Raw genomic sequence first — 57671 nt, 5'->3', positions numbered from 1 at the left:
GACTGCAGCCATGGCGACCATCAGCAGCATCAGGATACCGAATCCCAGCCAGAGACGACGGCTGATCGTGATATTGGCAATCTTCACGTGTTCCTCCCATCTGTAAAACATGCAATGACGATGTTGCTGTTCGTAAAGAATCGGATATGCGGCAGTGAAACACGACAAATGTTGTGCAAAAGCAATCGCTGCCGGCAGCAGGTGTGCTTGATCGGCATCGTTCGCGCAACGCAATGAACAAATGAATGACGTCGCCAATTTCGTTGTGCAATTGACCGTTCATCATAAGGCGGCCTCACCATCCGGCGGTGGGCGGAAATGAGGCGTGAATACGGCTCTGTTCAGGATTGAGGCCGCCAGGCGATTCTCATGGGCAAGAAAGTTGCGCCCAAAGAAAAACTCCCGGTGCAATGCATCGGGAGTTCGGGAGCTACGCGGACGGTTTTGCGCTTCAGGTCAGCTTGTTCTTGGCCAGCGGCGGATTCTTGGAGAAGTATTTCCTGATGCCGGTCATGATGGCGTCGGCCATATCGTCCTGATAGCTATTGTCGGTCAGCTTGGCTTCTTCTTCCGGATTGGAGATGAAGGCGGTCTCGATCAGGATGCTCGGGATGTCCGGCGCCTTGAGCACGGCGAAGCCGGCCTGTTCCACTGCGCCCTTGTGCAGTTTGTTGATGCCGCCGATTTCACCGAGCACTGCCTTGCCGACGCGCAGGCTGTCGTTGATCTGGGCCGTGGTCGACAAGTCCAGCAAGACGCTGGCGAGTTGCCTGTCGTGGGTCTTGATGTTGACGCCGCCGATCAGGTCGGCGGAGTTTTCCTTATTGGCGAGCCAGCGCGCGGCGGTCGAGCTGGCGCCTTTTTCCGACAGGGCGAACACCGACGAACCGCGCGCGGTCGGCTGCACGAAGGCGTCCGCATGGATCGAGATGAACAGGTCGGCCTGCACCTTGCGCGCCTTTTGCACGCGCATGCCGAGCGGCACGAAGAAGTCGGCGTCGCGCGTGAGCATGACGCGCATGTTCGGCTGTTCCTCGATTTTTTTCTTGAGGCGCTTGGCAATCGACAGCACCACGTCTTTTTCGCGATTGCCGCGGCTTCCGATGGCGCCGGGGTCTTCGCCGCCGTGGCCGGGATCGAGCGCGATGGTGATCATGCGCGTCAGTTGCAGTCTGGGGTCGTCCTGCGGCCTGGCCTTGGCGACCGCAGGTTCATCGTCAGGCCTGGCGTCGGGGGATTTGGCGTCCGGTCTGGCCTCGGCCAGCGGCGGCTTGACTTCGGTCTGCTGGTCCTTGGGCCAGTCGCCTTTCTGGATCAGCGCGGCGATCGGGTCGGGCGGATTGGCCGGATAAAGATCGATGACGAAGCGGTATTTGTATTCGCCCACCGGTTCCAGCGTGAAGACTTGCGGCTTGATCTCGTCCTTGAGGTCGAACACCAGGCGCACCACGCTCGGGCGGTTCTGGCCGACGCGCACTTGCTTGATGTAGGGGTCGTTGGGCTGGATCTTGGCGACCAGGTCCTTGAGCGTCGAATTGAGGTCGATGCCTTCGATGTCGACCACCAGGCGTTCCGGATTCTTGACGATGAAATGGGTGACCTTGAGGTTGCTGTCGTTTTCCAGCGTGACGCGGGTATAGTCGTCGGACGGCCACACGCGCACCGCGAGGATCTGCGATGCCAGCGCCGGCATGGGAGTCAATACGGAGACGAGGAGCGTGCCGCCTGCCTTGAGGATCGTGCGGCGGGTCTTGGATTTCAGAGATTTGGTGCGAATTTCAGTCGAGCGAGGCATTGATGACCTTTGTCAGACAACGCCCGTAATTCTACATCACGTCCGTGTCCTGCAACTGTTAGCGAGATATTGATGTCGGGGGCGGGCAACACCGGTTCGCCCTTTTCCGGCCATTCGATGATGCAGACGCTGTTTTCGTTGAAATGTTCACGAAAACCCGCTTCCAGGAACTCCTCCGCGCTGGCCATGCGGTAGAGGTCGAAGTGGATAACGGTTACCATGCGGTCTGCGAGCTTTACCTCATACGGCTCGGCCAGCGTGTAAGTCGGGCTTTTGACGCGGCCCTGGTAGCCGGCGGCATGCAGCAGCGCGCGCGTGAGCGCGGTCTTGCCGGCGCCGAGGTCGCCATGCAGGTAGATCGCCATGCCGGGTTCCAGCACCTGGGCCAGCGCGGCGCCCAGCGCGGCGGTGCCGGCTTCGTCCTGCAAATGGGTGTGATGGGATGGCTGCATAAATTCTTGTTTGAAACGACGTATTGACTACGATTAATGACTGACCTTGCAACACTTGCCGACGCCATCAAAGCCTGGGGACGCGAACTCGGGTTCGCCGACCTGCGCATTGCCGACGTCGACCTGTCGCATCGCGAAGCCGGGTTTCAGGCCTGGCTGGACAAGGGCTACCACGGCGAGATGGATTATATGGCAAGCCACGGCATGAAGCGTGCGCGGCCCGCAGAACTGGTGCCGGGCACGGTGCGCGTGATTACTGCCCGCATGCCCTATCTGCCCGAGGCGGCCGCAGCCGGTTGGCGCCAGCGCGAGGAAGGACGCAGCGCCGACGGCAGCGCCGCCGTGATCTCGCTGTATGCGCGCGGTCGCGATTATCACAAGGTCTTGCGCGCGCGCCTGCAGCAACTCGCCGGCCGCATCGAAAACGAAATCGGTCCTTTCGGCTATCGCGTCTTCACCGATTCCGCGCCCGTGATGGAAGTCGCGCTGGCGGAAAAATCCGGTCTCGGCTGGCGCGGCAAGCATACGCTGCTGCTCAATCGCGAGGCCGGTTCCATGTTCTTCCTCGGCGAACTGTTCACCGACCTGGCGCTGCCGGTGGACCAACCGGTCGCGCCGCATTGCGGCCAGTGCAGCGCCTGCATCGACGTCTGCCCGACCCGGGCCATCGTCGCACCTTACGAACTCGACGCACGCCGCTGCATCTCCTATCTGACCATCGAGCTCAAGGGCAGTATCCCGGTCGAGCTGCGCAGCCTGATCGGCAACCGCGTCTACGGTTGCGACGATTGCCAGTTGTATTGTCCGTGGAACAAGTTTGCGCAGACAAGCGGGTTGCCCGATTTCGACGTGCGACACGGCCTCGACAATGCTTCGCTGGTGGCGCTGTTCGGCTGGAGCGAAGACGACTTCAGCCGCAACACCGAAGGCAGCGCCATCCGCCGCATCGGCCACGAGCGCTGGCTGCGCAACATGGCGGTCGGACTCGGCAATGCCGCGGTCACGCACAAGGGCGATGCACGGATCCTCGCTGCGTTGTGCGCACGCCTCGATCATCCTTCCGCACTGGTGCGTGAACACGTGATGTGGGCGCTGGAGAGGCATTCCTTGTAAACCTTGTAAAGTGTCGTCTCCACGAAAAACAAAATGGAGACAAGCGATGTCAAAATTGAAACCCCTGTCCCTGGCGCTGCTGCTGTCCGGCAGCGTCGCCATGTCGCCGGCGCATGCCGCGGGCGAGACGGAAACCCTGCGCATCCCCGGCCTGCACAAGAAAGCCGAAATCCTCGTCGACACATGGGGCGTGCCGCACATCTATGCCGCCAGCCGGGACGACGCGTTCTTCGTGCAAGGTTTCAATGCCGCGCGCGATCGCCTGTTCCAGATCGACCTGTGGCGTCGCCGTGGGCTCGGCCGGTTGTCTGAGGTATTCGGCCCGGCATACGTGGCGCAAGACCAGGCCACGCGCCTGTTCCTGTATCGCGGCGACATGCAGCGCGAATGGACGTCTTACGGCAAACAGGCGCAGCGGGTTGCGACCGCGTTTGTCGCCGGCATCAATGCCTACGTCGACTATGCGTCGGCGCATCCCGATCGTTTGCCGTACGAATTCAAACAGCTCGCCTATCTGCCCGCACGATGGCAGCCGGAAGACGTCGTGCGCATCCGCAGCCACGGCCTGACGCGCAACCTGACCAGCGAGGTCGCGCGCGCCAATGTCGCCTGCAAGGCCGACCTGAAGTCCGATGAAATCCGTTTCGGCCTGACGCCGGCATGGGACGCGACGATGCCGGAAGGCCTCGATCCCTGTCTGCCGGCCGGTTTGCTCAAGGTATTCCAACTGGCCACGCAAAACGTCAGGATCACCAAGGAAAGCCTCAATGCGCGCGCCGCCGATAACGGCGATGGCATCCTGGTCGCCGCTGCCGACAACCTCGAAGAAACCATGGAAGGCAGCAACAACTGGGTCGTCTCGCCGGGCAGGTCGGCGACCGGCCGCGCCATCATGGCCAACGATCCGCATCGCGCCTATTCCGCGCCGTCGCTGCGCTACATCGCGCACCTGAGCGCGCCCGGCATGGACGTCATCGGCGCCGGCGAACCAGCCTTGCCGGGCATCTCGATCGGTCACAACGGCACCATCGCATTCGGCCTGACCATTTTCAACATCGACCAGGAAGACCTCTACGTCTACGAACTCAATCCCGACAATGCCAACGAGTACAAATACCAGGGCAAGTGGGAGCCGTTCACGGTGATCCGCGAGCCGATCGCCGTCAAGGGTGCCGCACCGGCGATGGCCGAGCTGACCTTCACGCGCCACGGACCGGTGATCTTCGTCGAGAAGGAAAAGAACCGCGCCTTCGCCGTGCGTTCGGGCTGGCTGGAGCCGGGCATGTCGCCATACTTCGGCAGCATCGATTACATGCGTGCGAAGAATTTCAAATCCTTCAAACGCGCCATGCTGAACTGGGGCGCGCCGACCGAGAACCAGGTCTACGCCGACGTCAGTGGCAACATCGGCTGGGTGCCGGGCGGCCTCGCGCCCAAACGTCCGAACTGGGACGGTTTGCTGCCGGTGCCGGGCGACGGCCGTTACGAGTGGGCCGGATTCTGGAGCGGTGACCAATTGCCCTCGACCTACAACCCCAGGCAAGGCTGGTTCGCCTCGGCCAACCAGATGAACCTGCCTGACGACTATCCATATCGCGAGCGCAAGCTCGGTTTCGAATGGACCAACAATTCGCGCTTCACGCGCATCAGCGAAGTGCTGGCTTCTTTGCCGAAGGTGTCATTGGAAGATTCGATGCGGCTGCAGAACGACGACCTGTCGATTCCTGCGCGCCGCCTGGCGACGCTGCTCAAGCCGCTGACCTCATCCGACGGGCAGACGCAGGCGGCGCTGAATGTGTTCAACGGCTGGGACTATGTCGAGCGCGTCGATTCGCCGCAAGCCGCCTTGTATGAAGTCTGGCTGACGCGTCATCTCGGCAAGGCGTTCAAGGAAGCCGTGCTGAGCAAGGAAGCCGCGGCTGCGATGGGGGCGCCGGATGTCGCCGTGATGCTCGACACGCTGGAGCAGCCGCAGAAGCGCCTGGGCGCCGATGCCGCGCAGAAGCGCGACGCCATCCTGCTGGCGAGCCTCAGCGACGCCTATGCCGAGATGGTCAAGCTGCAAGGCGACGATGCGAGCAAATGGCAGTGGGGCAAGTTGCACCACAACCTCATGGAGCATCCGCTGGCCGGTGTGGTCGACGAGGCGACGCGCGCGAAACTGAATGTCGGTCCGTTGCCCAAGCACGGCGGCGCCTATTCGCCGAACCAGTCGACCTATCGTCCCAGCGATTTCCGCCAGACCAACGGACCGTCGTTCCGCGTGGTGGTCGATGTCGGCAACTGGGACAATTCCAAAGCCGTCAATTCGCCGGGCCAATCGGGCGATCCGGACAGCCCGCACTATCGCGACCTGGCCGACAAATGGCTCAACGGCGAATACTTTCCCCTGCTGTATTCGCGCAAGGCGGTGGAGCAGGCGACGACGCAGAGGATTGTGCTGGAACCTGCCAGGTAAGACGCTGAATTGATGACGAAGAGACCGTCGTCCCGGCGAAAGCGGGGACCCGGTGTCTTGACGTCGGTCGATACGCCGCTGGGTCCCGGCTTTCGCTGGAGCGACGATGTATTTGTGGATGTGAGATAGTCGACTGCGCAGGCGCAGCAATCAATGCACCAGCGTCAGCCAGAACGGAATCGTCAGCGCCGACACCAGCGTGCCGAACGAGATCAGGAAGGCCGTGACCGGGCCGTTGCCGCCCATGCGCGCGGCGAGGATGTAGCAGCTCGATGCCGTCGGCAGCGAACAAAACAGCACCACGATCCGTAATTGCAGGTCGGGCAAGCCAAGCCGGCGTCCGAGCCAGTAAGCGACGCCGGGAACCGCCAGTAATTTGATGGCCGTGAAGTAGGCCGTCATCAGCTTGCCTTCTTTCATCCCTTCCAGGCGCAGGCCGGCGCCGACCATCAGCAGGCCCAGCGCGATCGAAGCACTGCCCAGGCGCGACAGCACGGCACCGGCGACTTCCGGCAGGTGCAGGCCGGCGACGCTGAACAGCAGGCCGCTGCCGGTGGCGATCAGCAGCGGGTTCTTGCCGAGTTCCCGGAGCAGGTTGCCGCTGCGGTGCGCCAGCGCATGCACCGCGGCCATGTTGCACAGCGGGACGCCGAAGCCGATCAGCAGCGCCATCAGGCCGATGCCTTCTTCGCCGGCCAGGCGCGAGGCGATCGCCAGCGCAATGTAGGAATTGAAACGAAACGCGGTCTGCATGCCCGACTCATAAGTCATCGGGCTGGCCTTGATGAAGGGTTTGCCGAGCCAGGTCAGGGCGATGCCGGCCAGCAGCGACAGCACGCCGACCTGCAAGAATTTGCCGGTGCTTGCCAGGTTCAATTGCAGGCGCGCGGTGGAGTAAAACAGCAGCGCCGGGAACAGCAGGTAGTACACCATCTTTTCCATGCCGGTCCAGAAAGCATCGCCCCAGTTGGTGATGCGATAGATGATCGCGCCCATCACGATCAGAGTGAAATCGGGGAGGAGCAGGGAGGCGACTTGCATCGGTTTATTTCAGCAGGCGCGCCAGTTCGACGGCGGTCTTGACGTTCATCTTGTCGAAGATATGGGCGCGGTGCACTTCCACGGTGCGCATGCTGATGCCGAGTTCGTCGGCGATGACCTTGTTCATTTTGCCGACCAGGATCAGGTCCAGCACTTCACGCTCGCGGCTCGACAAGCCTTCCAGCCGGATGCGCACGGCATCCTGCTCGCCGGTTGCGCGCGAGGCCTGCAGCGCTTCCAGCACGCGATCCATCAACTGGTTGTCGTTGAACGGTTTTTCAAAGAAATCGAAGGCGCCGTTCTTGAGCATGTCCACCGCCATCGGCACGTCGCCGTGGCCGGTCAGGAAAATCACCGGCCGTCGCCGCATGATGCCGCGGTTCTTCAGCGCGTCGAACAGCGCCACGCCGCTCAGGTCCGGCATGCGCACATCGAGCAGGATGCACTCGCCCTGTGCGTCGAACTCGCCGGCCTGTTCCATCGCCGCCAGGAATTCTGCGCCGCCGGCGTATGCCGTGGCGGCGATGGCGCGCGATTGCGCCAGCCATGTGAGCGAGTCGCGAATGATTTCTTCGTCGTCAACAATGTGCAGCATCGTGGCTATGGAAAGGTGACGCTTGGCCGGGGGCGCGCGCGTTTTTGTTGGGGTTAATCCTGCACGGGCAGGGAGAAGCGGAAGATTGTACCTCCAGTAGGGTTGTTGGCATAGGTCAGCGTGCCGCCGTGGAACTCGATGGTGGTGCGGCAGATGTTGAGCCCCATGCCCATTCCTTCGGTCTTGGTCGAGAAAAACGGCGAGAACAGGCCGGCGGCGACTTCCGGCGCAATGCCGTGGCCCTGATCGACCACCGACACCACGATCGATTGTCGGTTCGACTGCTGCGACGAGGTCTGGCGGTCGAGCGCGGCGGCGATGCGCAGGATGCGCCGCTCCGGCGCGATCGCCGCCATCGCCTGGATGGCGTTGCGGGTCAGGTTGAGCAGCACCTGTTCCAGCAATACGGCGTCGCCCAGTACGTTCGGCAGGTTGGCCGGAATGGCGGTCTGCAGCACCACCAGGAATTGCTGCGCCTGCAACTCGATGAGCGGCGTGATGTTGTCGACGATGGTCTTGATCGACACCGGCTGGCGCGTCGGCTCGCGCTTCTTGACGAACTGGTGCACGCTGCGGATGACGTTGCCGGCGCGCTGCGCCTGGGTGTTGATCTTTTCCAGCGCGGGCTGCAGCGAGGACGGATCGAGCGCGCCGTTCTGCATCATGTTGAGCGCGCCGGTGGTGTAGCTGGAGATCGCGGCCAGCGGCTGGTTCAGTTCGTGCGCCAGCGTCGAGGCTATTTCACCCATGCTGGCCAGGCGCGCGCTGGCTTGCAGCTTTTCTTCCTGCATGCGGTTGAGGTCTTCGGCGCGCTTGCGGTCGGTGACGTCGAGGATCGAGCCCATCCAGCCGGTTTGCTTGCCGTTCTGGTCGACCAGCGGCGATTCGAAAATCAACACCGGGAAGCGTTCCCCGTCCTTGCGCTGGAAGATGGTCTCGAATTGCGGCGTGATGCGTCCGGCCAGCACCTTGGAGAAGCGTTCCTGGTACTCGTCCATGGCTTCCGGCGCCCAGTAGGGCATGGGCGGGATCTTGCCGACCAGCTCGTCGGCGGGAATGCCGACCATCTTGCAAAAGGCCGGATTGACGTAGGTGATGCGGCCTTCCAGGTCGCGAGCGCGCATGCCGGTGACCAGCGAATTTTCCATTGCGGTGCGGAAGGACACTTCATGCACCAGCGCTTCTTCCGCCGTCATGCGTCGATTGATGTCGCGCCACAGCGCCCACAGGCTCCACAGTAGTCCCAGCGACAGCACGATGACCGAACCCACCAGCAGGTTGGGCAGCAGTTTGGGCGCGCTCTTGGTGCTGTTGGTGTGCAGGCGCAGGGTCAGTCCGGGCAATTCCAGTTCGCGCCGGTGGGTGTAGACGTTCAGGCCGGGGCCGCCGGCAGTGCGGCGCGCGATGACCTTGTCGTCGGTGTCGGTGAGGATGATTTCGTTGTCCTGGGCGAACCACCACGGCACCATTTCATTGAGCACGCGCGACAAGGAATAGCTGGCGACGACGCTGCCGATGAAGCGGTTGTCGCGATACAGCGGGATGTGATAGTCCATCAGCATCGGCTCGGCGATGCCGGGCGGCACCGCTGGGGCGCTGTATAGCGGGCGGTGGATGGTGCGCGCATGCGCTTCCGTTTGCTGGGACGGTTCGGACAGCTCATGGCGCGACACCGGAAAGTCGTCGGTCGATGCGACCGGCTTGCCGTCGGCGTCGAACCAGGTCACGCGATAGAACTCGCGGTTGTTGCGCAGCAGCGCGTTGAGGCGGCTGCGGAATTGTTCCTTTTTCAGATGGTCGCCGGCGATTTCCCGGGCGATCAGCCGCATGCTCTCGTCGTCGCGGCTCAACTGGAAGCGGATCGCCTGCTCCACCCAGAGCGAATCGGCAATCAGTTGTTCCTGCCGCTCGCTCGATTCCATCTGTTGCGCCTGGCGCGGCAGCCAGATCAGCGTCATCAGGAACAGCAGCACCAGCAGGATGGGCATGGCCCAGCGCAGCAGGTGGCGGCGGCCGGGCGACAGTAAATGGGACGGCGTGGAGATGTGCGGCGGGGTCATGGCGCCTTGTGAGTGATATGGGAGTGCGCCTAGTTTATCGCGAGGCGTCGCGGCGCAGTGGATGTTGCGGCGCACCACGTGAATTGTGGTTATCCACACTTGTGGTGCATTTCCTTCGTGGCAAAATGCCGCTCACGTCAGAATTGTGACTATATCTGTTTCTATAAAATTTTATAAACCGAAAAGGGGACGACAAATGAAACTCAAGTCATTGGTATTCGCGCTTTCCGCCGCAGCCGTCATCGCCGGCAATGCATTCGCCCAGGCGCCCATCGTCATCAAATTCAGCCATGTGGTCGCCAACGATACGCCCAAGGGCAAAGGCGCCGAGCGCTTCAAGGAGCTGGCAGAGAAAGCCACAAAGGGCCGCGTGAAGGTCGAGGTCTATCCGAACAGCACGCTGTACAAGGACAAGGAAGAACTGGAAGCGCTGCAACTGGGCGCCGTGCAGATGCTGGCGCCGTCGCTGGCCAAGTTCGGTCCGCTGGGCGTGAAGGAATTCGAAGTCTTCGACTTGCCGTATATTTTCCCGAGCAAGGAAGTGCTGTATCGCGTCACCGAAGGTCCGATCGGCAAGGAATTGTTCAAGAAGCTGGAACCCAAGGGTATTACCGGCCTGGCGTATTGGGACAACGGCTTCAAGGTGATGTCGGCCAACAAGCCGCTGCACGCGCCGGCCGATTTCCGCGGCCTGAAGATGCGCATCCAGTCGTCCAAGGTGCTCGATGCGCAAATGCGCGCACTCGGCGCCAACCCGCAGGTGCTGGCCTTCTCCGAGGTTTACCAGGCGCTGCAGACCGGCGTGGTCGACGGCACCGAGAATCCGCCTTCCAACCTGTACACCCAGAAAATGCATGAAGTGCAGAAGCACGTGACCGTTTCCAATCACGGCTACCTGGGCTATGCAGTGATCGTCAACAAGAAGTTCTGGGACGGCTTGCCGGCCGATATCCGCACCGCGCTCGAAGGCGCGATGAAGGACGCCACCAAGTACGCCAACGCCATCGCCCAGCAAGAGAACGATGCCGCGCTGGCCGCTGTGCAAAAGACCGGCAAGACCACCATCTATTACCTGAACGACAAGGAAAAAGCCGAGTGGCGCAAAGCCTTGCTGCCGGTGCAGACGCAGATGGCCGATCGCATCGGCAAGGACTTGATTGCCTCGGTCAACAAGGAAGCGGCAGCGCTGGGTCAGAAATAACAACATCGTCGCAGGCGCGCATCGCGTTGCGCGCCTGCGTCTAGAAAACTGACGGGAGCGGGTTGCGTTCGATGACCGGCCTGTTCCCAACGAGGAGACGTAATGCTGAAATTTCTCGACCACCTGGAAGAGTGGCTGATTGCATTCCTGATGGCGGCTGCGACCCTCATCATTTTCGTGGCGGTGGTGCACCGCTACGCTTCCGGCCTGCCGATTCCCTGGCTGCAGGATCAACTGATCCAGATCAACACCAGTTGGGCGCAGGAGCTGTGCATCTACATGTTCGTGTGGATGGCCAAGTTCGGCGCCGCGTATGGTGTGCGCACCGGCATCCACGTCGGCGTCGATGTGCTGATCAACCGCATGAACGCACCGTGGCGCAACAAGTTCGTCGTTTTCGGTTTGCTGGCGGGCGCGTTGTTTACCGGCATCGTCGGTACGTTGGGGGCGCAATTCGTATGGGAGATCAGCCAGCACTCGAGCACATCTGAAGTGCTGGAGTTGCCGATGTGGATGGTCTATATGGCTGTCCCGCTGGGTTCCTACCTCATGTGTTTCCGTTTTCTCCAGGTGGCCTGGGCCTTCATCAAGACCGGTGAACTGCCCAAACACGACCACGCTTACGTCGAAGGCCTCGATGAAGAAATCAAAGGAGAAAAAGCATGAATGCAGCAATCATCTTCGTCCTGCTGTTCGGCTTGATGCTGACCGGCATGCCGATCTCGATTTCGCTCGGCCTGACGGTATTGACCTTCCTGTTCACCATGACCGACGTGCCGATCCAGTCGGTGGCGCTGAAGCTGTTCACGGGCATTGAGAAGTTCGAGATCATGGCGATCCCGTTTTTCATTCTCGCCGGCAATTTCCTGACGCACGGCGGCGTGGCGCGACGCATGATCAACTTCGCCACGGCCATGGTCGGCCACTGGCACGGCGGCCTGGCCTTGGCCGGCGTGCTGGCGTGCGCACTGTTTGCGGCGGTGTCGGGCTCGTCGCCGGCAACGGTGGTGGCGATCGGTTCGATCATCTTGCCGGCAATGGTGCGCCAGGGGTTCCCCAACAAGTTCGGCGCGGGCGTCATCACCACTTCCGGCGCATTGGGCATCCTGATTCCGCCGTCGATCGTGATGGTGATGTATTCGGTCTCGACCAACACTTCCGTGGGCAAGCTGTTCATGGCGGGCGTGGTGCCGGGCCTGATGCTGGCGGTCATGCTCGGCCTCACGACCTGGTACCTGGCGCGCAAGCATAACTACCCGCGCCTGCCGAAGGCGAGCTGGGCCGAGCGTGCGGCGGCTTTCCGCAAGAGCGGCTGGGGTCTGTTCCTGATCGTGATCGTGATGGGCGGCATCTACACCGGCGTTTTCACGCCGACAGAAGCGGCAGCGATGGCGGCGGTATACGCCTTCATCATCGCCGTGTTCGTCTACAAGGACATGAGCCTGAAGCAGGTGCCCAAGGTCTTGCTGGACTCGGCTTCCATGTCGGCCATGTTGCTGTACATCATCACCAACGCGGTGCTGTTCTCCTTCCTGGTGACCAGCGAGAATATTCCGCAGGCGATGGCGGCGATGATCACCGACAGCGGCCTCGGCCCGATCACCTTCCTGCTGGTGGTCAACGTCCTGCTGTTGCTGGCCGGTAATGTGATGGAGCCTTCTTCGATCGTGCTGATCATGGCGCCCATCTTGTTCCCGGTGGCCATGAAGCTGGGCATCGATCCGGTCCACTTCGGCATCCTGATCGTGGTCAACATGGAAGTCGGCATGTGCCATCCGCCGGTCGGCCTGAACCTGTACGTGGCCTCGGGCATCACCAAGATGGGTATTACCGAACTCACCGTGGCGGTGATGCCGTGGCTGCTGACGATGTTGGCATTCCTGGCGCTGGTGACCTATGTGCCGCAGATTTCGCTGTGGCTGCCCAACCTGGTTTTTGATTGAGGAAAACCACCGCCATTGCCTGTCGGAAGCGGTGATGGCGGCGATGTTGTATTAGGGAAATATTGTTAAAAAATATGTTTTGAATTTGCGCAAAAAATACTTTTAATGCGGGGCAAGTACTGTTAAAGTGCGACCTTCGTCTGAAAGGACAACGGGATTTCAGTCGCAGTATTGTTGGTGGTCATGGCTTTGAAACAAGATTTGAAGTGGGTGATACATAACAAACGGTATTGATACCGAGGATACTGAGGAGACGTGGGTTCAAGAAGCTGTTTAAACGGCCGGGACGCACAAGGGTCATTTTTGAGGCGCATCGTCAGATGCGCCTTTTTTATTTGCCGCGCCGTTGCTTCTTTCAAACGCGGCTACGTCGACAAGCCGAGCGGATGCATTCCCGTCGGCGTCTGGATCAGCGCCAGCAGATGCGGAGCTTGTCCCTCAGCGGGACGGTGCATGGCGACATGGCTCTGCAATCCGATTTGCTTGAGGCTCAGCGCAATCGCTTCCGCTTGCGGATGGAAACCTTCAAGCCTCACCACCGCGCATCCCTGATTGCTCATGTTGTCGGTCGGGTGGCTCGATGTATGCCACTGGATAAGGCTGGGCATGACACCGTCCATCAATGGCCTGCCGTCGGCGGGGATCGTGACTTTCCATTGCAACGCGCCGCGGCTCATGTCCTCTATGGGACCGGGCGAGATGCCGGCGGCAGACGCTGCGGCCACGGCAGCTTCGATATCATCGGTGCGCACTACCCAGGTCGCCAGGCGCGGTTTGCTGCCGGCCGTCAGATAATCGAGTCCGAACCAGCGTGCGCGTTCCGGCGCCGGCGCCGCCGGATTGATGGCGATCACCTCCAGGTAGAAACCGTGTCCCAGCTTGAGCAAAGCATTGTGCGTTCCCATCCGCACATGTTCGCCGCCAGGCTGGGGCGACACGCCCAGCGTCTGTTCGATATAGGCGACGCCCGCGGCAAGCGTGGGCGCGGTGACGACCAGGTGATCGGCGTGGCTGACGGGGCTGTTGGGCATAGGCGGGATCCTTGGTGAGGTGGCAGGGGACGGCGGCAATGTGCTTAAATAGCGTATTCCTTTAATGTTTCAGAATCATGAAAGCACAAGCAGGCGACATCTTTTCCGCCATCGTACACGTTCCGTTCGGCGCGGTCGGTATTCGCACTTCCGCGGGCGTGCTGCAGGAGATGGTGTATCTGCCGAAACACTTTCGCGAAAAGGACGCCACCGATGCGCTGGCCGACAAGGCGGCAAAGCAGGTCCTGTGTTATATCGAAAAGCCGGACTACCGGTTCAGGCTGCCTCTGGCCGAAGTGGGTTCCGAATTCCAGCGCAAGGTATGGGCGGCGATCTCGTCGATTCCGAGCGGCGAGGTTCGCACCTACGGCCAGATCGCCAAATTCATCCAGTCGGCGCCGCGTGCGGTGGGGCAGGCATGCGGCGCCAACTGGTTTCCGCTGGTGGTGCCCTGCCATCGCGTGACGGCGTCGGGCGGCATCGGCGGTTTCTCGCATCACGATAGCGAGGACTGCTTCCACATCGGCGTGAAGCGCTGGCTGCTGGCGCATGAAGGCGTCGATGGTTATTGAGGCAAACAGGGCTGCCAGGTCTGCGCCCAAAGCACGGAAAGCCGTCGCCGGCAAAATGCCCAAGGTCGAAGCCACCGGCGCCAGCCTGGTCGCCATCGATGAATTCTGCGACACGTTGTGGCTGGAAGATGGGCTCGCCAAGAATTCGCTGGAAGCTTACCGGCGCGACATGAGCTTGTTCGCGCACTGGCTGCAGACCCAGCGGCACAAGGATCTGCTGGCCACCGACGCGGACGACCTCAACGCCTATTTCGCGGCGCGTCATGCCGACACCAAGGCCAGCTCGGCCAATCGCCGCCTGGCGGTGCTCAAGCGGTTTTTCCTGCTGGCATTGCGGCAGAACCGCATCGGCGAAGATCCCTGCCTGCGCCTCAGGTCGGCCAAGCAGCCGCCGCGCTTTCCCAAGGTTTTGTCGGAAGGGCAGGTCGACGCTTTGTTGGCCGCGCCCGACGTCGCCACGCCGCTGGGCCTGCGCGATCGCACCATGCTGGAACTGATGTACGCCAGCGGCCTGCGGGTATCCGAACTGGTCTTGCTGAAGTCGGTGGAAGTCGGCATGAACGAAGGCGTGCTGCGCATCACCGGCAAGGGCAACAAGACACGCCTGGTGCCGTTCGGCGAAGAAGCGCGCAGTTGGATCGAGCGTTACCTGCACGAAGGCCGTCCGGTAATCCTCGCAGGCCAGGTCGACGACGCCCTGTTCGTCACCGCGCGCGGCGGCGCCATGACGCGCCAGATGTTCTGGACGCTGATCAAGAAGTACGCGCTGCAAGGCGACATCCGCGCGCCGCTGTCGCCGCACACCTTGCGCCATGCCTTCGCCACCCATTTGCTCAATCACGGCGCGGACCTGCGCGTGGTGCAGTTGCTGCTGGGCCATGCGGATATTTCAACGACGCAGATATATACTCACGTGGCGCGCGAGCGCCTGAAGAAATTGCATGCGGAACATCATCCGCGCGGTTAAGTGCGTGTCAAGAAAGCTCTTCGCCCCGAACTGCCCGGATTTGATGAAGTATTACGCAAGATCATGCCCCTGTCTGGCTGTGGAAAAATGAAAATCGAAAATGGTCCGGAAACGCAAGCTACCAAATACTTGCGCGCGCATAAAGTGGTCTATGGAAGCCATCGCTATGCTTATGAAGAGCACGGAGGAACCAGAGTGTCCTCGCTGGCGTTAGGCGTCAGCGAACACATGGTGATCAAGACGCTGATTATGGAAGATGAAACAGAGAAGCCTTTGATTGTGCTGATGCACGGCGACTGCAAAGTTTCAACGAAGGAGCTGGCGCGTCAAGCTGGGTGCAAAAAGATTGAACCATGTCGTCCCGAGATTGCGAATCGGCATACCGGCTTTTTGGTGGGAGGGACAAGTCCCTTCGGCACCAGGAAGAAAATGCCGGTCTATGCGGAGAGCAGCGTTCTTGAACTCCCATTGATTTACATCAACGGCGGGCGCAGAGGATTTCTGGTCAGCATGCCGCCCGCCGAATTGGCCCGAGTGCTCGACATACGACTTGTCAATGTGGCGTTAAATCAATAACGCCTTCCGCCAGGGGGACATGCAAGCTTGGGCGTCGGATGTCGCTTTACCAAAAAAATTCTCGTGGTTGGAATCGGGTGCGCCCGTTCGCCCGTTCATTTCTCCGCTGCTGCTTCTTTTTCTTCGCGCAGCATCTGCGCCATTTCCTCGTCGCTGAACACGCGCGAGCGGGTATGGAAGGCTTTGCCTTCCGGCCCTTCCAGCGAGAAGGTGCCGCCATGTCCGTCGATTACGTCGATGATCAGTTGCGTGTGCTTCCAGTACGCATATTGGGCGCGGCCGATGTAAAACGGGCAGCCGCCGATATCGCCCAGATAGACGTCGCCGGCGCCGATGGTGATTTCACCCGGCAGGTAGCAATTCGCGGCACTGTTGTCGCAGCAGCCGCCGGACTGGTGGAACATCAGGTCGCCATGTTTTTGCTTCAGATGGGCGACCAGTTCCAGTGCAGCCGCCGTAGCGATGACTTTATCAACCATGGTTTTCTCCCGCTCCCGCCTATCGGCACGCGACACGGTAGCGCCACCGCCGGTTTAGAGACAATAAAGGGGACGGCAGCCCGTCCCCTTGGTGAACGATACCGCTGTTCTATGGCTTAGAAAAAGCCCAGCTTTTCTTCGCTGTAGCTGACCAGCAGGTTCTTGGTTTGCTGGTAGTGGTCCAGCATGACCTTGTGGGTTTCGCGGCCGATGCCGGATTCCTTGTAACCGCCGAACGCTGCGTGCGCCGGATAGGCGTGATAGCAGTTGGTCCAGACGCGTCCGGCCTTGATGGCGCGGCCCATGCGATAGGCGACGTTGCCGTTGCGGCTCCAGACGCCGGCGCCGAGGCCGTAGAGCGTGTCGTTGGCGATTTCCAGCGCTTCGGCTTCGTCCTTGAAAGTGGTCACGGCCAGCACAGGCCCGAAGATTTCTTCCTGGAAAATGCGCATCTTGTTGTGGCCCTTGAACAGTGTCGGCTGCACGTAATAGCCGTCGGCCAGTTCCCCCGGCAATTGCGCCTGCGCGCCGCCGGCCAGGAGTTGCGCGCCTTCCTGTTTGCCCAGATCGAGATAGGACAGGATCTTGGTCAGTTGTTCGCGGGATGCCTGGGCGCCGATCATGGTGTCGGTGTCGAGCGGATTGCCTTGCTTGATGGCGGCTACGCGCTTGAGCACGCGTTCCATGAACTTGTCGTAGATCGATTCCTGGATCAGTGCGCGCGACGGACAGGTACATACTTCGCCCTGGTTGAAGGCGAACAGCACCAGGCCTTCGATGGCTTTGTCGAGAAAGCCGTCATCCTTGTCCATGATGTCGGCGAAGAACACATTCGGCGACTTGCCGCCCAGCTCCAGCGTCGCCGGAATCAGATTGTTGGCGGCGGCCTGGGCAATCACGCGGCCGGTGGTGGTGGAACCGGTAAAGGCGATCTTGGCGATGCGCTTGCTGGTGGCCAGCGGCATGCCGGCTTCGCGGCCGTAGCCGTTGACGATATTGAGCACGCCCGGCGGCAGCAGGTCGGCGATCAGGTCGGCCAGGATCAGGATGCTGATCGGCGTCGATTCAGCCGGTTTGAGCACCACGCAATTGCCTGCGCCTATGGCTGGCGCCAACTTCCAGGCGGCCATCAGAATCGGGAAGTTCCACGGGATGATTTGTCCGATCACGCCCAGCGGTTCCTGGAAATGATAGGCCACGGTGTTTTCGTCGATATTGCTGAGCGCACCTTCCTGCGAGCGCAGGCAGCCGGCGAAATAACGGAAGTGATCGACCGTCAGCGGCAGGTCGGCGTTGAGTGTCTCGCGGATAGGTTTGCCGTTATCGACGGTTTCCGCGTAGGCCAGCAATTCCAGATTGGCTTCCAGCCGGTCGGCGATCTTGAGCAGGATGTTGGCGCGGTCGGCGGCCGGCGTGCGGCCCCAACTGTCGGCCGCGGCATGGGCGGCGTCCAGCGCCAGTTCGACGTCCTCGGCCGTGGAGCGAGCCACTTTGGTATATGGCCTGCCGCTGATGGGCGTGATCACGTCGAAATATTGCCCTTTCACCGGGGCGAGCCATTTGCCGCCGATGAAGTTGTTGTACTGAGCCTGGTATGCGATTTTGGCGCCGGCGTTGCCGGGGGATACGTAGATCATGTCGGTCTCCTGCTAGTTATTGAAATCCCTGATGGATACGTCTATCTATCAATTCCTGTGCCAAATCGGCGGTGTTTCATAAGTCATTGATCTTGTTGATTGTTTTTTGATTGACGAGAGGCTTGGGCGGTACTTTGCGGTGGATCTGGAACGATCCGGAATGTGACAACTGTTCCAAAACGTGACAGTCGGATGGCATCGCCGGCAAAGGCATTGCGCATATCCTCGAAGTATTTCTATACTGGGGGCACAATAGTCGGGCGTAACCCGACGTCGAGGAGACACCGTGCGACATTCAAGCTCTGCACTGGCTTTGCGCCATGCACGGCAACACCTGATCGATCATGGCAACACGCCTGTCGGCGCCATCAGCGAGCGCCTGGCGCGTTCCTGGGAGCGCAGCGTGGCGGCAGGTTTGCTGCCGGCCGGCCGGCTGCCCGCCGCAGAATTTTCCAGCAGTGGGGAGTTGCGCCAGGTGCTCACGCGCAATCATGAACTGCTGGCGTATTCGCGTCCTGTCATGCAATACCTCTTTGAACAGGTCCATCCGCTGCAAAGCGTGGTGGTATTGGCCGACAACCGCGGCACGCTCATGCATACGCTGGGCGATCCGCACTTCATGAACAAGTCCGAGCGGGTCGCCTTATCTACCGGTGCATCCTGGCACGAAGCCCAGCGCGGCACCAACGCAATCGGTACGGCGCTGGCCGAGGAATGCGCCATCGAAATCCACGGCGCCGAACATTTTCTGGAGCGCAACGGTTTTCTCACCTGCGCCGCTGCGCCGATCATGTCCTCCAGCGGAAAATTGCTCGGTATCCTCGATGTATCCGGCGAGCAACACAGCGGGCATCCGCATACGCTGGGCCTGGTCAACACGGCCGCGCGCATGATCGAGAACCGCTTGCTGACGGCCGACTGCCGGCGCCAGCAACATCTGCGGCTGCATCTGCACGGGCAGGCCGAAGGCATCGGCACCGTGGCCGAGGGCATCGTGGCCTTGTCCGGCGACGGCTGGATCGTGGGCGCCAATCGTATCGGCCTGGCGTTGCTGCATTTGACCGCGCCGCAGATCGGCACCGTGCAGCTCGGTAATGTCATGGATCTCGTTCTGGAAACCCTGCTGGCGTCTCATCGCCGCCGGCCGGGCCAGTTGATGCCGGTGCGCTTGCATGACGGCACGCTGCTGTTTGTGCAGTTGCAGGTCGATCATGCGGTGCTGGCGCCGGCCAGTTCCAGGCCGGCCACGGTGATCCCGCCGGCCGATGCGCTGGCCGCGCTCGATAGCGGCGACCAGCAATGGCGCGGCGCCGCCGACAAGGTGCGGCGCGTGCTGGACAAAGCGATTCCGGTGTTGATCCAGGGCGAGTCAGGCACCGGCAAGGAGTATTTTGCGCGCGCCGCGCATGACAGCAGTCAGCGTCGTAACGGCCCGTTTGTGGCCATCAACTGCGCCGCGATTCCGGAACATCTGATTGAAGCAGAACTGTTCGGCTATGCACCGGGAGCCTTCACCGGCGCGCGCAAGGGCGGCAGTCCGGGCCGCTTGCGCGAGGCGCATGGCGGCACCCTGTTCCTCGACGAGATCGGCGACATGCCGTTGCCGATGCAGACGCGTTTGTTGCGCGTCTTGCAGGAACGCAGCGTGACGCCGCTGGGCGGCGGCGCTGCGGTGGCGGTCGATTTCGCCTTGTTGTGCGCGACCCATTGCAAGCTGCGTGAAGAGGCCGACAGGGGCGCGTTCCGCAGCGATTTGTATTACCGTATCAACGGACTGACGGTGCAGCTTCCGGCACTGCGCGAACGCAGCGATTTTTTCAGCCTGACGGAAAAGATCCTGAACGATCTGCATCCCCGGCGCGATCTGCATCTGGCGCCAGGACTGCGGGAACAGATGCGCAGTCATGCCTGGCCGGGCAACCTGCGCCAGTTGGCAAGTGTGCTGCGCACGGCCGCCGCCATGCTCGATGCCGATGAAACCTGCATCGACTGGAGGCACTTGCCGGACGACATCGCCGAGGACTTGCTGGCTCGGCCGCAAGCAACGCTGCCGGCATCGCAGGAGGCGCCTCAGAACCTCAAGGAACTGTCGCGCAACGCCATTGAGCAGGCGCTGGAACGAAGCCTGGGCAACGTCTCGCTGGCCGCGCGCACCTTGGGCATCAGCCGGCAGACCTTGTATCGGAAGATGCAGACCTGATGCACGCTGAGGCGGTGCTGTCGTCCCGCCGGAAACCGGCGGCGCGAATCGGGTATCCGGTCCGACTGTTCCGGTCAGAACTTTCCGCTTACCATAAACGTCCCTGATGGGAAGCTGATTTGTGGAAGCGCGCTGACAACCGGCGAGCTTTTGACCCTATCCCAATGAACGTCAGCGCCGTCCATATCGACTTGACGGAGGGTAATGCATGTGTTCGGTGCCCAAGTCGTGCCACCCCACATTTTTGTAGCGCCAAGGATAATCGTCCTGTATAAGACTCGTTTCCCAAAATGGGCAAAAATCGTACTGGGAAGACAGATCGGTTCCGTAGCAGGATTGGCTTGGCAAGCACGCCGTGCGAACTAGTTGCGATTCCGACGATTTGCATCAACGGCGGCCGGCGCGGTTTCCTGATCGGGAGGGATTGCGCCGGGGGTAATCGGTGAAGTTTTGCGCAGCAAACCGGTACACTGTGCGCTGGAAGAATAAACAAGCCGCTGTAAAACGGCGTTAAGAAAGAAGGATTTAATGAATACAGTGTTGTTTGCCATCGCCGCCTACCTGATCGGCTCCATTTCATTCGCCGTGGTGGTGAGCAAGGCCTTCGGCTTGTCCGATCCGCGCACCTACGGCTCGAAGAATCCCGGTGCCACCAACGTCCTGCGCAGCGGCAACAAAAAGGCGGCGGCGTTGACCCTGCTGGGCGACGGTTTCAAAGGCTGGCTGGCGGTATGGCTGGCGATCAGATTCGGTCCGCAATTCGGCGTCGGCGACACCGGCATTGCGCTGGTGACGATCACCGTGTTCCTCGGTCATTTATGGCCGGTGTTTTTCCGCTTCGTCGGCGGCAAAGGGGTGGCGACAGCGCTTGGCATCCTGCTGGCGCTGAACGTATGGCTCGCTCTGGCGACGCTGGTCACATGGCTGGTCGTTGCCTACGCATTCCGGTATTCGTCGCTGGCGGCGCTGATCGCCAGCGTGTTTGCTCCGTTCTACTACGGTCTGCTGTTCGGCAGCGCCGACGGCATCCTGCTGGCGGTGTTGGCGATGAGCGCGCTGCTGATCTTTCGCCATCGCAAGAATATCGCCAATTTGCTGGCCGGCAAGGAAAGCAGGATCGGTTCGAAGAAGAAGTGACCGCGTGCTTCACACGTAGAAAGCCCGGCGCAGGCCGTAATGCCGTTCGGTTAAGCCTGTTTTCCCAGTCGTCGTCCCAGCGCACGCTGGGACCCAGTGTCGTGAAAACGTCTAATACGACGCTGGGTCCTGACTTCCGTCAGGACGACAGTTGTGATGGACTGACGATGCGGCAAGGAGCTTTGTACACTTAACCGAACGGCATTACGGCCTGCGCCGGGCTTTCTACGCTCGTCAAATCGTGCTGCGTAATTCATCCAGCGGCCAGCGCGGCCGCACGTTGAACGCGTAGTCGCGTTTGGCGGCTTCAGGATGTTGTTGCAGGCGCATGGCGCCGGCAAATGCAATCATCGCGCCGTTGTCGGTGCAGAACTCCAGCTCGGGATAAAACACCTGATAGCGCCGTTTGGCTGCGGCGGCGTTCAACGCTTCGCGCAACTGCTTGTTGGCGCCGACGCCGCCGGCGATCACCAGACGCGTCATGCCGGTGTGCTTCAAGGCGTTCATGCACTTGGCAACCAGCACGTCGACGATGGCGTCGACGAAGGCGCGTGCGATGTTGGCCTTGTCCTGTTCGCAGATGTTGGTGGTCTGGTTCTTGACCACCGTCAGCACGGCGGTCTTGAGCCCGGAAAAACTGAAATCGAAGTTCTTGGAGTGCAGCATCGGACGCGGCAATTGATAGGCGCCCGGTTCGCCGAATTCGGCCAGTCGCGAAATCGCTGGGCCGCCCGGATAACCGAGACCGAGCAGCTTGGCCGATTTGTCGAAGGCTTCGCCGGCGGCGTCGTCGAGCGTTTCGCCCAGCAATGCATATTGGCCGACGCCGTCGACGCGCATCAATTGCGTATGGCCGCCCGACACCAGCAAGGCGACGAAAGGGAATGGCGGCGGGTTGGAAGACAGCAGCGGCGACAGCAGATGGCCTTCCAGATGATGTACGCCGAACACCGGTTTGTCCAGCGACAGGCCGAGGCCGCAGGCCACCGAGGCTCCCACCAGCAATGCGCCGGCCAGACCGGGGCCCTGCGTGTAGGCGATGGCGTCGATGTCGTTGTGGGCGATGCCGCTTTTTTCAAAGACTTGCCTCAGCAGGGGGATGACGCGGCGCACATGGTCGCGCGAGGCCAGCTCGGGAACGACGCCGCCGTATTCTTCATGCATGGCGATTTGCGAATGCAAGGCATGGGCGAGCAGGCCTTTTTGCGTGTCGTATAACGCCAGGCCGGTTTCATCGCAGGAGGATTCGACGCCGAGAACTATCATTGCAGCAGGGGAAACGGTGAGGGCGCCGAGGCGTCCGAAGGCGCTATTGTAAAGGAAAGACGCCTCCGACCTCGGCAGCGCGCAAGCCTTGCCTCATGGTGTACCCTTGCGCACATGAAAAACGAGGGCGATGTCATGACGGAATCAGGTAAGGAAATGCTGGCTGCGGCCCGCTTCATCAAGGAAATCGGCCGCGGCAAGGACGGCGCCCGCAGCCTCTCGCGCGACGACGCACACACGTTGTATGCGGCCATGCTGGAAGAGCGCGTCAGCGATCTCGAACTGGGTGCGATCTTGCTGGCCATGCGCGTCAAGGGCGAATCGGTGGACGAAATCGCCGGCTTTCTCGATGCCGCCGAAACGTCGTTTGCGCCGCTGCAAGCGCCGCAGGGCGCCTATGCGCCGGTGGTTCTTCCCAGCTACAACGGCTCACGCCACATGGCCAACCTGACGCCTTTGCTGGCCTTGCTGCTGGCGCGCGAAGGCGTGCCGGTGCTGATGCATGGCGTCACGCACGATCCGCAACGCGTCACCAGCGCCGAGATCTTCGCCGCCCTCGGCCTCCCTCATGCCGCCAGCGTGCAGGAAGCGGAAGCGGCGTTGGCGCGCCGACAACCGGTTTTCATCCCGATCCAGGTGCTGGCGCCGAAGATGGCGCGCCTGCTGGCCATGCGCCGCATTCTGGGTGTGCGCAATTCCACGCATACGCTGGTGAAGATCATGCAACCGTTCGCCGGTCCGGCCTTGCGCCTGACTTCCTATACGCACCCGGAATATCTGGAGATGCTGAGCAAGTATTTCGGCAGCGCGGCGCCGCATCAGCGCGGCGATGCCTTCCTGATGCGCGGCACCGAGGGCGAAACCGTCGCCAACGCGCGGCGCGCGCAGCAGATCGACTGGTTTCATGACGGACAGCGCACTATGCTGGTGGAAAAGCAGAAGGTGGCGGAAGAGATCCCCGATTTGCCGGAAGGCCGCGACGCCGACGTCACGGCACGCTGGATCGAGGCCGTGCTCAAAGGTGAGAAGACGGTGCCGATTGCCATTGTCGAACAGGTCGAACATTGCGTGGCTGTCGTTGCGGCCTTAAGCGCAGCGCGTTAGCTTGTGGAGCAATGTCTGGATGCAACGCATGCAATGATGGGCAGGGAGTTCAGACTTTGGTTTTGCCGCTCGCTTTTTCCGATGTGGGCGAGGCGATCTGGGCGAAGGCGAAGATCACTTCCTTGACGATCTTGCGTTGCGGCGCCGGCAGGTTGATGAAAGCCTCGAAAGCTTCGCGTTCGCGGTAGCCGATCGCTTCTTCCCAACGGGCGCGGCGCTTGTCGATCCGCTTGCCGATCTCTTCGCCGAAGCGCAGATGTTGCGGCGTGACAATGAGCCATTCGGCAAGCGTCTCCAGCTTGTCCTGATTAGGCATGGATTCACCGAGAAGCCAGCGTCGTACGCCGTGCAATGTCATCGGTTTTCCCCAATAGCGCAAATTGAACTCGCGTTCCAGGACGGCAGGTTTAGGCTCATATCCTGCTTTTTCCATCGAGGCGCGCAGTCGTTTTGCAAATTTTTCGTTCGCGTTTTCCATGACTGGAACTTACTGCCTAGTTGCTTAAAATTGGGTACTTTTAATTTTCTTAATAATTACGCTAATGATGTGACTTATAATCAAACCCGCGAATCGTCACGCCGGTCTGTTTATATTGTCTTATTTTTAAGTTGACTGATAGATAACAATTGTAACGTGTGGGTATATGTCTACATGACGTCCGGCAAGTCTTCCTGGCCGGTAAGGCAAGCGCCTGCAGACCTTCTGAGTTCTCTCGGACAGAAAAAGCCGGTACGCGCAATGATGTCGCAAAGCAAGTAACGCGTCACTGCAGCATGGCTAAAAAAGCAGTTTGTTTCAGACTCCGGAAATGCATGCGAGGAAGCCGGGCGTATTTGACGCAAACGAGCTAGAATAGGCGCGGATAAAGGGATTGCGCCGGTTGTCGCGAATGAATAACGAGCAAACGACAGCCAGCAATGCCTGCAAAAACCATGAGCGTCTGCGACGCTCTTTTCTTCTGCTTTTGTTTGTAAAAATCGGATGCGCCGCCCACGCGTCGAACCAGCTTCGTTTTGTTGTAGTGAATTACTGAGATTCATTTCGTAACGTGCAGTTTGAACGGAAGATGCAGACGGATTTTTCAGATCATGGCTGGCTCCTATAACCTTTTGCTGATTTGCTTTTCACTATTTGTTGCGACCCTGGCTTCGTACACGGTATTGGAAATCGCTGAACGCATTTCATCCCAGGAAACTGCGCGCTATCGTCGCATGTGGCTTTGCGGCGGCGCGATGGTGTTCGGCGTCGGCATCTGGGCCACCCATTTCACCGGCATGCTGGCGTTCCAGTTGCCGATCAACGTCGGTTACGACGCGCTCCTCACTTCCATTTCGCTGTTGCTGTGCATCGGCCTGTCGCTGTATCTGCTGCAGCGGGCCACCCAGCGCCGCTTGCGCTGGCCGCGCATGCTGGCCGACGGCGCCGGCCTGGGAGCGGTCTTGTCGCTGGTGCATTTTCTCGGTTTGAGCGCGATGAAGGTGACGCCGGCACCGCATTACACGCATTGGCTGGCAGCGGTGGCGGTCATGCTGGCGATGGCCACGGCGACGCTGAACATCTGGATCGTCTTCATGCTCAATGTGCGCAAGAGCGACAATTTCTGGAAGCGGGTTGCGCTGGCGGCGGTGTTGGGTCTGGGGATTTTCGGCATGCACTGCCTGGGTATGGCGGCTGCCGTTTTTGCGCCGGACAGCATCGGCAGCGCCGGCGGCGGCATGGACAGCGACAAACTGATGAGCGCGGTGATTCTCGGCACCTTGTTCATCCTGATCGCGGCGCTGATTTTCAGTGGTGCGCAAAAGACCAAGCTGCTCAAGAAAATCGTCGGACGCACCAACGACAAACTGCTGCATTTCGCCACGCACGATGTCCTGACCGGCCTGCCCAATCGCGCTTTGCTGGCTGAACGCATCCAGCATGCGATCCATGTCTCCAAGCGCAGCGGCCTGTCGTTTGCGGTGCTGTTCATGGATCTGGACGGTTTCAAGGCGATCAACGATTCGCTCGGCCACGCGGTCGGCGACGGCTTGCTGGTTGCGGTCGGCCAGCGCATCCGCGCCTGCATCCGCAGCGAGGACATGGTGTCGCGTATCGGCGGCGACGAGTTCGTGGTGGTGATGGGCAATCTCGCTTCGCCGGAGGTAGTGGAAAACCTGTCGGAAAATATCCTCAGCGTGCTGCGCCAGGATTTCCGCGTCGACGATGCGACGCTGCGCGTGACGTCGAGCATCGGCATCGCCGTCTATCCCAACAGTGGCGATACGGTCGATGCGTTGATGAAGAACGCCGACGCGGCGATGTACGAGGCCAAACAGAACGGGCGCAACACCTACCGTTTTTTTGAACCGGCCATGCACGCCAGCGCAATGCGCCACCTGACCATACGCCATGCCTTGCAGCAAGCGGTGGAGCACAACCAGTTGTCGCTGCATTTTCAGCCCAAGTTCGAAGGCCGCGAGCGCACGTTGACCGGCGTCGAAGCCCTGTTGCGCTGGGACCACCCGGAGCTGGGCAGCATGAGTCCAACCGAGTTCATACCAATCGCCGAACGTTCCGGCCAGATCATTTCCATCGGCGACTGGGTCTTGCGCGAAGTGTGCGCGCAGATTGTCTGCTGGGACGCCGCGGGCGTGCCGCCGGTCAAGGTGGCGCTGAATCTGTCGCCGTTGCAGATGCGGCCCGACCTGGTCGACAGCATCACCGCCATCGTCAGCCAGGCCGGCATTTCGCCGCAGCGCCTGATGTTTGAAATCACCGAAACGGCGGCGATGAAGAACGTCGAAAAGAGTGCGCGCATCATCACCGATCTGCAAGCGCTCGGCTACGACATCGCGATCGACGATTTCGGCGCGGGCTATTCCAGTTTGGCGTACTTGCAGCAGTTCCATTGTCGCCAGCTCAAGATCGACAAGTTCTTTACCTCGCGCCTCGACCAGGGTGGTGAATCGGGGCTGGCCATTGTATCGGCCATCATCGCGCTGGCGCATGCGCTGAATATGGAGGTGGTCGCGGAAGGCGTGGAAACCGAGGCTCAGCTTGAAGCGCTGCAAAAACTCAACTGCGACCAAGTACAGGGATTCCTGCTGGCGCGCCCGGCTGCGGCGGTCGAGGTGCAGCAATTGCTTGGACCGGGCCGGGCGTTTGCCTGAAGTTGCAATTACTGCGGCTGGGCAACGCGCCGCTGGATCACGCGCAGATACCAGGTCAGGAAGAACGCTACCAGCCCGAGGCTGATGCTGTTGCCCAGCCAGAAGCCGGCGGCGCCGTGCAGCCATGGCGGCGAAACGCCGAACGGATCGAGGCCGAGGAGGTAACCGCCGCCCAATCCTATTCCCCATAGCGCAACCGCGTAGATCACCGTCGGAATCACTGCCACCTTATAGGCGCGCAGCACGAACGCGGTCGTCACTTGCAGCGAATCGAACAACTGATAAAAGGCAATGAACAGGAACAGCGGCAGCGCCGAGGCGATGATGATTTCATCGGGCGTATAGGCGCGGATAATGTCCTCGCGCGCAAACCACACTACCACGCCGATCAGCACCGACAGGATGGCCGACAGGCGGATGCCGGCGCGCGAAATCTTTTTCGCGCTGGGCCAGTCGCGCGCGCCGATGGCATGCGCCACGAGGGTGCCGGTGGCGTTGGCCAGCGATAGCGGCAGCATGTACAGCACGGTGCCGACGTTAGCCGTGATCTGGTGGCCCGCCACGGCGACCGCACCTAGCCGCGCGATGAAGATCGCCATCAGCGTGAAGGCTGTGACTTCGATGAAATAGCTCAGGCCCATCGGGATGCCGAGTTTGAGCAGGCCAAGCTGCGCTTTCCACTGCGGTTTGACGAAGCCGCTGCCGAACACGCGCAACTCGTGATAAATCGGTGCGGCGCGCACCAGCGCCCAGCCGGTCAGCAGCATCAGCCAGGCAATCAGACTGGTGGCGATGGCGCAGCCGGGGCCGCCGAAAGCGGGCAGGCCGAGGCCGCCGAAAATGAACCAGGCGTTCAGGGGGATTTTCAGCAGCAGGGCGCCGATCTGGATCGCCATGACCATCTTGGGACGCGAAATGGCGGTATTGAGCGCGGCATAAACGCGAAAGCCCAGCGTCGCCGGCAACGCCAGCGCCTCAATGCGCAGGTAGAGCGTGGCCTTCTCGGCCAGCTCGGGAGAGGCCTGCGCGAACGACAGGAACACCGGCGAAAACAGCAGCACCAGGCTGCCGGCGCAACTGAGGAAGAATGCCAACCACAATCCCTGCTTCACTTCGAGGCCGATATCGCTGAGCCGGCGCGCGCCGTAGAGCTGGCCGATGACGGGCAGCAGCGCCTGCAGCACGCCGGACAGACCGACGAATACGCTGACGTAAATCGACACGCCCAGCGCCAGCGCCGCCAGATCCATCGCTGAAAAGCGCGACACCATGGCGGTATCGATCACGCCGTTGGCGATCAGCGCCAACTGGCCGATCAGGATGGGCCAGGCGAGCGAGGCGATGCGAAAAGTGTAGGTACGTGATGTCATGCAATAAAAAATCAACGCCGGCATTGCTGCAGGCGGCGGGGGCCATCATCCGCGCGGGAGCGCATGATGAACCGGGGACGTCCGCCCGGGCTAGCGGCCTACGCGGCGATACAGGCGGAAGCGTTCGTCGCGGTCGGAAGGACGGCGGCCTTCCCACAGCAATTGCCAGCGGCCCTCGTACTGACGCAGCATCTGTTCGGCGTTCTGGTTGTCGATGCTGTCTTGCAGCAGCAGGAAATCGCAGCGCATGTCCGGACGATCTTCGAAGCGCACATTGCCGAAGTAGGCGAACGAGGCGCGCTGCGCCGGACCGACATTGGATTCCACGCATTGTTTGACTACCGGCATGTTGTCTGCGATTTGCTGCGCCACGCCGGCATAGCTCTTGCCGTAATTGATCCACGGCAGCCACAAGGTCATCAGCAAGACCCAGCACAGGATTACGCCGCCGGACGACAGCACCACCGCGCGCCACAGCACCGAAGGCCGGCGCGAGATGCGCCAATGGACCAGCAATATCCAGAAAATGCTGGTCAGGATCGCTATCGCCAGCGCGATCATGTTGAAGCCGGGTTGGTAGCCGGGCGCGAGTTTGAAGGCGTTCTTGGCGATTTGCGCCGGCCAGCCGGTTTCCTTGGCGATCCAGCCGATCCAGATGAATGCGGCGCAGGTGGTCAGCGTCATTACCGAGAACCAGTCCACCGCATTGATGGCGCCGCGCTTCATGGTCGGGATGCCGAAGGCGGCGAGGATGGCCAGCGCCGGCAGCAGCGGCAACAGGATGCCTTCCTCGCTGTGCACGTTGAGCAGCACCAGCAGCGTCAGCGGGATGAAGAAGGCCAGCGGCAGCGAGATGTGCAGCGATTGCGGCTGGCGGCGCCAGGCGTATACCGCCCAGCCGGCGAACGGCCAGGCCGGCCAGGCAAACCAGACGCCGTACTTCAGGAAGAATTTCAGCGAAGCCAGCGTGGGCCAGTTGATCTGATAACTATTCCAGCTCAGCCAAGTGGAGAATTGCGCAGCGGCTTCCGGCAGCAGGGCGCGGATGGAAAATACCCAGATCACGCAGATTGCCAGCGCCGTCGGCAATACCACGCACAGCAGCGATTTGAAGACAGGGCGGTGATACAGGCCGGACAGCGTCAGCAAGCCCAGCAGCACGCCGGCCGGCAGCAGCCAGCCGTGCGTGAGCACCAGCAGGCCCAGCACCGCTCCCAGCGAGAGCGCCTGGTGCGGCTTGTTGGTGTCGAACACACGCACCGCGCTATAGATGGCATAGGCCACCAGCGCGATTTGCAGCGTCTTGGCGCTGGTTTCGTGGCTGTGCAGCAGCAGGCCGAGGAAGCCGAGGTAAATCAGGAAAGCGCCGTCGGCCAGCGTGCGGCCGAAATCGCGCGGCTCCGGCTGGCCGCCGAAGGCCAGCTTGAGCGGTTGCGCTTCACTGCGGCGACCCAGCAGGTAAGTGGCGTACCAGATCGACAACGAGCCGATCAGGAAGCAGCCCACCGTCGAGAGGCGCGCCGCCAGCGGGTCGCTCAGCAGCCAGCCGAACAGTTTGATGCAAAGGGCGCCGAACCAGTAGGCCAGCGGGCTTTCGGCCGGCATCGCCATGCCGGCGATATTCGGCGCCAGCCAGTCCTGCAGCGTGCCGTGCGCCATGGTCCACATGATGCCGAAGCTGGCGGCATCGTCATTCTTCCACGGGTCGCGGCCGATCAGGCCGGGCAGGATGTACAGCAAGCCCAATGCAAGCAAGCCCCAGCGAGGCAGAGCATTGGTCGCGGCGGCAGGGAGACGGACGGGCTTCATCAAGATGTTATTGCTCTTTTACGTTTTTGCACTATTCGGGTGCGGTGGCTGGGTATCGGTTCGCAGGCGATATTGTGCAGCAAAACACTGTTAAAAGTTGTATTAGACCGTAACTGGCGCGTGGTCGGGCAGATGCCGATTGAGGCAGATGAGACAGTTCGCGGATTGTCGCGGACAAAAAACAAAAAAGGCAGCCTGAGCTGCCTTTTTCGCCATTGCGCAGAAATCAGCCTGCTGCGACTTGGGTCTTGGAACCGACGGCGCCGAACTTTTGGCGGAATTTCTCGACGCGACCTGCGGTGTCGACGATCTTGTGCTTGCCGGTGTAGAACGGGTGCGATTCGGAAGAAACTTCAATCTTCACGAGCGGATATTGCTTGCCTTCGAATTCGGCTGTTTCGCGTGTGCCGATGGTCGAGCGGGTGACGAATTTGAAGTCGTTCGAAACGTCGTGGAACAGAACTTCACGGTAATCGGGATGGATGCCTTGTTTCATTTTTTGCCTTGAAAATTAATGGTAGCCAATCGCCACTTCGTCGGTCGTCTTGCTCCTTGACCCGATTGCCGATCACTTGCCGGGGATGAAAAGTGCGAAATTATACAATGAAATCATGGGTTTGCGTCAAATGCAAACGCGGTCGGCATGGATCGATTCGTCGTTTGCCGCTGTTGTGCCTGATCTTTCGTCGTTTTTAGGCTGTCAAAGTTAATTGTTTGATAATTTTTTCGTGGATATCCGGACGTTGAAGGCATAAAAAATCCGGCATGTCGTCATGCCGGATTCCGGATTGTTGCGCGGTGATCGCTGTATTTAGCTGCCGCGGCGCATCATGTCGAAGAACTCGGCATTGTTCTTGGTGGATTTCATCTTGTCGAGGATGAATTCCATTGCTTCGATTTCATCCATGTCGTACATCAGCTTGCGCAGCACCCAGATCTTTTGCAGTTGATCGGGTTTGATCAGCAATTCTTCGCGGCGCGTGCCGGACTTGCTGAGGTTGATGGCCGGGTAGACGCGCTTCTCGGCGAGACGGCGTTCCAGGTGGACTTCCATGTTGCCGGTGCCCTTGAATTCTTCGTAGATCACGTCATCCATGCGGCTGCCGGTCTCGATCAGCGCGGTGGCGATGATGGTCAGCGAACCGCCTTCTTCGATGTTGCGCGCAGCGCCGAAGAAACGTTTCGGACGTTGCAGGGCATTGGCGTCGACGCCGCCGGTCAGGACCTTGCCGGATGCCGGGATCACGGTGTTGTAGGCGCGCGCCAGGCGGGTGATCGAGTCCAGCAGGATGACCACGTCCTTTTTCATTTCGACCAGGCGCTTGGCTTTTTCCAGCACCATTTCGGCGACCTGGACGTGGCGCGTGGCCGGTTCGTCGAAGGTCGATGCGACCACTTCGCCGCGCACCGAGCGCTGCATTTCGGTAACTTCTTCCGGACGTTCGTCGATTAGCAGGACGATCATGACGGTGTCGGGGTGGTTGGTGGTGATCGCGTGGGCGATATGCTGCAGCATGACCGATTTGCCGGACTTCGGCGACGCCACCAGCAGGCCGCGCTGGCCGCGGCCGATTGGCGCGATCAGGTCGATGATGCGACCGGTGATGTTTTCCTCGCCGCGCATATCGCGTTCCAACTGCATGATCTTGTTCGGATGCAGCGGCGTGAGGTTTTCAAACAGGATGCGGTGCTTGGAGGCTTCCGGCGCTTCGCCGTTGACCTTGTCGACCTTGACCAGCGCAAAGTAGCGCTCGCCGTCTTTTGGGGTGCGCACTTCGCCTTCGATGGAGTCGCCGGTGTGCAGGTTGAAGCGGCGGATTTGTGAAGGCGAGATGTAAATATCGTCGGTGGACGCCATATAGCTGGCGTCGGGCGAGCGCAGGAAGCCGAAGCCGTCAGGCAACACTTCGAGGGCGCCATCGCCAAAAATCTGTTCTCCCGATTTCGCGCGTTTTTTGAGGATCGCGAACATCAGTTCTTGTTTGCGCAGGCGCGCTGCGTTATCGATGTCCAGACTGATTGCCATTTCGAGCAATGCGGAGACGTGTAACGCCTTTAATTCTGATAAGTGCATAAGAGTGTCCCGGGACGGGAATAAAAAAGGTGGGGGAGGGAGTTACGTGGTGTGTTAATGAAACCAACGAAGGAAAACCAAAAAAGAACGGGCTTGCCTATTCAGCCAGGCAAGCGCAGGCGGCGATACGAGCGTATCGCCGCGGTAAGTCTCAGATATTGCTGTCGATGAACGAGGTCAGTTGGCCTTTTGCCAGTGCGCCGACCTTTTGCGCTGCAGCGACGCCGTTCTTGAACAGAATCAGGGTCGGGATGCCGCGGATGCCGAACTTGGCGGGAATGTTCTGGTTCGAATCGACGTCCAGCTTGGCGATCTGCAGCTTGCCGTCGTATTCCTTGGCGACTTCTTCCAGAATCGGGGCGATCGCTTTGCAAGGACCGCACCATTCAGCCCAGAAGTCCACCAGGACCGGCTTGTCGGATTTCAGAACGTCGGCTTCGAAAGAGGCGTCGGAGATGTGCTTAATGTTTTCGCTCATGATAATAAGTCTCTGTATGAGGGATATAGTCAGTGGTCAAATAGCGCCGGGAGAACATACCATTTGCTTGGCGTATGCCATCAACGCTTCCTGGATTGCAATGTAGCAGGTGGAGTCGTTGTGCCCTAATTCAAGTTATTTTGAAGTGCGGCAACGGGTATTCGGCGGGGTACGGAGGCAATCATAACCCATTTTTGGGAAAAGTGTGCCCGCTGCTTTTCAGAACTCATTTCATCAATAGGCATGGGATGCGCTCTGATATGCAGCCTTGATGCAAAGCCTGTCTCCAATTGGCGCAGCCTCTCGCATACAATGCCGCAGAGGCGTCCCGGATCGATAGATTCCGGCAATGCTTTCGATAAATATTTATTTTCTCTCCGGCCGCTTGTGCCGGCGTCTTTCCGGATCCGTTTTCAATGCTGCATTCGCCCCTGCTGATTACCCCTTCGATCGATTTCTGGCCGCAAACCGCGGCTGCGTTGCTTGACGCGGATCATATGCTGGGCGCCGCCGTGCGCGCCGGATCGCGCGATTTTTCAGGCTATCAGGTGGTGGTGCCGGCGTTTTCGCATGCGGTGCACTGGCGTGCGGCGCTGGCGCAGGAACTGGCGCGGATGTCGCCCCGGCATGCCGGCTTCATCCCGCCGCGCATCAACACCATGGCCGGCTGGCTCGCCATGCAGGCGCCGCCGCCGGCGCAGGACGACAGCGAACGCCTGATGCAGCTCTATGCGCAATTGCGCCAGCACGGCTGGCTCAAGAAGATGTTCACGGCGCGCCGCAATACCGATTTGCTGCCGCTGGCGCAGACGCTGCTGTCGCTCTCGGACGAGCTGACCCAGGCTTTGCTGCCGGCCATGGAGCGCGCTCCGGGCGACGCCGACGTGCGCTGGCAGGCCGCCATGGACCAATTGCCGCCGTCGGCGCGCAGCATGCTGTCCGACGAGGCGCAACTGGTGTGGTCGATCTGGAAGAGCCAACTCGACGGCAACGACAAGACCGCGCAGCGCTATGCGCGCATGCTGGCGTTGGCGAAACCCGGTGCGCATGCCCCGCTGGCGCCGCTGATGTGGATCAGTCCGGTCGCGCCCGAGCCGATGGAGCAGGCTTTCCTTGAAGTCTACGGCGAACATGCCGAGGTGCAGCCGGTGCAGATCGACTGGCGCGGTCCCGACATTGCGCTGCTATACCAGACCGCCTGGCCCGAATTGTGCGATGCGCCATTGGCGCCCATGCCGGATGATCTGTTCGCACCGCGCATGGATGCGCCGACGCTGGAGTTATGCCCGGCAGGCAGCCTCGAAGACGCTTCGCTGCAAAGCGTGCAGATCGTGCTCGACTGGCTGCGGCAGGGCAAGGACGACATCGCCATCGTCGCCCAGGACCGCGTCAGCGCGCGTCGCCTGCGCGCCTTGCTGGAACGCGCGCAAGTCTCGGTGGCGGACGAAACCGGCTGGAAGCTGTCGACCACGCGCGCCGCGGCGGCGATGGCCGCCTGGTGCGACGTCGTCACTTCACGCGGCGAGACCACCGCATTGCTCGACTTGCTGAAGTCGCCGTTCATTTTTGCCGGCATGGCGGACAAAGCCGGTGCCGTGATGCAGATCGAGTGGCAATTGCGGCGCGAAAATATCTCCGGAGAATGGCGCAGCGTGCTGGCGCCGTTCAACGCCGGATCGGCCGCCGCGGAATGCCTCGGCGCCATCGCCGCGCAGGCGGCCGTGTTCGACGGGCGCAAGAGCCTGGCGGCCTGGAGCGAGTGCGCGCAGCAGTTGCTCGATGCGCTCGACATGCGCAGTGCTTTCGTGCAGGATGTCGCCGGACAGCAGGTGCTGCAATTGCTGGAAGATATCGGCGCCAGGAACGCCGATGCCAACGGCAGCGACATGTTTTCCTTCGCCGAATGGCGCGCGTTGCTGAACTTGCAGCTCGACGCCGTCACCTTCATGCCGCCGATCACCGACCGCCGCGTCGTTATGTTGCCGCTCAACGGCGCGCGCCTGCGCAATTTCGACGCCGTGCTGGTGATCGGCGCCGATGCCGAACACCTGCCGTCGCAGCCGCAGGAAATGCTGTTCTTTTCCAATGCCGTGCGCCACGAACTCGGGCTGCCCACGCGTCTTTCGCGGCAACGCCAGCAATTGCGCGACCTGACCGAGCTGCTGTGCGCGAATCGCGAAGTCGTGCTGTGCTGGCAGACCCACAAGGACGGCGAACCGAATCCCAAAAGCCCGTGGCTGGAGCGACTGGAACTGTGCTTGGCCAAGGCCGGCATGGCGCCGATACGTGAGCGCCGCCATGCTTTGCCGCTGCATGAACTGGCGGCATCGCCGTCGACCATGCCGACGCCTGCCGCGCCGGCCTTGCTGCCGGCCAGATTGTCGGCCAGCGCTTATAACCGGCTGGTCGCGTGCCCCTACCAGTTTTTTGCCCAGCATATGCTGCGCGTGAACGTGATGGATGAGTTGTCCGACATGCCCGAGAAGCGAGATTACGGCGGCTGGCTGCATGAAATCCTGATGACATACCACGAGACCGTGCGCGACGCGAACACGCCGCCGGAGCAGCGCACGGCATTGCTGGCGACGATTTCGGATGAGGTATTCGACAAGGCGATCCGCGAGCATCCCTCTGCGCTCGGTTACGCCGCGCGCTGGCAAAAAGTGATGCCGGCCTATCTGGTCTGGGCCAATGAACGCGAAGCGCAAGGCTGGCATTTCGTGCTGGGCGAGTTGCCTTTGCAGCATGCGCTGGAATGGGACGGCGGCAGCATCGAACTCTATGGCCGCCTCGATCGCGTCGATGAAAATAGCGAAGGCGAGCGTGCCGTGCTCGACTACAAGACGAGCTCGTTGCAATCGTTGGTGGTCAGGCTCAAGAATGCCGAAGATCACCAGTTGCCCTTCTACGGTCTGCTGTCCGGGCAAAGCATGGCCGCCGCGCATTACGTCGCATTGGAAACCTTCAAGGACAGGACCGGCGACGTTGCCGCGCCGGATTTCGAGCATCAACAACAGGCATTGAAGCAACAGATCGTCACGGTCATGCAGGCGGTCGGCGATGGCGCGCCGTTGCCAGCCAATGGCATCGAATCGGTTTGCCAGTATTGCGACGTGCGCGGCCTGTGCCGCAAGGGAGTCTGGCAATGAGCGCCGATCAAGGCATTGCGCCGATTTCCGCTTACGAAATCAATGGCCGTCCGGCCGAAGCCGCAGCCTTCACGGCAGCCGCCTGCGACCCGCATCGGTCGGTGGTGGTGGAAGCCTGCGCCGGCAGCGGCAAGACCTGGCTGCTGGTGGCGCGCATGCTGCGGCTATTGTTGGCCGGCGCGCAACCGGCCGAGCTGCTGGCCATCACTTTCACGCGCAAGGCCGCGCAGGAAATGCGCGAACGCCTGATGGAGCTGTTGCATGACCTGACGCTCGCGCCGGCCGACAAGGCGCGCAGCCTGCTGCTGGAACGCGGCATCGGCGAAGGCGAACTGCCGCGCGCGATGCCGCTGGCGCGCGGCTTGTACGAGCAGATACTGGCCGGGCAACAGGGGTTGTCGATCGATACCTTCCATAGCTGGTTCGCGCGCCTCTTGCAGATCGCGCCGCTCGCTTCGGGCGTGCCGCACGGCTACGCGCTGACCGAAAAAAACGGCGAACTCATGAACGAGGCTTACCGCCGCTTCATGCAGGCGATGCAAAGACCGGAACGTCAGGAGACCAAGCAGGCCCTGCTGGAACTGTACGATCTGGCCGGCGACAGCGGCGCCCGGCGCTTGCTGGACGCCTTCATCGACAAGCGCGCCGAGTGGTGGGCGGCGACCATGCCGCCGCTGTCGTCGGACGAGGCGCCGTTGCAATGGCTGGAACAATTGTGCGGCCCCGATGCGGCGCGCGATGCCCGGCTGGATGTCTGGACCGATGAAGTCCTGAAGGCGCGGCTATATGAAATATCGTCGGTTCTTGGCAAGGGAGCGGTTGCCAATCAGAAGCGTGCCGTCGCGATCGAGACGCTGGTGAGCGGCGAAGCGTCGCCGGAGAATTTCATCGCGCTGGCGGCGCAGTTCTACGACGACGCCGACAAGCCGCGCGGCAACAATGCGCGCACCAAGGCATTGAAAGCGGCGTTGGCCGGGCACTACGGCGTCGACGAAGCCGCCGCCGTGTCGCTGTTCGAAGAAATTTTCGAGCTGACCGGCAACGCCTTGAAGCAATTGCAGCGCCGCAGCGGCGAAGGCATCGTACTCAAACTCAATCGCGCCTTGTTCGCGGCAGGACGCGCCTATCTCGACGCCTATCAGGAGGTCAAGGCCGAGCAGCGCGTATTCGACTTCGCCGATCTCGAATGGCATGCCTATCGCCTGCTCACCAACGAAGAGAGCGCGGCGTATCTGCAAAGCCGACTCGACGCGCGCTACAAGCACATCCTGCTGGACGAATTCCAGGACACCAATCCGCTGCAATGGAGCATCGTGCGCGCCTGGCTGCGCGCCTATGGCGACGATGCGGCGCAACCCAGCGTGTTTGTGGTGGGCGATCCCAAGCAATCGATTTACCGCTTCCGCCGCGCCGAGCCGCGCGTGTTCGCGGCGGCGCGGGCCTTGCTGGAACAGCAGGGCGCCGCCGTGCTGCGCGCCAATCAGACGCGTCGCAACGCCAGCGCGATTGTCGATGTGCTCAACGCCAGTTTTGCCGGCCGCAACGCACTGTTTGCGCCGCAGACCACGCTCGGCATGCAAGGCGGCGCGGTGTGGCGTTTGCCGCTGGTGCAGGCAGCGGCAGAGGTCGAAGCAGAGCAGAACGCGGCCGGCGCACAGTCGACGCCGATGCGCAATCCGCTGACTACGCCGCGCGAGGAAGAGGACGACGCGCGCCGCCGCGACGAAGGGCGACAAGTGGCGCAAGCCATCCTGCTGGCGCGTCGGCGCATCATGGTCAAGGGCGAGCAGGGCGACCGCGCGCTCAAGTGGGGCGACGTCATGTTGCTGGTGAAAAAACGCCGCCACCTGATCGCCTATGAAAGCGCATTGCGCGAGGCCGGTATTCCGTTCGTTTCCGACAAGCGAGGCGGCCTGCTCGACTCGCTCGAAATCGCCGACCTGATTGCCTTGCTGACTTTCCTGATCACGCCCAACGATGCGCGCGCTCTGACGCATGTGCTGAAGAGCCCGATCATTGGCGCATCCGACGACGACCTGATCATACTGGCGCAACGCAGCGAATCCGATTGGTGGAAACGCGTGCTCGCCCAGCATGCATCGGGTCTGGCGTCGCCGGCTATCGCGCGCGCCGCGCAACTGCTGGCGCAATGGCTGGCCGCCGCGCCGCACTATCCGGTGCACGACTTGCTCGACATGATCCTGCATCAAGGGCAACTGGTGGCGCGCTACGCGCAAGCGGCGGCGCTCGCCATGCGCACGCAGGCATTGGGAAACATCGACGCCTTCGTCGAACTGGCGCTCAATCTCGACGCCGGCCGTTATCCCAGCCTGCCGAAGTTCATCGATGCCCTGCGCGTATTGCAGCGCCATGCCGAAAGCGATGCGCCCGATGAAGCCAGCATCGACGCCGCGGCAGACGCGGTGCGCATTCTCACCGTGCACAGTGCCAAGGGCCTGGAGGCGACGGTGGTCGTGATGATGGATGCCAATCACAGCGATCCTGCCAACGATAATGTCGGCATCCTGTGCGACTGGCCGCAAGACGAAGACGCGCCGACGCATTTTTCCGCGTTCGGCCGCAAGAGCGAACGCGGCATGGCGCGCGACCGTTGGTTCGACGCCGAAGAGCATTTCAGGATGCAGGAAGACTGGAACTTACTTTATGTCGCCGTCACGCGCGCCAAGCAATTGCTGATCGTGAGCGGCGTCGCCGGCGCCAAGGGCACGCTGGAAGGCGGCATCCAGGACGGTAGCTGGTATCACCGGCTGTTCGACCGGGCCGGCGAAGCCGAGGGCGTGGAGGACATCGATCCGCCGACGCAGGTTAACGACGACGCGCCAATGCAAGAAGAAACGTTTGCGCTGCCGCTGTTCATCCCGGCGCCGCAGCCCGCGTCGCACATCGACGCGCCGGAGAATTATCGCAACGACGCCATCGATGAAGGCGTGGCCCTGCATGCGCTGCTGGAACGTACGCTGCATGCGCACGCATGGCCGCCGACGTTGCCCGACGAGGCGACCATCGCGCGCTGGTTGCCGTGTCCGCGGCCGCTGGCGGCAGTGATACGCGCCCAGGCCGAAAAGATATTGACGCAACCGGCGCTGGAGCGTTTCTTCAATCCCGCCTTGCATCGTCATGCCCGCAACGAGATGGACATCGTCACCGACGAAGGCGTATTGCGTTGCGATCGCGTGGTGGTGTTCGACGACGAAGTCTGGATTCTCGATTACAAACGCAACCTGCTCGACAGCGAGCGCACCGCTTACCAAGAGCAGCTTGCGGGCTACCGCGAGGCGATGTTGTCGGTGTTTTCTGACAAGCGAATCAGGTCTGCACTGATTACAGCCGACGGCCGCCTCTGGGAATAATGATCGCGCTTTTACCATTCAGAATAACGACGACCACAACACCGCAACACAGGAAAATATTTCGTTTAATATAAAACTGGTTTATTCTCCGTAACTTCGTAAGCTTCGCTTCATTTCAATCATCTTCAGTGCGTCTTCTTCGATGCATCGTCAGGGAACAGACGATGCTTGAGCGCACCGTCAACACAAATCATGTCAGGAGGAGCTATGCAGTGGACTCTTCCGTCTTTCGCCCTTGCGCAACCGGTTCAATGGAACGCGTTGCTGCTGTTCGGTAGCTTGTTGCTGTTCGGGTTGATAGCCGGTCATATCGTGTCGAAGTCGCCGTGGGTGCCGCGCATCACTGGTTATCTGATCGTCGGTTTCATTCTCGGTGGCGGCGGCCTGAACTGGTTGTCGGGCGATGTGCTGAGCGTGACCAACATCTTTGCCGACATTGCTGTGGCGCTGGTGGTGTATCAGCTTGGACGTTATGTCGACATCGGCTGGCTCAGGCGCGAAAAATGGCTGCTTGCGACCGTCGTGACGTCGGCAGTGCTGTGTTTCGTTCTCGTCAGTCTGGCGCTGCTGTGGTTCGGTACGTCGCAGGTGCTGGCGCTGCTGGGCGGCGTGTGGGCGATTGCAACGGCGCCTGCGGTGGTGCTGGTGGTGCTGCGCGACCTCAAGGCCGAAGGCCAGGTGACGCGGCGTCTGGCGGCAATGACGGCGCTCAACAACTTCGTCGCCATCCTTGCGGCCTATGCCTTGTTGCCGGTGATTGCGCATGAGTCCGGTACGCCGGTGCCGACGCTGGTGGAGCACACCCTGTATTCGCTGGTCGGTTCTTTCGTGCTGGCTTACGTGACCTACTGGCTGATGATGCCGCTGGCGCGTTTGCTGGGCCGTCAGGGCAGCCGCCAGTTCGTGCTGGTGATCTCGGTGATTGCCCTGGCGATCGGCGTGGCCCATGCCTTGCGCCTGCCTGTGATGCTGACGATGCTGATTTTCGCGATCCTGTCGAAGAACCTCGATCGTCAGTATGACCTGATGGAACTCGAGTTCGGCGTCGCCAATGAATTGTTCGTGGTGATGTTGTTCGTGACCGTTGGCGCATCGATGCGCCTGTCGGATCTGAGCATGGTCGGCTTGTCGGTGCTGATCCTGATTGCCGCGCGGTTTGTGGCGATGGGTTGCGGCGTATTCCTGTTTGCGCGCTTTGCGCGCATGAACTGGAAGCAGGCCGGCTTGCTCACGCTGGGCACCTTGCCGATGACCGAAGCGGGACTCGGCCTGATGCAGACGATTTCCTCCCTGTACCCGCACACCACGGCCGATGTCGTGCCGCTATTGGCGGGATGTCTGATCGTGCTGGAATTGTTCGGCCCCGTCGCCACGCAATTCGCCCTGATCAAATCTGGAGAAAGCGGACGCGAATGACAAACACACCTATCCATGAAGAAGGTTTAATGACCAGCGCGGGCATCTTGCCGTTTACCTCATCGACGCCGTTCACGATGGGGATCGAACTTGAGTTGCAACTGGTCAATCGCCGCAACTACAACCTCGCCAGCGACGCTGTCGACCTGCTGACCTGGATCGCGCCGCGCGAGTTGCAGAAGCAGATCAAGCTGGAGATGACGCAGGGGATGATCGAGCTCAATTCCGCCGTGCATACCCGCGTCGATGAACTGATCGAAGAATTGAAGGGACTGCGCGCGGCATTGAATCGCGGTGCGCAATATCTCAACATCGATGTCTCCGGCGGCGGCGCGCATCCTTTCCAGCACTGGAACGAACAGCGCATCACGCCGAGCGAACGGTTCTACCATCTGCATGAAAAATACGGCTACCTGGCCAAGACCTTTACCGTATTTGGCCAGCATATCCATATCGGTGTGGCCAACGGCGACGATGCGCTGTATCTGACGCATGCATTCTCGCGTTTTGTGCCGCACTTCATTGCGCTGTCGGCGGCCTCGCCATTCTACCAGGGCGCGGACACCAAATTCGATTCGTCGCGCAGCAACGTGGTGCGCGCTTTCCCGTTGTCGGGCACGGCGCCGGTGCAGACGAAATGGGCCGAGTTCGAGACCTATTACGACGAGTTGCTGCAAATGGGCATCGTCGCCAGCATGAAGGATTTTTACTGGGACATCCGCCCCAAGCCGGAATACGGCACCGTCGAAATCCGCGTCTGCGACACGCCGCTGACCATCGAGCACGCCGCGCACCTGGGCGCCTATGCGCAATTGCTGGCGCGCTGGATACTGACCGAGCGGCCGTTCGTGATGCGCGATGATTTTTACCTGTTGTACCAGTACAACCGTTTCGAAGCCAGCCGCTTCGGCCTCAACGGCATGTTGGCGCTGCATGGCGAGACGCCGGCGACTTCGAGTAAACTGCCGATCTTCGAGCATTTGTTGCTGCAATTGCAGTTGTTGCAGCCGTACGTGCAAAACGAGGTCGAAGAACTCACCCTGAAGCGCCTGCGCCACATGGCGCACAACCGGCTCAGCGATGCCGGCTGGCTGCGCCAGGCATTTGCCGAGCGCGGTTCGCTCAACGATATGATGCGCATGTCGTCGGAGTTGTGGATGGACCAGTCGCCGCCTTCTTATTTCCAGTAATGCCGCCGCTTTCGCCAATGAAAGAGGCTGGCGAAAGCAAACATGACAAGACAATATGATGTGGCCGTAATCGGCGCCGGCGCCGCGGGCATGATGTGCGCGGCGGTGGCCGGACAGCGCGGCAAGTCGGTGGTGCTGATCGACCATGCGACCAAGCTGGCCGAAAAGATCCGCATCTCCGGCGGTGGCCGTTGCAACTTCACCAACATCGGCGCGACGCCGCAAAATTACCTCTCGCAAAATCCGCATTTTTGCAAAAGCGCCCTGTCGCGCTATACGCCGCAGGATTTCCTCGCGCTGGTCAAGCGTTACCAGATCAGCTTCCATGAGAAGCACAAGGGCCAGTTGTTCTGCAACGACTCGTCCGAAGACATCATCGCCATGCTCAAGGCCGAGTGCGATTCCGGTCATGTCGAGTGGCGCATGCCGTGCGGCGTGGCGTCGGTGGGCAAGGAAGGCGAACTGTTCCGGCTGGAGACCGATTCCGGCGAGATTGTCGCCCGCCGCCTTGTGATCGCCACCGGCGGCTTGTCGATTCCCAAGATCGGCGCCACTGATTTCGCCTATCGCGTCGCCAGACAATTCGACCTCAAGCTGGTCGAGCCGCGTCCCGGCCTGGTGCCGCTGACCTTCGACGGCGCCGGCTGGCAGCCCTTCGTCGACCTGGCCGGCATTGCGCTGGAAGTCGAAGTCGAAACCGGCGTCAAGAAAGAGCGCGGCTATTTCCTGGAAGACTTGTTGTTTACGCATCGTGGCTTGTCGGGACCGGCGATCTTGCAGATTTCCAGCTTTTGGCAGCCGGGTGCGTCGCTGACGCTCAATTTGCTGCCGCAGATCGACGTCGCCGACACCCTCATCGCAGGCAAGACCACGCTCAAGAAAAATCTCGGCAACCTGCTCGCGCAATGGCTGCCGGCGCGGCTGGGGGACGGTTTGCTCAAGGCCAATGGCTTCGACGGCGCGGCGCGCATCGCCGACATGCCGGACAAGCAGTTGCGCAAGCTGGGCGAGGCGCTCAATCGCTGGACCATCAAGCCCAACGGTTCGGAGGGGTACCGCAAGGCCGAGGTCACCCTGGGCGGCGTCGATACGCGCGAGCTGTCGCAGCAGAGCATGATGGCCAACAAAGTTCCTGGGCTGTATTTCATCGGCGAAGCGGTGGACGTTACCGGCTGGCTGGGCGGCTACAACTTCCAGTGGGCCTGGGCTTCCGGCGTGGCGGCGGGGCAGGCCATTGAATGATGGCGGCGGGAAATTGCCTCGACCCAGCTTAAGCCTTGATTTCTTTAGGTTTTTTTGCCTCCGGTTGGAAAAAAGAGACGATCCGGCTTCCATTTGCCTCGCCGGTCTGCTAGAATCGCGTTCTTTCCATATCCAACCTAACCTCTTTGGTTTGAATCTACATGACCACTATTCGTCTTAAAGAAAACGAGCCGTTCGAAGTCGCCATGCGCCGCTTCAAGCGCACAATTGAAAAAACCGGCCTGTTGACCGAGTTGCGCGCGCGCGAGTTTTACGAAAAGCCGACAGCAGAACGCAAGCGTAAGCTGGCCGCTGCAGTGAAGCGCCACTACAAGCGCATCCGCAGCCAGCAATTGCCTAAGAAGCTGTACTAAGAATTTCCGTCGCGCCGCCTCTGGTGTGTGCGACCACGTTAAACCCGCTCCGGCACACAAAGTCGCAGCGGGTTTTCGCATTTCGCAGGCCGTCGCCAAGCTACTGCGCGACGCAGGATTCGGCCTGTGGTGCTCGACGTACTTTCGTGCGACTGCGCTCCTCGCCAAATCCTGCGCTGCTCGTTACGCTTATCGACAGCCTGCGCGGGTTTGGCGCTCGTATGTGCTAGTCTGAATCAATCGCTTATCTCTGGAGAATGCAATGGGTCTGAAAGAGCAAATTACCGAAGACATGAAGGCGGCGATGCGCGCCAAGGATACGGCTAGGCTGGGTACGATCCGTCTGCTGACGGCGGCGATGAAGCAGAAGGAAGTCGATGAACGCGTCGAACTGACCGATGCGCTGGTGCTGGCGATCATCGACAAGATGGTCAAGCAGCGCAAGGATTCGATCAGCCAGTTCGAAGCCGGCGGTCGCCAGGATCTGGCCGATATCGAAAAGGCCGAGCTGGCCATTCTGTCGGCTTACATGCCTGCCGGCTTGTCCGACGATGAAATCAAGGCTGAAGTCCAGGCCGCCGTTGCCGCCACCGGCGCGGCCGGTCCGCAGGATATGGGCAAGGTCATGGGCGTGTTGAAACCAAAACTGGCCGGTCGCGCCGATATGACTGCGGTTTCCGCATTGGTCAAGGCGGCCCTGGCCTCTGCGTGATATTGCCGAATCGATAATATTCTGTGATTCCACAGTCGTTCATTCAGGATTTGCTCAACCGCGTCGATATAGTCGATGTGGTTGGACGTTATGTGCAACTCAAGAAGGGCGGCGCCAACTACATGGGCCTGTGCCCGTTCCATAACGAAAAGTCGCCGAGTTTTACGGTCAGCCCGACCAAGCAGTTTTATCACTGCTTCGGCTGCGGGGCGCATGGGACGGCTATCAGTTTCCTGATTGAATATTCCGGCCTGGGCTTTGTCGACGCCGTGAAGGACCTCGCCCAAGGCGTGGGCATGGTGGTGCCGGACAACGACGACCGCATCCCGCCGGCACAGCGCGCCGAGCAGCACGCCAAGAGCATGGCCTTGTCGGATGCGATGACGGCGGCATGCGATTTTTATCGCCAGCAGTTACGCGGCGCGCCGGATGCCGTGGCGTATTTGAAGGGGCGCGGCCTGACCGGCGAAATCGCCGCCAGATTCGGCCTCGGCTATTCGCCGGACGAGTGGGACAGCCTGCGCAAGGTGTTTCCGGATTATGACGTGCCGGCCTTGGTTGAGGCCGGTCTGGTGATCGACAAGAGTGATGAAGACGGCGGGCAGCGCATGGGTCGCAAGCGCTACGACCGGTTTCGTCATCGGGTGATGTTTCCGATCCGCAATACCAAGGGCCAGGTTATCGGCTTCGGCGGCCGCGTCATGGATGGCGGCGAGCCGAAGTACTTGAACTCTCCGGAAACGCCGCTATTTCAAAAGGGTAGCGAGTTGTACGGCTTGTTCGAAGCGCGCCAGGCGATCCGTGAAGCGGGTTACGTGCTGGTGACGGAAGGTTATATGGATGTGGTGGCGCTGGCGCAGCTAGGGTTCCCGCATGCGGTGGCCACGCTGGGCACCGCATGTACGCCGATCCACGTGCAAAAGCTGTTGCGCCAGACCGATCAGGTAGTGTTCAGCTTCGACGGCGATTCGGCCGGACGGCGCGCGGCGCGGCGGGCACTGGATGCCTGTCTGGTGCATGCGTCGGACAACAAGATCATCAAGTTCCTGTTCTTGCCGACCGAGCACGATCCTGACAGCTATGTGCGCGAAATGGGCGCTGAAGCGTTTGAACAGCAGGTGCAGGACGCCATGCCGTTGTCGCAGTTCCTGATCAAGGAAGTGGTCGGCGAGAACGATATGAGTACGCCGGAAGGCCGTGCCCGTGCGTTGTTCGACGCCAAGCCGATGCTGCAGGCCTTGCCGCCTTCGGCGTTGCGGCTGCAGATTGTGCGCAGCCTGGCGCAGGTGACGCAGAGCACGTCGACCGAGATCGAAACGCTGTTCGAGCTGGAGAGGCCGATCTCTCAGGCGCGCCGGGCGCCGCCTCGTTCCAAGCGCATGGCGCCGGTCGGGCTGGAGCGTCAGATCGTGCGTCTGCTGGTGGCGCATCCGGCGCTGGCGGCCGAGTTGGATGACGCGGCTTTACAGGCGATCGGCGACCACGCGCCGGATCATGCGCAAATGGTGTCGCAACTGGTCGAGGCATGCCGCAGCATGGGCGAGCAAGCCAATTTCGCCAATCTGGTCGAGCTTTTACGCGATGCCGGGGCGGATTTTGAAAGCCTGATTGCCGAAATCGCGGCCGAAACCGAATCGGAGTCTGAATTCGATGTCGTCAGGCAAGAAATGGCCGGCGCGGTGCGCCAGATCAGAATGCGTCAGGTCGCGGACGAAATGGAGCAATTGCTGACCGGCGGCTTGAAAGACGAAGCCGCGCAAAGCCGTTATCGTGAACTGATGCAGCGAAAAGAACATCTGAAACGCCTCAACGGCGCCGAATTCGGGTGATTTGACGCAGGAAGAGCGCCTGATCGGTGCCGGATGTTATGCAGGATCAGCTTGATCTCGGGGAAAAACACCCTATATATGATATAATCTAGGGCTTTAATTCCGCCGCGAAATGATTTTGGCGGGCAGAAAAAGATTCATTGAACCATCGGTCCATAGGGCAATTTACAGCGAATAAGCTATTGCGTGGACAAAAAAAGCAGGGGATGAAAGATTCAGGAACGTTGCGCGGGCAGTCCGTGTCTGTTTGATATGGGTTGCATGAAGTACATGGTTTGATTGGCGCAATGAGTGTAACTCACTTGGCAGTTGATTCTATGGCAAATGCAATGAAGAAAACCGCAAAAACTCCGACACCTTCCGCAAAAAGCACCAAGACGAGTGCGGCCATCAAGCCGGCCGGCAAGACGCCCCCTGTGACACGATCGGTCCCTAAGAAAACAACTGCTGCCAAGCCTTCTGGTAAGGTAGCAGCAACAGCAGTAAAGGCGGTAAAGTCGCCAGTGAAAGCTGCATTGGCAGCGACGGCGAAAAAATCCGGTGCCAAAGCTGCTCCCACGGCGGTTCGCGCTGCAGCGCCAAAAGTCACCAAAGCGGTAACTGAAGCGACTGTAACGCCACCGAAGAAGAACTTATCTCAAGCCAGCGTCAAGCCGGCTTCTGTGCAATCGAAAGCTTCTGTGACAACCAAGAAACCTGAATCGAAAATCGCCAAGCCTGCCGCCAAAGCAGTCAAGAGCGAAGCCAAAGACGTCAGCGTCATGATCGCGCCTGGCGTGAGCCAGACGACCGACGCCGCAACGCTGGCCGCCATCGACACGTCCGGCTATATCCTGCCGTCCGTGAAGGTGCCGGGCCGTCGCGGTCGCAAACCGAAAGAATTCCAGCCGGAGAATGATGAAATCGCCGCGCTGAATGCGGTCGAGCGCGCTGAGCTCAAGGCCGTCGACAAAGCCAAGGCCAAGGACCGCAAGGCCAAGGAAAAGGCATTGCTGAAAGACGCGTTCTCGTCGGATACCGAAGCGACCGAAGAAGAGCTCGAGCGTCGCCGCCAAAAGCTCAAGACCCTGATCAAACAGGGTAAGGAGCGCGGCTTCCTGACCTTCTCCGAAATCAACGACCACTTGCCGGAAAACATCGTCGATCCGGAAGCGATCGAAGGCATCATCGGCACCTTCAATGACATGGGCATCGCCGTGTACGAACACGCGCCCGATGCCGAGACATTGCTGCTGTCCGACAATGTCGCCAACGTCGCCAGCGACGACGACGCCGAAGCTGCCGCCGAAGCCGCGCTGTCCACGGTCGATTCCGATTTCGGCCGCACCACTGACCCGGTGCGCATGTACATGCGCGAAATGGGTTCGGTCGAGCTGCTGACCCGCGAAGGCGAAATCGAAATCGCCAAGCGCATCGAAGACGGCCTGAAGGACATGATCCAGGCGATCTCGGCTTGCCCGACCACGATCGCCGAAATCCTCGTCGCCGCGGACAAGATCTCCAAGGATGAAATCAAGGTCGACGAAATCGTCGACGGCCTGGTCGATCTGAGCGAAAGCGAAGTCGTCGTCGCCGTCGCCGCTTCCGATGAGGAAGACGACGAAGATGACGAGGAAGAAGACGAAGAAGAGGAAGAAGAAAACGAAAACAGCGGTTCCGGCGCGGCAGGTTTTTCCGCCGAACAGTTGGAGCAGTTGAAGCGCGACGCACTCGGCAAGTTCGCCACCATTTCGACCCAGTTCGACAACATGCGCAAGGCCTTCGAAAAGGAAGGCTACAACTCCAAGCCTTACGTCAAGGCGCAGGAAATCATTTCCAACGAGTTGCTGGGTATCCGTTTCACCGCCAAGGTCGTTGAAAAACTGTGCGACACGCTGCGTGCGCAAGTCGACGAAGTGCGCCAGATCGAGCGTCAGATTCTCGACGTCGCCGTCAACAAGTGCAACATGCCGCGGGCTCACTTCATCAAGGTTTTCCCTGGCAACGAAATCAACCTGGACTGGGTTGACGGCGAAGTCAGCGCCAACCACGACTACAGTACAGTGCTGAGCCGCAACGTGCCTGCGATCAAGGAGCTGCAGCAAAAGCTGATCGACCTGCAAGCGCGCGTCGTGCTGCCGCTGCCCGACCTGCGCGGCATCAACAAGAAGATGGGCGCCGGCGAGAAGAAGGCGCGCATGGCCAAGCGTGAAATGACCGAGGCCAACCTGCGTCTCGTGATTTCGATCGCCAAGAAATACACCAACCGCGGTTTGCAATTCCTCGACCTGATCCAGGAAGGCAACATCGGCCTGATGAAGGCAGTGGACAAGTTCGAATATCGTCGCGGCTACAAGTTCTCGACCTATGCGACGTGGTGGATTCGTCAGGCTATTACGCGTTCCATCGCCGACCAGGCGCGCACCATCCGTATTCCGGTGCACATGATCGAAACCATCAACAAGATGAACCGCATCTCGCGTCAGATCCTGCAGGAAACCGGTGCGGAACCTGATCCAGCGACGCTGGCCATCAAGATGGAAATGCCGGAAGACAAGATTCGCAAGATCATGAAGATCGCCAAGGAACCGATCTCGATGGAAACGCCGATCGGCGACGACGACGATTCACATCTGGGCGACTTCATCGAAGACAACAACACATTGGCCCCGGCCGATGCGGCGTTGCACGCTTCGATGCGCGGCGTGGTCAAGGACATCCTCGATTCGCTGACTCCACGCGAAGCCAAGGTGCTGCGCATGCGTTTCGGCATTGAAATGTCGACCGACCACACACTGGAAGAAGTCGGCAAGCAATTCGACGTCACGCGCGAGCGCATCCGTCAAATAGAGGCAAAAGCGCTGCGCAAGCTGCGCCACCCATCACGCTCCGACAAGTTGAAGAGCTTCCTGGAGGGTAACTAAGTCAGTCCGGGTTCATCCCGGCCCGGCTCAGGCCCCCTAGCTCATGCTTGGTTAGAGCAGCGGACTCATAATCCGTTGCTGAAAATTAATAAGCTTCGTAAGATATTGATTTTGCGAGGCTTTTAATTTTTAGTGACGAGAAAAATATATTTTGCTACATCTATGCTACATGAGGTTTTGTTGTAAAATGTTATCTTTGGCCCCCTAGCTCATGCTTGGTTAGAGCAGCGGACTCATCAGTAAGGTGACTTGCATCAGAAATGATGTTTGAAAAATTGGGTTAATTCAGGGAAACCTAAACCTCTTAGAGGCATGGCAATCCTGAGCCAAGCCAAAACTACAGTTTTGGAAGGTGCAGAGACTAGCGGAGAGGTTTAGTCCTCTTAATAACCGCCTAGAACGCCCGACACCTGACCAAGCTCATGTATGTGAGCGTTGAAGGTGGTGAGATAGTCCAGCGAATGGGGAAACTCATGCAAAGCTGAATCCGTTGGTGCCGTGTTCGACTCACGGGGGGGCCACCATATTTTCCAAAAAGCTCCCGAGGGAGCTTTTTGCATTTATAACTTCCGATTCCACTTTACTGATTCCAGGAAATCAACTGGCATTTTTATTAAGCAGATGATGAATGTCGGAACGTCCGGAAACTGCGTGTTGATTACCTCATCCCCTCCTTAATATTGAATCCCCATTTGCTGTTTGCGGTAGAAATTTGCACGAGGCGGGAGAACGCCAAATTGTGTTAGCTTACTGATTTCTCTAGATAGGCTGTGTATGCGAAAGAACTTAGCCATCGTGGTCGGAATTACGGACTATATTGAATCAGAAATGCAGTTACCTGCATGCGAAAAAGACGTTCATATCATGCAAAACCTGCTGCGAAGAGGCGAGCGTTTTGATGAAATCATTGTTATCCCCTCGACCGATTCACAAAGCCTCAAGGCGACCATTGCGAGCACTGTGCAGCGCTTTCAGCACGACGATATAGATGACCTCCTATTTTATTTCACGGGGCACGGGGAGTTCGTTGAGGAAGACTTCAATTATCTTTTAAGAGATTTTGATGAGTCACGCAGTGCTCAAACGTCACTCTCAAATTCCGAACTTGATAACATGTTAAAAAGCCTGGAGCCAGGAGTTTTGATCAAGGTCGTCGACGCTTGTTATTCCGGAATGCCATATATCAAGGATGGGTCAGATTTTTCTGAATATATAAATAACTCGTCGAAGGGACTTTTCCCAAAATGCTATTTTATGTTCAGCTCCGAGAGTGACCAAAAGTCATATGCGTCTGAAGACGGTAGTGATTTTACGAAAGCGTTCGCTAGGGCCGTGGTCGAATGTCAGTCAACGGTAATTCGTTATAAAGACGTAATCGATTTTTTATCAGATTCGTTCAATGGACACCGCAGGCAGAAACCACTATTTGTAACCCAAGCTAGTTTTACCGAGATCTTTGGTAGTTACTCTTCTGAGAGCAAAAAACAAATTAGCGAACTGACAGAAAAAATGGATATCGAAAAAAAGCCAATAGGCGAGTCAGATAATAAGGTCGAATCGGAAATCGCTACTCCAAGCGTGTCGTCGCTCATATCCTTGGTTCAGAGTGACGCTATGAATTATGTGTCGCGTGAGGCAGGATTTGATTTTATCGGACGGTTAAAATCGTTGCTGGACTTGTCGCCACTTGATTCTGAAGTTGGCGATTTGTACGGCATAAAAAAGGAATTTGTTAATAAGTATTCCTTTCTTCCTAACCAGCGATTGTTAGGTGGTTGGTTGTCGGAAAATCTGGCCGGTGAGTATTTCGCTTCTCCAGACTATGAAATGGAAAGCTATGAGGTTGATAGCTCGTGGAGCAGCTTTATGGGTCTAACAGGACAGGAACCAAGAAAGATAACTAAGACGCGGAGAGTAATCTCCGGAATTGAAACAAATGTTTCAGACTTACCGTTTATCGGATTTTCGCTAATTTTAGAACCCCGTTATCCGAACCTTTTGCAATATGGGGGATGGTTAACATACGTAATCTCAAAAACGACCATACAAGTTTTTTCATGCATGGTTGAATATCAAGAAACATCTTGGGGTGAGTATAAAGATTCGGCGACAACCAAATGGAATCGCGCTGAGTTTCAATTGATAGACTCAGGAGCGGTTAGTGCCATTGTCAAAAATTTTTATGTCGAGTTATCGAGCTGGGCAACTGAGCGTATTCAAAATCGTTTGAATAAATTTAAGCCAGATTAGAAATTCCGCTTCAGTCATTGATACAAAAAGCCGTTTAATTTATTCAGCCTTATTTAACTGGGGCGCAATATCGACACGTGCCGTCCAGCGCTGTTCGAAATTTGGCGTTGGATGGTTTGCCTTACTCAATACCTTGTCGATGGCTATAGTCTGTTCTCGCACGAGTGCCACGACATACATCTGAATATCTGGGCTAAGAACCTGTCCAATGACTCCTTGGCATAGGCCCATCAATAGCCATTCCAACTGAAGAATAGGCCCCTCCTGGCGTTGAACAGCCAGCCACCACGCTGCAATTGTACCGATGATCAAATCATCAATCGTCGCGATTTCAAGTAATTGAGATGAGTTCTCGGAGGGCCTGTCGTACTGGGGCTGCGCCGCGTCAAATCGGGTGTGAATGTAACTAAGCCAAACGGGATGGCCAAATCCTTGTTGACCAATCGGGACAGCATCTAGATTGACTCGCCACTGAGGCGCGAGCAATCCGTCAAATAGCCCTTGTATTTTCATCTCGAAACTTAGTCCAAATTGCCCTTTGGGCGGGGGCATTAGTGCATGCAAATAATCTTCGCAAGTTTTTGCGTCACCGCTTAGTACCATCCACAATGGTTCGTCATTAGGACCATGTTCATACACCCCCTGCGTCCCAGGAAAAAGCGCATTCATAGACTGTAACGTCAAATCGTTAGGCGATTGTTGTCCGGTCTCGTAGTTCTGCCGTCGAATATCATTCAAGCAATCCTTGTATAGATCCGCTAGACGGTCACCATGTTCGTGAATCATTGTCTGCAGTAACGCCGCAGGTATGGGTAAATCTTGATCGCTACCTACGAACCAAGCGCGGAAGCTATTTGAACTGCCATCAGGCAAACCAGCATCTGCCAATGCAGTTGCAAACCACGTTTTAACCCGAAGACTTTCTAGCTCCGAAGGTTTAATTAGCGGGGTACTCCGACCGCGACTTGAGGCTGTTAGTGGCCCAACTTCTTTTGACGTTCCTGTCATATCTGTCCTGTTTTTCCTCAATCCGCTTGAAGCAGTGATTTCTGTCGATCTCGATTTTAAGTGAAATTCATTTTTCACTGGAGACGCGGAGATGAAAAAGGGACTGCTTTCACTCAATGATTGACAAATAAATCCAGGATAATTTTTTATTTGTCAATGTGAGCTATTTCAGAATTCGCGCCGAGAAAAAACCTGGATTTCGCTATTGTGATTACACAATCAACGCGAAGGAACTGAAATGAAGAAATGGATTGTCTTTTACATAGAAGCTGGCAGTACGGAGGAGCTCCCCATGGGGGTGACTGCTGAAAACAAAGAGGAAGCCGAAAAGCGTGCCATTGACGCTATCGAGGATATGCATTTTGTTGAAGGAGTGACGACAGAATTTGAACTTACCACGATGCATCAAATTGCGAATGACGCCGACCTCTATCACGCGATGTGGAATCCAGACGCGTGGATTAAATGCCGAGGAGATTAATAATATGGAAAACACACTAAACAATGAAGTAAATCCAGACACCTACTTGGACGATCTGGTCGAATCAATGGAAGTCATGAGTAAGGTCAAAGCTGATGATGTGATTGAAAAATTGAGTCAGAGCTCTAAAGTAAAAAAGAAGGGGCCTTCATTGGAACTTCAATATGCTCGGATGGTGGAAACGGACGTAAATTTTGCAATTGCAAAACGTGGGGAGGACGTAATTCCCTACCAATGGCAAGGGAGCTATTGGAAAGCAATCAGCGAACATGAAGGGCAACAAAAAGCTTTTAAGTGGCTGGAGTATTTTTCGCCCGAGAATGCCACCGCTCGATTGGCTACGTATTGCCATCGGTCGAGCTTGTTCAATGCCAATATCCTTGCATCAAATGGCGCCGACAATATTGTTCCTATGACGGATTGTTACGTCATCATCGCTGATGACGGCAATCTGACGGTAGTGCCAACTGATCGGTCATATGGCATGACGTATCAGATCGGGGCTAAATTGAATGCGCCTATGGGAATTTACCAACCGCCGTCATTGCCAGAGACAAGCTATTTCTCTCAGTTCTTGAATACGTCACTCCCTGACCCCAAGGTTCGCGAATTGGTGCAGCAATATTGTGGATATACGCTTCTGCGTGACACTCGTTTCCAAGTTGCGCAAGTATGGTGTGGACAAGGGAGTAATGGGAAATCCGTTTTGTTGAAAATCATGCAGACGTTGCATCAGAAAACCGCCGCCATTCGTCTCGATAAAATGGAACAGTTTGGATTGGCATCGATTATGGACGCATCGTTAGCGGTGTCAGCAGAGACTCCAAAATCGGGCATCAATGAACAGGTATTAAAAGCTTGTATTACATCTGATCCAGTAGTGTTGGAATACAAAGGACGGAATGAGTTTACTTATCGCCCCACCGCTAAGTGGATCGTGGCTTGTAATCGCTTCCCACGTATTCAGGATGAAACAGACGGGGTGTTTCGTCGTCTTCAAATTATCGATTGGACTGTGCAGTTCAATGGCAGTAGGAAAATTGATCGTCTTGATGACTTAATTGTCCAGGATGAATTGGAGCACGTTGTCAATTGGTGCTTGGATGGACTTCAGCGCTTGTTGAGAAACGGAGGGTTCATCGTTCCTGAATCTGTCGCTGCGAATACCCAAAACCAACGTGAAAGCAGTAATACCGTATTAATGTTTTCGCAGGATTACTTTATCAATTACAGCAAAGATGGCCAGACGAAGGCTAAGAATTCCATCTTTAAAGCCTATCAGGATTACTGCGAAGAACAAGGGCATATGCCCTGCGGCACATCAGAATTCTGGTCACGTATTTATCTTGTATTTCCGCAATTGAAAGAAATGAAAAAGCGTGTGAACGGAAAACAAATGCGTCACGTCAATTTGATTTTCGACGCGGCACCAACTGATGTCAGTAACTAAATCGAAAAGGTATCTCGAATACGAAATATATAAACAACTAACTAGAAAAGGAGTATCACCATGGAAAAAGAGGATTTAATCTGCCAGGCAATTCTTGAAAAGCGTGTTATCAGTTTTTATTACGACGGACACCATCGGAAAATTGAACCGCACGTCTACGGCGTATGTAAGGGGAACTACCAGCTTTTTGGCTATCAAGTAGAGGGGAAAAGTAACAGTGACAAACCGTTGGGTTGGCGGCGTTTTGACGTGGCGGAGATTGCATATCTCCGAATTACGGAAGTCGAATTTCCTGATAGCCGTCTGAATTCAAATCTGAAAAATTGGGATCGCCCCATTGCCATTATTGACTGATGAAAACCAATACTATAATGCCGCTTGACACGGCATTTTATGTGTCTTAATCATCACCGGCTTAACCCATGACTTCTTGCGGGCCGGATTTGGAATTGCTTCTCATAGTAATGTTCAAGTGTTTTTGTAAGGTCAAAAATATTATCCGAAGCAAGGTAGGTTATTTTTCCATCTTCAGATACATTCATAATAATTCCTCCGCTACTTGAGCTGCTACCAACATCAAATAGCCGCTTCAACAAGCGAAGATAATCTTGGAATTGTTCACCCGAATATCCAATCGGCATATTCTTCGTTTTGTCACCTATAACTATTTTTGCTACGCCAGACAGCATTCCTCGAATGAAGGTGCCTTCGTCAAAGGGTTGGCAGTTTAAGTCAGCTACTCCCAAATACGGTTTAACAAACAGACCTGCGTTTCCTTGGTCATTGAGATAGCCGCAAGCTAGGAAATGGCTCATGAACGAGATTTCTTTTAGATGAGAGAAATCTGACTTGAATATTTCTTCAGCGAGTCGATGAGATTTTTTTATCTCTTTCTCGTCCAGTTTTCCCTCTGTTCTTTTAAATTCGATCAGGAAGTTTTTCCCACCCAGCGACGCAAATACATCGCCAATCCATTTGTCTGCCGGTGTCTGCTGAAATAGGTTTAACGAAATTGGCGGGACAGGATTGCCGACTGTATGTTGAGTGCCAAGCACAAAACCGAGAGTGTATATAAATGTGCCGATATAAGTGTTTTCGTATGCGCGATCCATTTTTTCCTTGTTCTTCTGAGGCGGGTGAGACACCTCTGAGGCAACTCGATTATTTTACCCGCCTCAGTCAATACCCTGTTTCTTATTGGCTTTGCGATGAGTGAGACAGGTGAGGCAGGTCAATTTCAAGTTCTAACATAAGAAAAAATATAAATACAGTACATGTATATATAGTGCGGCGGCATGTCGACATTCGGGTGCCTCACCTGCCTCAGCGAGCTGGATGCCAATAGCCATCTGGGTTCTAGGTGAGGCAGGCAATCTTATGCGGTTGCCTCAGAGGTGTCTCACCTGACTCATTCAGAAAACAATGCGGCGTGATTATCGATCCGTTCATCTAATTTCCCTACCTTTCATCTAAGCATGCCGCTCTGAGCCCGGTTGTTACGGTAGGGGTAATCAAGCCGACGTACAAGGAACTAGATTGGAAGGACTGGGAGAGTTCCGTACTACGTCGAAGGTCGCCGCGCATGTAGCGTAGACGCTGAACCGTAGGATATGATCTCCCCTTCGGCGAAGGGTATGTCGGTTTTAAATATGATAGTACGCAAAATTCACAATGACTGCCTGTACCAAAAATGACTTCGCCCGCCACCTTGTAAAACGTATTTGCAATGCCCGTATCCACTCCCATACGAAAGCTGTTTACAGGAGATAGCATGAAAACTGATTGGAATCAGATTCGGAGAATGATGAATGCAGCAATTGATACTTGCGAGAAAATTGAGAAGCTTGGTTACACAGAACAGCACCGAAATCTCAATGCTGTTGTGAACGGACAGAAAGTTAGCCTTCACGATTTCATGGTTAGCGCGTGGACGTACCCCGAAATTGTTCGTTATCAAATAATCCGGCAACGTCACGAGAAAGGAGTAAATCTTCCTTATATTCCTGAGTCAGCTCGGATTTTGACTGCAATGGCTTCTGCTTGTGCGGAGTTAATCGGAGCTTCTGAAGAAGCTCCAGCGCAAGATGCGATTAAAAATTTAACCGACTGGTATGCCAATCATCTTGTTTCGAGCCTGCAACAGGCAATAGATCCTACTGACTGATACGTTTCAGTAGGACCGCTATCGGCCAGAAGCGGACATCTGTATTTTTTAGCACTCACAAAGATAAGATCAAAATGCTACTCAAATGTGCGACTAGATTGCTCTTTCTGATTTTTTTCTTTCCCATGTCTTCGGCATTTGCTTTTTCGGACGAGACGATCGCTGCTTGTTCCAAATCGGGAGAGCCGGACTATCTAGCGCGCTACGAAGATTACGACAATACTTGTTCGAGGATGCAGTTAGATGAGTTGAATTCAGAGATGACCACCGTCTACGATTTACTTATGAGAGAGTTGGACAATCCAGATTGCTGTGACTCTAGAGATATACAAAGCGCAAAGATGAATGCAGTCGAATCTCAAAAGAACTGGCTTGCATATCGAAAAGCTGAGTGCGATGGCAACGCGGAGACCATTTCGAATGGCACACTAACACGTCGTTTTTACCTGGATTGCATGCTGGCCCTTACAGGGCGGCGGATTAACGATTTGATGTATTGGGGCGCAGTGTATTTGGGCGAGAAATATAAGCGAAAGACGACGTGGCCATTGCCTGATGAAGCCAGGTAACAGTCGTTTTACTTGCTTTTCGGCGTCCGCAATCGGCCAATAACGGACTAACAACAAACAAAAAGAAGGGGTTTCTGAAGATGGAACATTTTGCTTATTCTTTATGGCGAATTGCGGGTTGGATTATTCCAGTGTTGTGGCTAGGAGCAGCTTGGCTGTCGTGGTCAAATAGTTTGAAGAGTGTTGCTGTTCTGTTTTTCTGCGCGTTCCTTTTTTCAACAATTTGGAATTTTCTATTCCTCCCAAATGGCGCATTGCCCGGCCAACCGTTAACTATCAATCCAGTTACCGTTTTTTATGACGATGCACCATTAGGATTTCTTCTCTCTTGCTACTTACCTGTGCTCGCGAATGTATCCCTTGTTAGTGCGATTGCTCTACTCATAATTCGCAAATCTAACTGACGTCCGCAACCGGCCAGAAGCGGACTTCTACAATTACTAAGCGATACATATTAAGAAAAATGAACACAAAAAATCTTTGTCGCTACATAGTCTTACTTTTTTCCACATTGTTCCTCATACATACGAATGTTTGGGCTGAGCAAGACGGATGTGATGGGCCTTTAGGGCAAGGCGCTCTTTGTACAGGTCAAATCGCCAGTGCTGATAGAGAAGAATATACGCAGCTTCTAGAGGAGGCCTATTCAAGGCTATGGTCTTTAATTTCTAATGAAACAACCGCGCCGGAAATGGATAAACGCATTCTTTCTTCGTTTGAATCATTTCACGAGGCATGGAAAAAATATCATGTCGAAGAATGTGCTTTAACTGGTGCTTTGTCGATGGGAGCATCTATATGGCAGTCAACATATAGTGTTAGATGCGAAGCTACAGTGCTTTATGAACGATTCGAAAAAATGAATGCCGCGTTGAAATGCATGGAGCACACCGAAAAGATAAATAGAGCATATGACGGAACGGTTTGTCTCTATCCCTTACTTATATTGTCCAGGCAAATCTTTGAACCACAAGCCCGCTGACATGAACGTCAGCAAGCGGCCAGAAGCCGCCATAAGCATCCGTCTGAACTAATGAAAAGCATGGCACGATACG

48 protein-coding genes (1 of these 48 running past the window's edge) are annotated in these 57671 nt (G+C 58.1%); 28 read left to right on the top strand and 20 right to left on the bottom strand.

Annotated elements, in window-relative coordinates; translation table 11 throughout:
- From RV1423_RS09515 to tsaE, 3 genes are all read right to left on the bottom strand, one after another.
- A protein-coding gene (locus RV1423_RS09515) for a methyl-accepting chemotaxis protein (RefSeq protein ID WP_373419953.1) crosses the window boundary here: on the bottom strand, positions 1-111 show its 5' end (the start). Its footprint begins 1605 nt before the window's first position; the window shows 111 of its 1716 coding nt (coding positions 1-111); the start codon lies at positions 109-111; its stop codon lies off the left edge, out of view.
- Positions 112-451: 340 nt separating this feature from the next.
- Positions 452-1795 (bottom strand): N-acetylmuramoyl-L-alanine amidase, encoded by a 1344-nt coding sequence (locus tag RV1423_RS09510; protein WP_034295794.1) that lies wholly within the window; start codon positions 1793-1795, stop codon positions 452-454.
- A complete protein-coding gene (tsaE, locus tag RV1423_RS09505; RefSeq protein WP_034295793.1) occupies positions 1759-2247 on the bottom strand; it encodes a tRNA (adenosine(37)-N6)-threonylcarbamoyltransferase complex ATPase subunit type 1 TsaE in 489 nt (162 codons plus the stop codon). Before tsaE ends, RV1423_RS09510 begins: the two co-directional genes overlap by 37 nt.
- Positions 2248-2283: 36 nt before the next feature.
- Here tsaE and queG point away from each other — a divergent pair, with 36 nt between their 5' ends.
- Positions 2284-3360 (top strand): tRNA epoxyqueuosine(34) reductase QueG, encoded by a 1077-nt coding sequence (gene queG, locus RV1423_RS09500; RefSeq protein WP_034295791.1) that lies wholly within the window; start codon positions 2284-2286, stop codon positions 3358-3360.
- Positions 3361-3406: 46 nt separating this feature from the next.
- Positions 3407-5818: a penicillin acylase family protein gene (locus RV1423_RS09495; RefSeq protein WP_034295788.1), complete on the top strand. Its 2412-nt coding sequence runs from the start codon at positions 3407-3409 to the stop codon at positions 5816-5818.
- A gap of 150 nt (positions 5819-5968) precedes the next feature.
- Here the strand turns inward: RV1423_RS09495 and RV1423_RS09490 are convergent, their stop codons facing one another.
- The 3 genes from RV1423_RS09490 to RV1423_RS09480 are packed head-to-tail and all read right to left on the bottom strand — an operon-like array spanning position 5969 to position 9514.
- Positions 5969-6859 carry an AEC family transporter gene (locus RV1423_RS09490; RefSeq protein WP_034295786.1) on the bottom strand — a complete coding sequence of 297 codons (891 nt, stop codon included), beginning with the start codon at positions 6857-6859 and terminating at the stop codon, positions 5969-5971.
- Between the two features lie 4 nt (positions 6860-6863).
- Positions 6864-7454 (bottom strand): response regulator transcription factor, encoded by a 591-nt coding sequence (locus RV1423_RS09485; RefSeq protein WP_034295785.1) that lies wholly within the window; start codon positions 7452-7454, stop codon positions 6864-6866.
- Between the two features lie 53 nt (positions 7455-7507).
- Positions 7508-9514: a PAS domain S-box protein gene (locus RV1423_RS09480; RefSeq protein ID WP_034295784.1), complete on the bottom strand. Its 2007-nt coding sequence runs from the start codon at positions 9512-9514 to the stop codon at positions 7508-7510.
- A 196-nt stretch (positions 9515-9710) separates the two neighbouring features.
- Between RV1423_RS09480 and RV1423_RS09475 the strand changes: the two genes are divergently transcribed.
- From RV1423_RS09475 to RV1423_RS09465, 3 genes are all read left to right on the top strand, one after another.
- The gene (locus RV1423_RS09475) at positions 9711-10715 is read left to right on the top strand and encodes a TRAP transporter substrate-binding protein (RefSeq protein ID WP_034295783.1); all 1005 of its coding nucleotides are present in this window, start codon (positions 9711-9713) and stop codon (positions 10713-10715) included.
- 105 nt (positions 10716-10820) lie between these two features.
- Entirely contained in the window at positions 10821-11381 is a 561-nt protein-coding gene (locus RV1423_RS09470; protein ID WP_197034916.1) for a TRAP transporter small permease, read from the top strand.
- Positions 11378-12658, top strand: coding sequence for a TRAP transporter large permease (locus tag RV1423_RS09465; RefSeq protein ID WP_034295776.1), 1281 nt, complete (start codon positions 11378-11380; stop codon positions 12656-12658). Before RV1423_RS09470 ends, RV1423_RS09465 begins: the two co-directional genes overlap by 4 nt.
- A gap of 365 nt (positions 12659-13023) precedes the next feature.
- Here RV1423_RS09465 and RV1423_RS09460 read toward each other — a convergent pair whose 3' ends face one another.
- The gene (locus tag RV1423_RS09460) at positions 13024-13689 is read right to left on the bottom strand and encodes a VOC family protein (protein WP_034295775.1); all 666 of its coding nucleotides are present in this window, start codon (positions 13687-13689) and stop codon (positions 13024-13026) included.
- A 77-nt stretch (positions 13690-13766) separates the two neighbouring features.
- Here RV1423_RS09460 and RV1423_RS09455 point away from each other — a divergent pair, with 77 nt between their 5' ends.
- From RV1423_RS09455 to RV1423_RS09445, 3 genes are all read left to right on the top strand, one after another.
- A complete protein-coding gene (locus RV1423_RS09455; protein WP_034295774.1) occupies positions 13767-14261 on the top strand; it encodes a methylated-DNA--[protein]-cysteine S-methyltransferase in 495 nt (164 codons plus the stop codon).
- A 55-nt stretch (positions 14262-14316) separates the two neighbouring features.
- A complete protein-coding gene (xerD, locus tag RV1423_RS09450) occupies positions 14317-15228 on the top strand; it encodes a site-specific tyrosine recombinase XerD (RefSeq protein ID WP_034295773.1) in 912 nt (303 codons plus the stop codon).
- An 87-nt stretch (positions 15229-15315) separates the two neighbouring features.
- Positions 15316-15804, top strand: coding sequence for an aminoacyl-tRNA deacylase (locus RV1423_RS09445; RefSeq protein WP_034295771.1), 489 nt, complete (start codon positions 15316-15318; stop codon positions 15802-15804).
- A gap of 95 nt (positions 15805-15899) precedes the next feature.
- Here the strand turns inward: RV1423_RS09445 and RV1423_RS09440 are convergent, their stop codons facing one another.
- Both RV1423_RS09440 and RV1423_RS09435 read right to left on the bottom strand, forming a co-directional pair.
- Positions 15900-16283, bottom strand: a complete 384-nt coding sequence (locus RV1423_RS09440) for a DUF779 domain-containing protein (protein ID WP_034295770.1) — start codon at positions 16281-16283, stop codon at positions 15900-15902.
- A 116-nt stretch (positions 16284-16399) separates the two neighbouring features.
- Complete coding sequence (locus RV1423_RS09435; RefSeq protein WP_034295767.1) at positions 16400-17920, bottom strand: aldehyde dehydrogenase family protein; 1521 nt, start codon at positions 17918-17920, stop codon at positions 16400-16402.
- 286 nt (positions 17921-18206) lie between these two features.
- Between RV1423_RS09435 and RV1423_RS09430 the strand changes: the two genes are divergently transcribed.
- Both RV1423_RS09430 and plsY read left to right on the top strand, forming a co-directional pair.
- Positions 18207-20120, top strand: coding sequence for a sigma-54-dependent Fis family transcriptional regulator (locus tag RV1423_RS09430; protein ID WP_034295765.1), 1914 nt, complete (start codon positions 18207-18209; stop codon positions 20118-20120).
- A 528-nt stretch (positions 20121-20648) separates the two neighbouring features.
- Positions 20649-21257 (top strand): glycerol-3-phosphate 1-O-acyltransferase PlsY, encoded by a 609-nt coding sequence (gene plsY, locus RV1423_RS09425; protein WP_034295763.1) that lies wholly within the window; start codon positions 20649-20651, stop codon positions 21255-21257.
- Between the two features lie 234 nt (positions 21258-21491).
- Here the strand turns inward: plsY and tsaD are convergent, their stop codons facing one another.
- Complete coding sequence (gene tsaD / locus RV1423_RS09420) at positions 21492-22523, bottom strand: tRNA (adenosine(37)-N6)-threonylcarbamoyltransferase complex transferase subunit TsaD (protein ID WP_034295761.1); 1032 nt, start codon at positions 22521-22523, stop codon at positions 21492-21494.
- 135 nt (positions 22524-22658) lie between these two features.
- Between tsaD and ybiB the strand changes: the two genes are divergently transcribed.
- Entirely contained in the window at positions 22659-23627 is a 969-nt protein-coding gene (gene ybiB, locus RV1423_RS09415; RefSeq protein WP_034296052.1) for a DNA-binding protein YbiB, read from the top strand.
- A gap of 49 nt (positions 23628-23676) precedes the next feature.
- Here ybiB and RV1423_RS09410 read toward each other — a convergent pair whose 3' ends face one another.
- Both RV1423_RS09410 and RV1423_RS29780 read right to left on the bottom strand, forming a co-directional pair.
- The gene (locus tag RV1423_RS09410) at positions 23677-24105 is read right to left on the bottom strand and encodes a hypothetical protein (protein WP_034295760.1); all 429 of its coding nucleotides are present in this window, start codon (positions 24103-24105) and stop codon (positions 23677-23679) included.
- Positions 24106-24275: 170 nt separating this feature from the next.
- On the bottom strand, positions 24276-24668 hold the full coding sequence (locus tag RV1423_RS29780) for a hypothetical protein (protein ID WP_155835062.1): 393 nt from the start codon (positions 24666-24668) through the stop codon (positions 24276-24278).
- Between the two features lie 48 nt (positions 24669-24716).
- Here RV1423_RS29780 and RV1423_RS09405 point away from each other — a divergent pair, with 48 nt between their 5' ends.
- A complete protein-coding gene (locus RV1423_RS09405; RefSeq protein ID WP_034295758.1) occupies positions 24717-26777 on the top strand; it encodes a bifunctional diguanylate cyclase/phosphodiesterase in 2061 nt (686 codons plus the stop codon).
- Between the two features lie 8 nt (positions 26778-26785).
- On the opposite strand, the gene RV1423_RS09400 is transcribed toward RV1423_RS09405, so the two are convergent.
- From RV1423_RS09400 to trxA, 5 genes are all read right to left on the bottom strand, one after another.
- Complete coding sequence (locus tag RV1423_RS09400; RefSeq protein WP_034296049.1) at positions 26786-28147, bottom strand: MATE family efflux transporter; 1362 nt, start codon at positions 28145-28147, stop codon at positions 26786-26788.
- Positions 28148-28237: 90 nt separating this feature from the next.
- The gene (locus RV1423_RS09395) at positions 28238-29956 is read right to left on the bottom strand and encodes a glycosyltransferase family 39 protein (RefSeq protein WP_034295755.1); all 1719 of its coding nucleotides are present in this window, start codon (positions 29954-29956) and stop codon (positions 28238-28240) included.
- Positions 29957-30182: 226 nt separating this feature from the next.
- Complete coding sequence (locus tag RV1423_RS09390; RefSeq protein ID WP_034295753.1) at positions 30183-30452, bottom strand: type B 50S ribosomal protein L31; 270 nt, start codon at positions 30450-30452, stop codon at positions 30183-30185.
- 315 nt (positions 30453-30767) lie between these two features.
- Positions 30768-32030 (bottom strand): transcription termination factor Rho, encoded by a 1263-nt coding sequence (gene rho, locus RV1423_RS09385; RefSeq protein ID WP_034295751.1) that lies wholly within the window; start codon positions 32028-32030, stop codon positions 30768-30770.
- Positions 32031-32181: 151 nt separating this feature from the next.
- Positions 32182-32508, bottom strand: coding sequence for a thioredoxin TrxA (trxA, locus tag RV1423_RS09380; protein ID WP_034295749.1), 327 nt, complete (start codon positions 32506-32508; stop codon positions 32182-32184).
- A gap of 416 nt (positions 32509-32924) precedes the next feature.
- On the opposite strand from trxA, the gene RV1423_RS09375 reads away from it, so the two are divergent.
- The 8 genes from RV1423_RS09375 to dnaG all read left to right on the top strand — a co-directional run bounded on the left by RV1423_RS09375 (position 32925) and on the right by dnaG (position 45791).
- Positions 32925-35657, top strand: coding sequence for a PD-(D/E)XK nuclease family protein (locus RV1423_RS09375; RefSeq protein WP_034295748.1), 2733 nt, complete (start codon positions 32925-32927; stop codon positions 35655-35657).
- Positions 35654-39028 carry an exodeoxyribonuclease V subunit beta gene (locus RV1423_RS09370; RefSeq protein WP_197034909.1) on the top strand — a complete coding sequence of 1125 codons (3375 nt, stop codon included), beginning with the start codon at positions 35654-35656 and terminating at the stop codon, positions 39026-39028. Before RV1423_RS09375 ends, RV1423_RS09370 begins: the two co-directional genes overlap by 4 nt.
- Before the next feature lie 207 nt (positions 39029-39235).
- Positions 39236-40444 carry a cation:proton antiporter gene (locus tag RV1423_RS09365; RefSeq protein ID WP_034295744.1) on the top strand — a complete coding sequence of 403 codons (1209 nt, stop codon included), beginning with the start codon at positions 39236-39238 and terminating at the stop codon, positions 40442-40444.
- Positions 40441-41634 (top strand): YbdK family carboxylate-amine ligase, encoded by a 1194-nt coding sequence (locus RV1423_RS09360; protein ID WP_051516585.1) that lies wholly within the window; start codon positions 40441-40443, stop codon positions 41632-41634. The genes RV1423_RS09365 and RV1423_RS09360 overlap by 4 nt, the downstream gene beginning before the upstream one ends.
- 42 nt (positions 41635-41676) lie before the next feature.
- Positions 41677-42876: an NAD(P)/FAD-dependent oxidoreductase gene (locus RV1423_RS09355; protein ID WP_034295742.1), complete on the top strand. Its 1200-nt coding sequence runs from the start codon at positions 41677-41679 to the stop codon at positions 42874-42876.
- 161 nt (positions 42877-43037) lie between these two features.
- A complete protein-coding gene (gene rpsU / locus RV1423_RS09350; protein ID WP_005665410.1) occupies positions 43038-43250 on the top strand; it encodes a 30S ribosomal protein S21 in 213 nt (70 codons plus the stop codon).
- A 262-nt stretch (positions 43251-43512) separates the two neighbouring features.
- On the top strand, positions 43513-43962 hold the full coding sequence (locus RV1423_RS09345; protein WP_034295741.1) for a GatB/YqeY domain-containing protein: 450 nt from the start codon (positions 43513-43515) through the stop codon (positions 43960-43962).
- A 23-nt stretch (positions 43963-43985) separates the two neighbouring features.
- A complete protein-coding gene (gene dnaG / locus RV1423_RS09340) occupies positions 43986-45791 on the top strand; it encodes a DNA primase (protein ID WP_034295739.1) in 1806 nt (601 codons plus the stop codon).
- 298 nt (positions 45792-46089) lie between these two features.
- On the opposite strand, the gene RV1423_RS30610 is transcribed toward dnaG, so the two are convergent.
- Positions 46090-46338 carry a hypothetical protein gene (locus tag RV1423_RS30610; RefSeq protein ID WP_231502138.1) on the bottom strand — a complete coding sequence of 83 codons (249 nt, stop codon included), beginning with the start codon at positions 46336-46338 and terminating at the stop codon, positions 46090-46092.
- Between the two features lie 133 nt (positions 46339-46471).
- On the opposite strand from RV1423_RS30610, the gene rpoD reads away from it, so the two are divergent.
- Entirely contained in the window at positions 46472-48694 is a 2223-nt protein-coding gene (rpoD, locus tag RV1423_RS09335; RefSeq protein ID WP_231502136.1) for an RNA polymerase sigma factor RpoD, read from the top strand.
- Between the two features lie 774 nt (positions 48695-49468).
- Positions 49469-50944: a caspase family protein gene (locus RV1423_RS09330; RefSeq protein ID WP_081768760.1), complete on the top strand. Its 1476-nt coding sequence runs from the start codon at positions 49469-49471 to the stop codon at positions 50942-50944.
- A 39-nt stretch (positions 50945-50983) separates the two neighbouring features.
- Here RV1423_RS09330 and RV1423_RS09325 read toward each other — a convergent pair whose 3' ends face one another.
- A complete protein-coding gene (locus RV1423_RS09325; protein ID WP_155835061.1) occupies positions 50984-52030 on the bottom strand; it encodes a hypothetical protein in 1047 nt (348 codons plus the stop codon).
- Positions 52031-52190: 160 nt separating this feature from the next.
- Between RV1423_RS09325 and RV1423_RS29775 the strand changes: the two genes are divergently transcribed.
- From RV1423_RS29775 to RV1423_RS09310, 3 genes are read left to right on the top strand one after another with little or no spacing between them, the layout of a single operon-like run.
- On the top strand, positions 52191-52433 hold the full coding sequence (locus RV1423_RS29775) for a hypothetical protein (protein WP_034295730.1): 243 nt from the start codon (positions 52191-52193) through the stop codon (positions 52431-52433).
- A 4-nt stretch (positions 52434-52437) separates the two neighbouring features.
- A complete protein-coding gene (locus tag RV1423_RS09315) occupies positions 52438-53883 on the top strand; it encodes a phage/plasmid primase, P4 family (RefSeq protein WP_034295728.1) in 1446 nt (481 codons plus the stop codon).
- Between the two features lie 60 nt (positions 53884-53943).
- A complete protein-coding gene (locus RV1423_RS09310) occupies positions 53944-54237 on the top strand; it encodes a hypothetical protein (protein ID WP_051516584.1) in 294 nt (97 codons plus the stop codon).
- 53 nt (positions 54238-54290) lie between these two features.
- On the opposite strand, the gene RV1423_RS28480 is transcribed toward RV1423_RS09310, so the two are convergent.
- Positions 54291-54995 carry a hypothetical protein gene (locus tag RV1423_RS28480; protein WP_051516583.1) on the bottom strand — a complete coding sequence of 235 codons (705 nt, stop codon included), beginning with the start codon at positions 54993-54995 and terminating at the stop codon, positions 54291-54293.
- Positions 54996-55654: 659 nt separating this feature from the next.
- On the opposite strand from RV1423_RS28480, the gene RV1423_RS09300 reads away from it, so the two are divergent.
- The 3 genes from RV1423_RS09300 to RV1423_RS29770 all read left to right on the top strand — a co-directional run bounded on the left by RV1423_RS09300 (position 55655) and on the right by RV1423_RS29770 (position 57598).
- Complete coding sequence (locus RV1423_RS09300) at positions 55655-56047, top strand: hypothetical protein (protein ID WP_034295724.1); 393 nt, start codon at positions 55655-55657, stop codon at positions 56045-56047.
- Positions 56048-56121: 74 nt separating this feature from the next.
- On the top strand, positions 56122-56616 hold the full coding sequence (locus RV1423_RS09295; RefSeq protein ID WP_034295721.1) for a lysozyme inhibitor LprI family protein: 495 nt from the start codon (positions 56122-56124) through the stop codon (positions 56614-56616).
- A gap of 463 nt (positions 56617-57079) precedes the next feature.
- On the top strand, positions 57080-57598 hold the full coding sequence (locus tag RV1423_RS29770) for a DUF1311 domain-containing protein (protein WP_155835060.1): 519 nt from the start codon (positions 57080-57082) through the stop codon (positions 57596-57598).
- Positions 57599-57671: the final 73 nt, after the last annotated feature.

The sequence above is a fragment of the Herbaspirillum sp. RV1423 genome (assembly GCF_000577615.1).
Lineage (GTDB): Bacteria > Pseudomonadota > Gammaproteobacteria > Burkholderiales > Burkholderiaceae_D > Herbaspirillum.
This window is presented reverse-complemented; position numbering and strand designations above follow the sequence as displayed.

Excerpts from the sequence above, each read along its gene's own strand:
- RV1423_RS09510 (WP_034295794.1), bottom strand. The coding sequence starts at position 1,795 with ATGCCTCGCTCGACTGAAATTCGCACCAAATCTCTGAAATCCAAGACC.
- tsaE (WP_034295793.1), bottom strand. The coding sequence starts at position 2,247 with ATGCAGCCATCCCATCACACCCATTTGCAGGACGAAGCCGGCACCGCC.
- queG (WP_034295791.1), top strand. The coding sequence starts at position 2,284 with ATGACTGACCTTGCAACACTTGCCGACGCCATCAAAGCCTGGGGACGC.
- RV1423_RS09495 (WP_034295788.1), top strand. The coding sequence starts at position 3,407 with ATGTCAAAATTGAAACCCCTGTCCCTGGCGCTGCTGCTGTCCGGCAGC.
- RV1423_RS09490 (WP_034295786.1), bottom strand. The coding sequence starts at position 6,859 with ATGCAAGTCGCCTCCCTGCTCCTCCCCGATTTCACTCTGATCGTGATG.
- RV1423_RS09485 (WP_034295785.1), bottom strand. The coding sequence starts at position 7,454 with ATGCTGCACATTGTTGACGACGAAGAAATCATTCGCGACTCGCTCACA.
- RV1423_RS09480 (WP_034295784.1), bottom strand. The coding sequence starts at position 9,514 with ATGACCCCGCCGCACATCTCCACGCCGTCCCATTTACTGTCGCCCGGC.
- RV1423_RS09475 (WP_034295783.1), top strand. The coding sequence starts at position 9,711 with ATGAAACTCAAGTCATTGGTATTCGCGCTTTCCGCCGCAGCCGTCATC.
- RV1423_RS09465 (WP_034295776.1), top strand. The coding sequence starts at position 11,378 with ATGAATGCAGCAATCATCTTCGTCCTGCTGTTCGGCTTGATGCTGACC.
- RV1423_RS09460 (WP_034295775.1), bottom strand. The coding sequence starts at position 13,689 with ATGCCCAACAGCCCCGTCAGCCACGCCGATCACCTGGTCGTCACCGCG.
- RV1423_RS09455 (WP_034295774.1), top strand. The coding sequence starts at position 13,767 with ATGAAAGCACAAGCAGGCGACATCTTTTCCGCCATCGTACACGTTCCG.
- xerD (WP_034295773.1), top strand. The coding sequence starts at position 14,317 with ATGCCCAAGGTCGAAGCCACCGGCGCCAGCCTGGTCGCCATCGATGAA.
- RV1423_RS09445 (WP_034295771.1), top strand. The coding sequence starts at position 15,316 with ATGAAAATCGAAAATGGTCCGGAAACGCAAGCTACCAAATACTTGCGC.
- RV1423_RS09440 (WP_034295770.1), bottom strand. The coding sequence starts at position 16,283 with ATGGTTGATAAAGTCATCGCTACGGCGGCTGCACTGGAACTGGTCGCC.
- RV1423_RS09435 (WP_034295767.1), bottom strand. The coding sequence starts at position 17,920 with ATGATCTACGTATCCCCCGGCAACGCCGGCGCCAAAATCGCATACCAG.
- plsY (WP_034295763.1), top strand. The coding sequence starts at position 20,649 with ATGAATACAGTGTTGTTTGCCATCGCCGCCTACCTGATCGGCTCCATT.
- tsaD (WP_034295761.1), bottom strand. The coding sequence starts at position 22,523 with ATGATAGTTCTCGGCGTCGAATCCTCCTGCGATGAAACCGGCCTGGCG.
- ybiB (WP_034296052.1), top strand. The coding sequence starts at position 22,659 with ATGACGGAATCAGGTAAGGAAATGCTGGCTGCGGCCCGCTTCATCAAG.
- RV1423_RS09410 (WP_034295760.1), bottom strand. The coding sequence starts at position 24,105 with ATGGAAAACGCGAACGAAAAATTTGCAAAACGACTGCGCGCCTCGATG.
- RV1423_RS29780 (WP_155835062.1), bottom strand. The coding sequence starts at position 24,668 with ATGAATCTCAGTAATTCACTACAACAAAACGAAGCTGGTTCGACGCGT.
- RV1423_RS09405 (WP_034295758.1), top strand. The coding sequence starts at position 24,717 with ATGGCTGGCTCCTATAACCTTTTGCTGATTTGCTTTTCACTATTTGTT.
- RV1423_RS09400 (WP_034296049.1), bottom strand. The coding sequence starts at position 28,147 with ATGACATCACGTACCTACACTTTTCGCATCGCCTCGCTCGCCTGGCCC.
- RV1423_RS09395 (WP_034295755.1), bottom strand. The coding sequence starts at position 29,956 with ATGAAGCCCGTCCGTCTCCCTGCCGCCGCGACCAATGCTCTGCCTCGC.
- RV1423_RS09390 (WP_034295753.1), bottom strand. The coding sequence starts at position 30,452 with ATGAAACAAGGCATCCATCCCGATTACCGTGAAGTTCTGTTCCACGAC.
- rho (WP_034295751.1), bottom strand. The coding sequence starts at position 32,030 with ATGCACTTATCAGAATTAAAGGCGTTACACGTCTCCGCATTGCTCGAA.
- trxA (WP_034295749.1), bottom strand. The coding sequence starts at position 32,508 with ATGAGCGAAAACATTAAGCACATCTCCGACGCCTCTTTCGAAGCCGAC.
- RV1423_RS09375 (WP_034295748.1), top strand. The coding sequence starts at position 32,925 with ATGCTGCATTCGCCCCTGCTGATTACCCCTTCGATCGATTTCTGGCCG.
- RV1423_RS09370 (WP_197034909.1), top strand. The coding sequence starts at position 35,654 with ATGAGCGCCGATCAAGGCATTGCGCCGATTTCCGCTTACGAAATCAAT.
- RV1423_RS09365 (WP_034295744.1), top strand. The coding sequence starts at position 39,236 with ATGCAGTGGACTCTTCCGTCTTTCGCCCTTGCGCAACCGGTTCAATGG.
- RV1423_RS09360 (WP_051516585.1), top strand. The coding sequence starts at position 40,441 with ATGACAAACACACCTATCCATGAAGAAGGTTTAATGACCAGCGCGGGC.
- RV1423_RS09355 (WP_034295742.1), top strand. The coding sequence starts at position 41,677 with ATGACAAGACAATATGATGTGGCCGTAATCGGCGCCGGCGCCGCGGGC.
- rpsU (WP_005665410.1), top strand. The coding sequence starts at position 43,038 with ATGACCACTATTCGTCTTAAAGAAAACGAGCCGTTCGAAGTCGCCATG.
- RV1423_RS09345 (WP_034295741.1), top strand. The coding sequence starts at position 43,513 with ATGGGTCTGAAAGAGCAAATTACCGAAGACATGAAGGCGGCGATGCGC.
- RV1423_RS09330 (WP_081768760.1), top strand. The coding sequence starts at position 49,469 with ATGCGAAAGAACTTAGCCATCGTGGTCGGAATTACGGACTATATTGAA.
- RV1423_RS29775 (WP_034295730.1), top strand. The coding sequence starts at position 52,191 with ATGAAGAAATGGATTGTCTTTTACATAGAAGCTGGCAGTACGGAGGAG.
- RV1423_RS09315 (WP_034295728.1), top strand. The coding sequence starts at position 52,438 with ATGGAAAACACACTAAACAATGAAGTAAATCCAGACACCTACTTGGAC.
- RV1423_RS09310 (WP_051516584.1), top strand. The coding sequence starts at position 53,944 with ATGGAAAAAGAGGATTTAATCTGCCAGGCAATTCTTGAAAAGCGTGTT.
- RV1423_RS28480 (WP_051516583.1), bottom strand. The coding sequence starts at position 54,995 with ATGGATCGCGCATACGAAAACACTTATATCGGCACATTTATATACACT.
- RV1423_RS09300 (WP_034295724.1), top strand. The coding sequence starts at position 55,655 with ATGAAAACTGATTGGAATCAGATTCGGAGAATGATGAATGCAGCAATT.
- RV1423_RS09295 (WP_034295721.1), top strand. The coding sequence starts at position 56,122 with ATGCTACTCAAATGTGCGACTAGATTGCTCTTTCTGATTTTTTTCTTT.
- RV1423_RS29770 (WP_155835060.1), top strand. The coding sequence starts at position 57,080 with ATGAACACAAAAAATCTTTGTCGCTACATAGTCTTACTTTTTTCCACA.